56 protein-coding genes, 1 other RNA gene and 1 pseudogene (1 of these 58 cut by a window edge) are annotated in these 54,553 nt (G+C 70.8%); 28 read left to right on the forward strand and 30 right to left on the reverse strand.

Features of this window, described 5'->3' with window-relative positions:
- The coding region (gene rpmE, locus GC203_RS05020; protein ID WP_293452402.1) for a 50S ribosomal protein L31 at positions 1-116 on the reverse strand (116 nt) is incomplete at its 3' end.
- 117 nt (positions 117-233) lie between these two features.
- On the opposite strand from rpmE, the gene GC203_RS05025 reads away from it, so the two are divergent.
- A complete protein-coding gene (locus GC203_RS05025) occupies positions 234-2,078 on the forward strand; it encodes an ABC transporter transmembrane domain-containing protein (protein WP_293451964.1) in 1,845 nt (614 codons plus the stop codon).
- On the opposite strand, the gene GC203_RS05030 is transcribed toward GC203_RS05025, so the two are convergent.
- The 3 genes from GC203_RS05030 to GC203_RS05040 all read right to left on the reverse strand — a co-directional run bounded on the left by GC203_RS05030 (position 2,039) and on the right by GC203_RS05040 (position 4,705).
- On the reverse strand, positions 2,039-2,767 hold the full coding sequence (locus GC203_RS05030; protein ID WP_293451966.1) for a PEPxxWA-CTERM sorting domain-containing protein: 729 nt from the start codon (positions 2,765-2,767) through the stop codon (positions 2,039-2,041). The genes GC203_RS05025 and GC203_RS05030 overlap by 40 nt on opposite strands.
- 86 nt (positions 2,768-2,853) lie before the next feature.
- Complete coding sequence (locus GC203_RS05035) at positions 2,854-3,894, reverse strand: glycerophosphodiester phosphodiesterase (RefSeq protein ID WP_293451968.1); 1,041 nt, start codon at positions 3,892-3,894, stop codon at positions 2,854-2,856.
- A gap of 16 nt (positions 3,895-3,910) precedes the next feature.
- Positions 3,911-4,705, reverse strand: a complete 795-nt coding sequence (locus GC203_RS05040; protein ID WP_293451970.1) for an inositol monophosphatase family protein — start codon at positions 4,703-4,705, stop codon at positions 3,911-3,913.
- Between the two features lie 85 nt (positions 4,706-4,790).
- On the opposite strand from GC203_RS05040, the gene GC203_RS05045 reads away from it, so the two are divergent.
- Positions 4,791-5,213, forward strand: a complete 423-nt coding sequence (locus GC203_RS05045) for a GFA family protein (RefSeq protein WP_293451972.1) — start codon at positions 4,791-4,793, stop codon at positions 5,211-5,213.
- A 163-nt stretch (positions 5,214-5,376) separates the two neighbouring features.
- On the opposite strand, the gene thiE is transcribed toward GC203_RS05045, so the two are convergent.
- On the reverse strand, positions 5,377-6,027 hold the full coding sequence (thiE, locus tag GC203_RS05050; RefSeq protein ID WP_293451974.1) for a thiamine phosphate synthase: 651 nt from the start codon (positions 6,025-6,027) through the stop codon (positions 5,377-5,379).
- 155 nt (positions 6,028-6,182) lie between these two features.
- Between thiE and GC203_RS05055 the strand changes: the two genes are divergently transcribed.
- The gene (locus tag GC203_RS05055) at positions 6,183-6,368 is read left to right on the forward strand and encodes a (2Fe-2S)-binding protein (RefSeq protein WP_293451976.1); all 186 of its coding nucleotides are present in this window, start codon (positions 6,183-6,185) and stop codon (positions 6,366-6,368) included.
- A 102-nt stretch (positions 6,369-6,470) separates the two neighbouring features.
- Positions 6,471-6,953, forward strand: a complete 483-nt coding sequence (gene bfr, locus GC203_RS05060; protein ID WP_293451978.1) for a bacterioferritin — start codon at positions 6,471-6,473, stop codon at positions 6,951-6,953.
- A 6-nt stretch (positions 6,954-6,959) separates the two neighbouring features.
- Here bfr and GC203_RS05065 read toward each other — a convergent pair whose 3' ends face one another.
- Positions 6,960-7,496 (reverse strand): 2'-5' RNA ligase family protein, encoded by a 537-nt coding sequence (locus tag GC203_RS05065; protein ID WP_293451980.1) that lies wholly within the window; start codon positions 7,494-7,496, stop codon positions 6,960-6,962.
- A 150-nt stretch (positions 7,497-7,646) separates the two neighbouring features.
- Between GC203_RS05065 and GC203_RS05070 the strand changes: the two genes are divergently transcribed.
- Positions 7,647-8,933 (forward strand): sodium:proton antiporter, encoded by a 1,287-nt coding sequence (locus GC203_RS05070; RefSeq protein ID WP_293451982.1) that lies wholly within the window; start codon positions 7,647-7,649, stop codon positions 8,931-8,933.
- A 10-nt stretch (positions 8,934-8,943) separates the two neighbouring features.
- Here GC203_RS05070 and GC203_RS05075 read toward each other — a convergent pair whose 3' ends face one another.
- The 4 genes from GC203_RS05075 to gap are packed head-to-tail and all read right to left on the reverse strand — an operon-like array spanning position 8,944 to position 12,950.
- Positions 8,944-9,612: a hypothetical protein gene (locus GC203_RS05075; protein ID WP_293451984.1), complete on the reverse strand. Its 669-nt coding sequence runs from the start codon at positions 9,610-9,612 to the stop codon at positions 8,944-8,946.
- A gap of 17 nt (positions 9,613-9,629) precedes the next feature.
- The gene (fba, locus tag GC203_RS05080; RefSeq protein ID WP_293451986.1) at positions 9,630-10,715 is read right to left on the reverse strand and encodes a class II fructose-bisphosphate aldolase; all 1,086 of its coding nucleotides are present in this window, start codon (positions 10,713-10,715) and stop codon (positions 9,630-9,632) included.
- A gap of 20 nt (positions 10,716-10,735) precedes the next feature.
- Positions 10,736-11,926, reverse strand: a complete 1,191-nt coding sequence (locus GC203_RS05085; protein WP_293451988.1) for a phosphoglycerate kinase — start codon at positions 11,924-11,926, stop codon at positions 10,736-10,738.
- A gap of 10 nt (positions 11,927-11,936) precedes the next feature.
- Entirely contained in the window at positions 11,937-12,950 is a 1,014-nt protein-coding gene (gene gap, locus GC203_RS05090) for a type I glyceraldehyde-3-phosphate dehydrogenase (RefSeq protein WP_293451990.1), read from the reverse strand.
- A gap of 184 nt (positions 12,951-13,134) precedes the next feature.
- On the opposite strand from gap, the gene GC203_RS05095 reads away from it, so the two are divergent.
- Positions 13,135-13,677, forward strand: a complete 543-nt coding sequence (locus GC203_RS05095) for an NADPH-dependent FMN reductase (RefSeq protein WP_293451992.1) — start codon at positions 13,135-13,137, stop codon at positions 13,675-13,677.
- A gap of 10 nt (positions 13,678-13,687) precedes the next feature.
- Here GC203_RS05095 and purT read toward each other — a convergent pair whose 3' ends face one another.
- Both purT and tkt read right to left on the reverse strand, forming a co-directional pair.
- On the reverse strand, positions 13,688-14,887 hold the full coding sequence (purT, locus tag GC203_RS05100; RefSeq protein ID WP_293451994.1) for a formate-dependent phosphoribosylglycinamide formyltransferase: 1,200 nt from the start codon (positions 14,885-14,887) through the stop codon (positions 13,688-13,690).
- A gap of 34 nt (positions 14,888-14,921) precedes the next feature.
- Positions 14,922-16,889, reverse strand: a complete 1,968-nt coding sequence (gene tkt / locus GC203_RS05105) for a transketolase (protein ID WP_293451996.1) — start codon at positions 16,887-16,889, stop codon at positions 14,922-14,924.
- A 250-nt stretch (positions 16,890-17,139) separates the two neighbouring features.
- Between tkt and GC203_RS05110 the strand changes: the two genes are divergently transcribed.
- The 3 genes from GC203_RS05110 to GC203_RS05120 all read left to right on the forward strand — a co-directional run bounded on the left by GC203_RS05110 (position 17,140) and on the right by GC203_RS05120 (position 18,223).
- Positions 17,140-17,421 carry a DUF4164 family protein gene (locus GC203_RS05110; protein WP_293451998.1) on the forward strand — a complete coding sequence of 94 codons (282 nt, stop codon included), beginning with the start codon at positions 17,140-17,142 and terminating at the stop codon, positions 17,419-17,421.
- A 2-nt stretch (positions 17,422-17,423) separates the two neighbouring features.
- Complete coding sequence (zapA, locus tag GC203_RS05115) at positions 17,424-17,756, forward strand: cell division protein ZapA (protein ID WP_293452000.1); 333 nt, start codon at positions 17,424-17,426, stop codon at positions 17,754-17,756.
- 80 nt (positions 17,757-17,836) lie between these two features.
- Entirely contained in the window at positions 17,837-18,223 is a 387-nt protein-coding gene (locus tag GC203_RS05120) for a hypothetical protein (RefSeq protein WP_293452002.1), read from the forward strand.
- A 1-nt stretch (position 18,224) separates the two neighbouring features.
- Here the strand turns inward: GC203_RS05120 and GC203_RS05125 are convergent, their stop codons facing one another.
- Positions 18,225-19,259: a fatty acid desaturase gene (locus tag GC203_RS05125; RefSeq protein WP_293452004.1), complete on the reverse strand. Its 1,035-nt coding sequence runs from the start codon at positions 19,257-19,259 to the stop codon at positions 18,225-18,227.
- A gap of 71 nt (positions 19,260-19,330) precedes the next feature.
- Complete coding sequence (locus GC203_RS05130) at positions 19,331-20,464, reverse strand: serine hydrolase domain-containing protein (protein ID WP_293452006.1); 1,134 nt, start codon at positions 20,462-20,464, stop codon at positions 19,331-19,333.
- A gap of 54 nt (positions 20,465-20,518) precedes the next feature.
- On the opposite strand from GC203_RS05130, the gene ssrS reads away from it, so the two are divergent.
- The 3 genes from ssrS (at position 20,519) to GC203_RS05145 (ending at position 22,108) form a co-directional block, all read left to right on the forward strand.
- A non-coding RNA gene (ssrS, locus tag GC203_RS05135) (6S RNA) lies at positions 20,519-20,681 on the forward strand.
- A gap of 23 nt (positions 20,682-20,704) precedes the next feature.
- Complete coding sequence (locus GC203_RS05140; RefSeq protein ID WP_293452008.1) at positions 20,705-21,262, forward strand: 5-formyltetrahydrofolate cyclo-ligase; 558 nt, start codon at positions 20,705-20,707, stop codon at positions 21,260-21,262.
- A 9-nt stretch (positions 21,263-21,271) separates the two neighbouring features.
- Complete coding sequence (locus GC203_RS05145; protein ID WP_293452010.1) at positions 21,272-22,108, forward strand: TIGR00282 family metallophosphoesterase; 837 nt, start codon at positions 21,272-21,274, stop codon at positions 22,106-22,108.
- Positions 22,109-22,290: 182 nt separating this feature from the next.
- Here the strand turns inward: GC203_RS05145 and GC203_RS05150 are convergent, their stop codons facing one another.
- Entirely contained in the window at positions 22,291-24,027 is a 1,737-nt protein-coding gene (locus GC203_RS05150) for an ATP-binding protein (protein WP_293452012.1), read from the reverse strand.
- A 185-nt stretch (positions 24,028-24,212) separates the two neighbouring features.
- On the opposite strand from GC203_RS05150, the gene GC203_RS05155 reads away from it, so the two are divergent.
- Complete coding sequence (locus tag GC203_RS05155; protein ID WP_293452014.1) at positions 24,213-24,569, forward strand: phage holin family protein; 357 nt, start codon at positions 24,213-24,215, stop codon at positions 24,567-24,569.
- 22 nt (positions 24,570-24,591) lie between these two features.
- On the opposite strand, the gene GC203_RS05160 is transcribed toward GC203_RS05155, so the two are convergent.
- Complete coding sequence (locus tag GC203_RS05160) at positions 24,592-24,999, reverse strand: VOC family protein (protein WP_293452016.1); 408 nt, start codon at positions 24,997-24,999, stop codon at positions 24,592-24,594.
- A 94-nt stretch (positions 25,000-25,093) separates the two neighbouring features.
- Here GC203_RS05160 and soxR point away from each other — a divergent pair, with 94 nt between their 5' ends.
- Positions 25,094-25,561 carry a redox-sensitive transcriptional activator SoxR gene (soxR, locus tag GC203_RS05165; protein WP_293452018.1) on the forward strand — a complete coding sequence of 156 codons (468 nt, stop codon included), beginning with the start codon at positions 25,094-25,096 and terminating at the stop codon, positions 25,559-25,561.
- A gap of 70 nt (positions 25,562-25,631) precedes the next feature.
- Here soxR and groL read toward each other — a convergent pair whose 3' ends face one another.
- Together groL and groES are read right to left on the reverse strand one after the other, a co-directional pair.
- Positions 25,632-27,275, reverse strand: coding sequence for a chaperonin GroEL (gene groL / locus GC203_RS05170; protein ID WP_293452020.1), 1,644 nt, complete (start codon positions 27,273-27,275; stop codon positions 25,632-25,634).
- Between the two features lie 46 nt (positions 27,276-27,321).
- Positions 27,322-27,609 (reverse strand): co-chaperone GroES, encoded by a 288-nt coding sequence (gene groES / locus GC203_RS05175; protein WP_293361936.1) that lies wholly within the window; start codon positions 27,607-27,609, stop codon positions 27,322-27,324.
- A 215-nt stretch (positions 27,610-27,824) separates the two neighbouring features.
- On the opposite strand from groES, the gene GC203_RS05180 reads away from it, so the two are divergent.
- Positions 27,825-29,039: a cyclopropane-fatty-acyl-phospholipid synthase family protein gene (locus GC203_RS05180; protein ID WP_293452022.1), complete on the forward strand. Its 1,215-nt coding sequence runs from the start codon at positions 27,825-27,827 to the stop codon at positions 29,037-29,039.
- A 67-nt stretch (positions 29,040-29,106) separates the two neighbouring features.
- Here GC203_RS05180 and GC203_RS05185 read toward each other — a convergent pair whose 3' ends face one another.
- Entirely contained in the window at positions 29,107-29,478 is a 372-nt protein-coding gene (locus GC203_RS05185; RefSeq protein WP_293452024.1) for a hypothetical protein, read from the reverse strand.
- Positions 29,479-29,647: 169 nt separating this feature from the next.
- On the opposite strand from GC203_RS05185, the gene GC203_RS05190 reads away from it, so the two are divergent.
- Together GC203_RS05190 and GC203_RS05195 are read left to right on the forward strand one after the other, a co-directional pair.
- Positions 29,648-31,939, forward strand: coding sequence for an NADP-dependent malic enzyme (locus GC203_RS05190; protein ID WP_293452026.1), 2,292 nt, complete (start codon positions 29,648-29,650; stop codon positions 31,937-31,939).
- A gap of 91 nt (positions 31,940-32,030) precedes the next feature.
- Positions 32,031-33,380: an Hsp70 family protein gene (locus GC203_RS05195; protein WP_293452028.1), complete on the forward strand. Its 1,350-nt coding sequence runs from the start codon at positions 32,031-32,033 to the stop codon at positions 33,378-33,380.
- Positions 33,381-33,388: 8 nt separating this feature from the next.
- Here the strand turns inward: GC203_RS05195 and GC203_RS05200 are convergent, their stop codons facing one another.
- Complete coding sequence (locus GC203_RS05200; protein WP_293452030.1) at positions 33,389-36,220, reverse strand: pitrilysin family protein; 2,832 nt, start codon at positions 36,218-36,220, stop codon at positions 33,389-33,391.
- Positions 36,221-36,301: 81 nt separating this feature from the next.
- Positions 36,302-36,973 carry a glutathione S-transferase family protein gene (locus GC203_RS05205; protein ID WP_293452032.1) on the reverse strand — a complete coding sequence of 224 codons (672 nt, stop codon included), beginning with the start codon at positions 36,971-36,973 and terminating at the stop codon, positions 36,302-36,304.
- A 104-nt stretch (positions 36,974-37,077) separates the two neighbouring features.
- Between GC203_RS05205 and GC203_RS05210 the strand changes: the two genes are divergently transcribed.
- Complete coding sequence (locus GC203_RS05210; RefSeq protein WP_293452034.1) at positions 37,078-38,037, forward strand: LysR family transcriptional regulator; 960 nt, start codon at positions 37,078-37,080, stop codon at positions 38,035-38,037.
- A gap of 113 nt (positions 38,038-38,150) precedes the next feature.
- On the opposite strand, the gene GC203_RS05215 is transcribed toward GC203_RS05210, so the two are convergent.
- The 3 genes and pseudogenes from GC203_RS05215 to acs all read right to left on the reverse strand — a co-directional run.
- Positions 38,151-39,104: a small ribosomal subunit Rsm22 family protein gene (locus tag GC203_RS05215; protein ID WP_293452036.1), complete on the reverse strand. Its 954-nt coding sequence runs from the start codon at positions 39,102-39,104 to the stop codon at positions 38,151-38,153.
- Positions 39,101-39,526: a hypothetical protein gene (locus GC203_RS05220; protein ID WP_293452404.1), complete on the reverse strand. Its 426-nt coding sequence runs from the start codon at positions 39,524-39,526 to the stop codon at positions 39,101-39,103. The genes GC203_RS05215 and GC203_RS05220 overlap by 4 nt, the downstream gene beginning before the upstream one ends.
- Positions 39,512-41,443: pseudogene (gene acs / locus GC203_RS05225) on the reverse strand (acetate--CoA ligase); the annotation flags it as partial. The pseudogene acs and the gene GC203_RS05220, both read right to left, overlap by 15 nt.
- A gap of 122 nt (positions 41,444-41,565) precedes the next feature.
- On the opposite strand from acs, the gene GC203_RS05230 reads away from it, so the two are divergent.
- Entirely contained in the window at positions 41,566-42,060 is a 495-nt protein-coding gene (locus GC203_RS05230; RefSeq protein WP_293452038.1) for a DUF2939 domain-containing protein, read from the forward strand.
- A 127-nt stretch (positions 42,061-42,187) separates the two neighbouring features.
- On the opposite strand, the gene dnaN is transcribed toward GC203_RS05230, so the two are convergent.
- From dnaN to hrcA, 4 genes are all read right to left on the reverse strand, one after another.
- Entirely contained in the window at positions 42,188-43,306 is a 1,119-nt protein-coding gene (gene dnaN, locus GC203_RS05235; RefSeq protein ID WP_293452040.1) for a DNA polymerase III subunit beta, read from the reverse strand.
- Between the two features lie 187 nt (positions 43,307-43,493).
- A complete protein-coding gene (locus GC203_RS05240) occupies positions 43,494-44,240 on the reverse strand; it encodes a PEPxxWA-CTERM sorting domain-containing protein (protein ID WP_293452042.1) in 747 nt (248 codons plus the stop codon).
- 244 nt (positions 44,241-44,484) lie between these two features.
- On the reverse strand, positions 44,485-45,090 hold the full coding sequence (gene grpE / locus GC203_RS05245) for a nucleotide exchange factor GrpE (RefSeq protein ID WP_293452044.1): 606 nt from the start codon (positions 45,088-45,090) through the stop codon (positions 44,485-44,487).
- 16 nt (positions 45,091-45,106) lie between these two features.
- Entirely contained in the window at positions 45,107-46,132 is a 1,026-nt protein-coding gene (gene hrcA, locus GC203_RS05250; protein ID WP_293452406.1) for a heat-inducible transcriptional repressor HrcA, read from the reverse strand.
- Positions 46,133-46,288: 156 nt separating this feature from the next.
- Here hrcA and rph point away from each other — a divergent pair, with 156 nt between their 5' ends.
- Entirely contained in the window at positions 46,289-47,005 is a 717-nt protein-coding gene (rph, locus tag GC203_RS05255; RefSeq protein WP_293452046.1) for a ribonuclease PH, read from the forward strand.
- 334 nt (positions 47,006-47,339) lie between these two features.
- On the opposite strand, the gene GC203_RS05260 is transcribed toward rph, so the two are convergent.
- Together GC203_RS05260 and GC203_RS05265 are read right to left on the reverse strand one after the other, a co-directional pair.
- Positions 47,340-47,576 carry a helix-turn-helix transcriptional regulator gene (locus tag GC203_RS05260; protein ID WP_293452048.1) on the reverse strand — a complete coding sequence of 79 codons (237 nt, stop codon included), beginning with the start codon at positions 47,574-47,576 and terminating at the stop codon, positions 47,340-47,342.
- A gap of 12 nt (positions 47,577-47,588) precedes the next feature.
- Positions 47,589-48,146, reverse strand: a complete 558-nt coding sequence (locus GC203_RS05265; RefSeq protein ID WP_293452050.1) for a DUF2975 domain-containing protein — start codon at positions 48,144-48,146, stop codon at positions 47,589-47,591.
- A 417-nt stretch (positions 48,147-48,563) separates the two neighbouring features.
- Here GC203_RS05265 and rdgB point away from each other — a divergent pair, with 417 nt between their 5' ends.
- The 8 genes from rdgB to GC203_RS05305 all read left to right on the forward strand — a co-directional run.
- Positions 48,564-49,163 (forward strand): RdgB/HAM1 family non-canonical purine NTP pyrophosphatase, encoded by a 600-nt coding sequence (rdgB, locus tag GC203_RS05270; RefSeq protein ID WP_293452052.1) that lies wholly within the window; start codon positions 48,564-48,566, stop codon positions 49,161-49,163.
- A gap of 65 nt (positions 49,164-49,228) precedes the next feature.
- Positions 49,229-50,383, forward strand: a complete 1,155-nt coding sequence (gene hemW / locus GC203_RS05275; RefSeq protein ID WP_293452409.1) for a radical SAM family heme chaperone HemW — start codon at positions 49,229-49,231, stop codon at positions 50,381-50,383.
- A gap of 41 nt (positions 50,384-50,424) precedes the next feature.
- Entirely contained in the window at positions 50,425-51,288 is an 864-nt protein-coding gene (rsmI, locus tag GC203_RS05280) for a 16S rRNA (cytidine(1402)-2'-O)-methyltransferase (protein WP_293452054.1), read from the forward strand.
- Complete coding sequence (locus GC203_RS05285) at positions 51,285-51,656, forward strand: YraN family protein (protein ID WP_293452056.1); 372 nt, start codon at positions 51,285-51,287, stop codon at positions 51,654-51,656. Before rsmI ends, GC203_RS05285 begins: the two co-directional genes overlap by 4 nt.
- Positions 51,657-51,674: 18 nt before the next feature.
- On the forward strand, positions 51,675-52,490 hold the full coding sequence (locus GC203_RS05290; protein WP_293452058.1) for a transglutaminase family protein: 816 nt from the start codon (positions 51,675-51,677) through the stop codon (positions 52,488-52,490).
- A gap of 56 nt (positions 52,491-52,546) precedes the next feature.
- Positions 52,547-52,963 carry a hypothetical protein gene (locus GC203_RS05295; RefSeq protein ID WP_293452060.1) on the forward strand — a complete coding sequence of 139 codons (417 nt, stop codon included), beginning with the start codon at positions 52,547-52,549 and terminating at the stop codon, positions 52,961-52,963.
- Between the two features lie 65 nt (positions 52,964-53,028).
- Complete coding sequence (locus GC203_RS05300) at positions 53,029-54,468, forward strand: MBOAT family protein (protein ID WP_293452062.1); 1,440 nt, start codon at positions 53,029-53,031, stop codon at positions 54,466-54,468.
- A protein-coding gene (locus tag GC203_RS05305; protein WP_293452064.1) for a hypothetical protein crosses the window boundary here: on the forward strand, positions 54,468-54,553 show its start. Its footprint extends 1,558 nt past the window's final position; only the first 86 of its 1,644 coding nucleotides appear in the window; it begins with the start codon at positions 54,468-54,470; its stop codon lies off the right edge, out of view. Before GC203_RS05300 ends, GC203_RS05305 begins: the two co-directional genes overlap by 1 nt.

The raw sequence follows: 54,553 nt of genomic DNA on the forward strand, positions 1-54,553 counted from the left end.
ATGTCCAGGTTCAGCGTGTCGCCTTCCTTGCCGTAGGTCGACCGCGTCTTGTAGGTGGTGCCGTCCGTCATCACCACGGTGATGAAGTGGTAGTCGGGGTGGATGTCTTGTTTCATCGAGCCGGCGCCTGACGTATCTGGAACGGCCACAAGAGGCCGGCCGCCCGCGGAGGCGGCGAAAAACGGAAGCCGCGCGTATAGAGAAACGCTGCGGCGAATGCAAGGTGTGACGCAATGAGTGAGCCGGGCCCAGTCGATGTCGCGCCCGGGCGGCCGAGCGCGGGCCAGTCGATGGCGCAGACGCTGGCCGAGGCCGCGGCCAGGCGCGACCGCAGCCGCAACGTGGGCGCCCTGCGCCGGCTGACCCCCTATCTGCGCGCCCATTGGCGGCGCGCCATGGCCGCCACCTTCTTCCTGCTGCTCTCCACCGGCGCGACGCTGGGCATGTCGGGCGCCATCCGCCTGGTGGTGGACCACCTGACCGATCCCGGGCTCGACCCGGCCACCGTCGACCGCCGGTTCCTGGTGGTGGGGGCGGTCGCCCTGACGCTCGCGTTCTCGACCGCCTTCCGCTTCTATTCGGTGACCAGCCTGGGCGAGCGGGTGATCGCCGACCTGCGCAAGCAGACCTACGGCCACATCCTCACCCTCGACCCGGCCTTCTTCCTGCAGACCCGCACGGGCGAGGTGCTGTCGCGGCTGACCACCGACATCTCGATCGTGGAAAGCCTGATCGCCACCTCGATCTCGGTGGCCCTACGGAATTTCCTGACCTTCGTCGGCGCCCTGATCCTGCTGGTGATCGTCAGTCCCAGCCTCACCGGAATGGTGCTGCTGATCTTCCCGTTCGTGATCGCGCCGCTGATACTGTTCGGACGGCGGGTGCGCCGGCTGACCGCCTCGGCCCAGGATCGGTTCGCCGAGGCCGTGGGCTCTGCCGGGGAAAGCCTGGACGCGCTGGAGACCGTGCAGGCCTTCGGGCGCGAACGGGCGGCCGCCGACGGCTTCGGCTCGGCCGTCGAGAACGCCTTCGGCGCCCAGATGCGGCGCATCACCATGCGCGCGATCATGACCGCGGCGGTGATCGTGCTGGTGTTCGGCGGGGTGGTGGTCGTCTTCTGGCTGGGCGTGCGCGCCGGCCTGCGCGGCGACATCAGCTGGGGCGCCCTCTTCCAGTTCGCCTTCCTGTCGGTGATGGCCGCCGGCTCGGTCGGCGCGCTGGGCGAGACCTGGGGCGACGTCCAGAAGGCCGCCGGGGCCATGGAGCGGGTGGGCGAGCTGCTCGACGCGCGCCCGGGCGTGGCCGCGCCGCCCAATCCGGTCGCCCTGCCGACGCCGCCGCGCGGCGAGCTGGCGTTCGAGAACGTGACCTTCGCCTATCCCGGACGGCCCGACCTGCCGGCGCTCCAGGACTTCTCGCTGGCGGTGCGGCCGGGCGAGCGGGTGGCGCTGGTGGGCCCGTCGGGCGGGGGCAAGAGCACGGTCTTCCGCCTGCTGCTGCGGTTCTACGATCCGCAAACGGGCCGGGTGAGCGTGGACGGCGTCGACGTGCGCGACGCCGATCCCGTCGAGGTGCGCGCGCGCATGGCGCTGGTCGCGCAGGACAGCCCGCTGTTCTCGGGCACCGCGGTCGAGAACGTGCGCTTCGGGCGCGCCGACGCGGGCGAGGCCGAGGTGCGCGCCGCAGTGCGCGCCGCCCAGGCCGAGGGCTTCCTCGCCGCCCTGCCGGAAGGGCTCTCGACCCAGGTGGGCGACCGCGCGCGCACGCTCTCGGGCGGCCAGCGCCAGCGGCTGGCCATCGCCCGCGCCCTGATCCGCCAGGCGCCGATCCTGCTGCTCGACGAGGCCACCAGCGCCCTCGACGCCGAGAACGAGCACCTCGTCCAGCGCGCCCTCGACGAGGCCATGAAGGGCCACACCACCCTGGTCATCGCCCACCGGCTGGCCACCGTGCTGAAGGCCGACCGCATCGTGGTGATGGACCAGGGCCGGGTCGTCGAGGAGGGAACCCACGCTGACCTGGTGGCCAGGAGCGGCCTCTACGCGCGGCTGGCGGCGCTCCAGTTCGAGGCGGCGTAGGCCTCCGCGGTGCGGCGGCGGAGTACGCGACCGGCAAGGCCGAAGCCCAGGATCATCGAAGCCCAGGTCGCAGGCTCGGGCACGGCGCCGACGGGACCGCCCGGGTCCGGCGACCCGCCCGATCCGGGCGCCTCGGCGAGCCTGCCGTCGGTCGCGCCGAAGTAGGCGCGGTAGTAGCCGCCGCCCACTCCGCTGCCGGCCCGCGTGATGTCGAGGTCGACCGTGGCGGCGTCCAAGTCGGCGAAGTCCAGCGAGGTCGGCAGGCTCGCGCCGAGGTCGCCGTCGTCGTCCAGCAGGTTGAACATCGCCATCGTCCCATAGGTGCCGGACCCCGCCCCCACCGCCCGGAAGAGCTCGATGCGCAGCAGGCTCGAGGGGATGTAGGTCAGCCGCGTGGTGAACCCGGAGAAGTCTGTCAGCGTCCCGACCTGGCCGGAGACCAACGTCAGACCGTAGTCCGGGTCGGACGCCTCGGTGTCGTAGGTGAAGTGGAAGCTGTAGTTCCCGGCCAAAGCGCCCTCGCGGAAGGCGAGCTGGTCGGGAAGATAGACGCTGGTGTTGCCGCCGATCTGCAGCGCGGGCGTCTGGCCCGCCGCGTGGGAGAAGGTCAGATCGACCACGGCGGCCTGTGCGCCGGCGCCAAGGCCGGCGGCGAGGGCGACGCCGCAAAGCAAGCGTTTCAGATACATGGCAAGGCCTCCACAAACTCGTAGAGGCCAAGCAAAGCAGAGGCGCCGCCGTGATCCGCCCCCCGATTGGGGGGCATCCGGCGCGGTCAGGCCCGGGTCGCGTCGTCCCGCGCGCGCACCGCGAGGGCCGGGAAGTCCGAGAAGAGGCCGTCGACGCCGGCGGCGAAGAGGGCGCGGTAGACCGCCTCCACCTGGCCGTGGTCGGCGGGGCTCTTCCCGCGCTGCAGCGCCTTGGGCAGGAAGATGTTTTCGGCGCGGACGGTCCAGGGATGCACCGCCATCCCCGCCGCGTGGGCGTCGGCCACCAGGCTGGTGGGCGGGCCCAAGTCGTCGCCGACCGTGGGGACCACCAGCGGCCATTCGGGACCCAGCCCCTCGGCGAAGGCGGCGATGGCCTTGACCCCGGCGGCCGAGGTCACGTCCACCGGCGCGGGCCCGCGCGACACCAGCATCACCCGGCGCGACCTGCCGCCCAGACGGGCGAAGGTCTTCAGGGGCTCCACCTCGAAGCACTGGACGAAGATCGGGGCTGCGGCGCTGTTGAGCCCGTTGGCCTTGATGGCGTCCAGCAGGCGGCCCTCGATCGGCAGGCCCAGCCCCGCGAAATAGGCCGGGTGCTTCATCTCGGGATAGGTCCCGATCGGGCGGCCCAGGCGCGCGCCCTCGGCCTTGGCCAGGTCGAACACCTCCTGCAGCGTCACGATCGGCTCCTGGCCGTCGAACTTGGCGCTGTTCGGGCGCAGCTGGGGCAGGCGTTCGCGGGCGCGCAGCGTCTTCAGCTCGGCGAGGGTGAAGTCCTCGGTGAACCAGCCGGTGACCTTCTCGCCGTCGACCACCTTGGTCGCCTTGCGGTCGGCGAACTCGGGATGGGCCGCCACGTCGGTGGTGCCGCCGATCTCGTTCTCGTGGCGGACGACCAGATGGCCGTCCTTGGTCAGCACGCAGTCGGGCTCGATGAAGTCGGCGCCCTCGGCGATCGCGAGCCTGTAGCCCATGATCGTGTGCTCGGGCCGTTCGCCGCTGGCGCCGCGGTGGGCGATGACGAGCGGCTTGGGCTTCGGCTGGGCGAGCACGGGCGTTGCGGCGAGAGCCAGGGCGGAAGCGGCGAGTCGGCGGCGCGTGATCATGCCGCCAGTTTAGCGCTTATTTTGCGGCAGTCAGACGACTGAGGATCTGCGGGTGCAGGTCGAGGTTGGCGGCGACCACCGAGCCCGCCTTCAGCACGTCGTCGCCCCCTTCGGCGTCGGTCACCTTGCCGCCGGCTTCGGAGACCAGCAGCAGGCCCGCCGCCAGGTCCCACGGCTTCAGGTCGCGCTCCCAGAACCCGTCGAAACGGCCCGCCGCCACCCAGGCCAGGTCGAGCGCGGCCGAGCCGAAGCGCCGCACGCCGGCCACCCGCTGGGTCATCTGGTGCAGCTCCTTGAGGAACTTCGCGTGCTGGCCGTGGCCCAGGAAGGGGATGCCGGTGGCCAGCACCGCCTCGTCCAGCTTCTGGCGCGCCGCCACCCGCAGGCGGTGGTCGTTTACGAAGCAGCCCTTGCCCTTCTCGGCCCAGAACAGCTCGTTGGTGATCGGATTGTAGGTGACCGCCGCGACGACGGCGCCCTCGCGCTCCAGCGCGATATTGATGGCGAAGTGCGGGATCGCGTGCAGGAAGTTGGTGGTGCCGTCCAGCGGGTCGACGATCCAGGTGTGGGTCTTGTCGGTGCCCTCGATGAGGCCGCGCTCCTCGCCCAGGAAGCTGTAGCCCGGGCGGGCCTTGGAGAGCGCCTCGAAGAGCACCTGCTCGGCCTTGAGGTCGGCGGCCGACACGAAGTCGGCGGGCGCCTTCTTGGCCACCTGCAGCTCGGCCAGTTCGCCGAAGTCGCGGTTCAGGCCGCGCGCGGCCTTGCGCGCGGCGTCGCTCATCACCTTCAGGAGGGCGGACTGGGTGCTCACGGTGTCAAAAGATCTCGGACGGAATAGAGGGCGCGATCCCTACTCGCCGGCTTGCCCCGATGCAAGGGATCGCCATCCTGGCGGCATGACCCGGAACGCTCCGATCCGCACCGCCGCCTGCGGCTGCGGTGATTTCCGCCTCACCCTCGAAGGCGAGCCGATACTGGTCTCGGCATGCTGCTGCACGCGCTGCCAGAGGCGCACCGGCAGCTTCTTCGGCGTGACCGCCTATTTCCGCCCGGACCAGCTGACCGCGCGCGCCGGACCCTCCGCCACGTTCCAGGCCCCGGGCGGGCAGACCACCCGCCACTTCTGCCCGCGCTGCGGGTCGAGCCTGATGTGGGGTTCTCCCGAGTGGCCCGACGTGATCGGCGTGGCGGGCGGCGCTTTCGCCGACCCCACCCTGCCCGGGCCGCACCGCGTGACCCACCACGCCACCGCCCACCCGTTCGTCCCGACGCCGGACGGCGTGCCGGTCTACGAGGACGCGCCGCCCGAGGTGGAATAGGGGCCGTCCTTCCCGATGCGTCCGTCATCCCAGGCCTTGTGCCTGGAATCCCTCCATCCACCGCACTGAGCCGACCGACAGCACTCCGGATCAAAAGCGCCCTCAATGCCGGCCGATAGAGGGACCCTCGCCACAAGGGCGAGGATGACGAGTTGGGGTGGGATCAGCCCCGCTCGGCGGCGCCGGCGGCGATCTCGGCGTTGAGGGCGGCCACGGCGGCGGCGGCCCCGTCGCCATGGCTCCAGACCCCGGCGGAAACCGCAACGAAGTCGGCGCCCGCCCGGGCGATCTCGCGGGCCGTGGCCACGGTGATGCCGCCGATGGCGACGCAGGGCGTCTCCATCGTCTCCTGCCAGATGGTCAGGATCTCGGGGTCGGCGCGGGTCTTGGCGTCCTTGGTCGCGGTCGGGAAGAAGGCGCCGAAGGCCACGTAGTCGGCCCCGGCCTCGGCGGCCTCCATGGCCAGGTGGCGGCTGTCGTGGCAGGTGACGCCGACGATCCGGTCCTTGCCCATCAGCCGGCGGGCCTCGGCGTAGGGCGCGTCGTCCTGGCCGATGTGGACGCCGTCGCAGCCCAGCTTCGCCGCCAGGTCGGGCCGGTCGTTGAGGATCACCGCCACGTCGCGGGCCGCGGCGATGGGCGAGAGCACGTCGACCGCCGCGGCGATCACCTCGTCGGGCGCATCCTTGAGGCGGATCTGCAGGGCGGCCACGTCGCCCGCGTCCAGCGCATGGCCCAGCACGTGGCCGAACGCGGCCAGGTCGTCCAGGCGCGGCGGGGTGATGAGGTAGAGGCGACAGATGGGAGAGGCCATGTCGCCCTGTCGCGCGCCGCTTGCGTCTCGTCAACGCGCCGCCGCGCCCAAGCGCGCCCAGTCGCGCCGCGACATCGCGACATATGCGAATGACTTGCAAAGTCGTTCGCAGAAAGCTACGTAAGATCATCACTCAGGAGCCGTCGTCCGCGCCCATGTACGTCTGCAACTGCAATGGCATCCGCGAGCGCGAAGTCCGGGCGGCCATCGCCTCCGGCGCCGAGCGTCCGGCGCAGATCTTCAAGGCCTGCGACGCGGCGCCCCAATGTGCGCGCTGCGTCTGCGACATGCGCAGGATGCTGGACGAGGAGCGCGAGGCGCTTCGCTACGCCGCCGAGTAGGCGTCCGGTCCCGGCGACCGCAAATCACTTGCAGACATAGACTTTGACACGCCCGGCGGTGGGCGTGAGGTTCGGGCCTGGGTTGCAGCGAGGGAGCACGACATGCAGGGCGACAAGGCGATCATCAAGCTCTTGAACGCGGTGCTCACCAACGAGCTGACGGCGGTCAATCAGTACTTCCTGCACGCGCGGATGTACGAGAACTGGGGCTTCGTCCGCCTGGGCAAGATCACCTACGAAGAGTCGATCGGCGAGATGAAGCACGCCGACATGCTCATCAAGCGCATCCTGTTCCTCGAAGGCCTGCCGAACCTGCAGGACCTGCACAAGCTGGGCCTCGGCGAGACGGTGGCCGAGGGCCTCACCGCCGACCTGGCGCTGGAAACCAAGGGCCGCAAGACCCTGGTCGAGGGCATCAAGCAGTGCGAGGCGGCCGCCGACTTCGTCTCGCGACAGCTCCTGCGCGACATCCTCACCGACACCGAGGAGCACATCGACTACCTCGAGACCCAGCTCAGCCTGGTGAAGAGCCTCGGCGAGCAGAACTACCTGCAAAGCGCCATGGGCGAGCTGCCGGAAGCCTGAGGCGCCTCAGCCGAACCAGCCCTGGCGGGCCAGCGGGATTTCGGCCACGCGGCGGATGACGTCGCCGGTGCGCCGCTCGACCTCCAGCGCCTCGATGTGGCCCGGGATGTCGAGGTCGCCGTTGTTGAGGCTGTCGGCGATCTTGCGCGCCTCGGCGTGGGTGGAGCATGTCGCGACCGTGATGTGCGGCAGGTAGGGTTGCTCTTCGCGGATCGCCGCCTCGATGTCGCCTCGGTGCAGGGCGTCGTGCAGGCGCAGGATGGCGGCGAACCCCTCGTCGGGGATCAGGAAGACGTGGAAGCGCCCCACGGTGCGTTCGGGCACGACCAGGGCCGAGCGCAGGCGGAAGCGGATGCGCGGGAAGTCGGCGGCGTTGGCGCGGATTTCCTCGGCGAAGGCCTTCGGGTCCATGTCGACGCCGGCGAAGACCAGGGTGAAGTAGGGCGGCCCCCGGTTGCCGGCGCGGCGCGAGCGGATGTCGACCAGCCAGGCGTGGTCGGCGTCTTCGAAGTGCGGCCGGGCGATGACTTCCAGTGATTCCATGCGCGCGCCTCGCTGCGCCGGGCCAGAATGCGCCGATTCGGCGACCTGTACTCAACCGATGCGCGCAGATGCCGCCGGGAGGCGGGCCCGCGGGTTGCCGCGGGCCGGACCGGGTCGGCTATAAGACCCCAGGTCAGCTTGGGCGGGGCAATGCACGCAGTCAGTCTCACGGCGTTCGACGCCGCCGGCATCCTCATCGTGCTGGTGGCCGTCCTGGGGTATGTGAACCACCGCTTCATCCGCATCCCGCAGGCGATCGCGCTCACCATGATGGGGGCGATCTCCTCGTTCGTGGTCATCGCCATCGACCGGCTCTTGCCGCAGAGCGACCTGGCGGGCGTGGTGACCGGGTTCATCGAGCAGGTCGACTTCGAGACCACCCTGATGGACGGCATGCTGTCGTTCCTGCTGTTCGCCGGCGCCCTGCACGTGAACCTCGACCAGGTGCGCCTGGGCCGCCAGCCGATCGCGGCCCTGTCGACGGTGGGCGTGATCCTCTCCACCGTGCTGATCGCGGCGGCCTTCAAGGCGATCAGCCTGCTGGTCGGCGCCGAGGCGCCCTTCATCTGGTGCCTGGTGTTCGGCGCCCTGATCAGCCCCACCGACCCCGTGGCCGTGCTGGGCATCCTCAAGGGGGCGAAGGTGCCGCCGACGCTGGAGGCCACGGTCGGCGGCGAGAGCCTGTTCAACGACGGCGTGGGCGTGGTGATCTTCACGATCCTGCTGGCCGCGGCGACCAGCGGCGAGCCCCTGACCCTGGGCCACGCGGCCGAGCTGTTCCTGGTCGAGGCCGGCGGCGGCGCGGCCCTGGGGCTGGCGGTGGGCTACATCGCCTTCCGCGCCATGCGCTCGATCGACAACTACAACGTCGAGGTGTTGCTCAGCCTGGCCGTGGTGATGGGCGGCTACGGCCTGGCCCACCAGCTCCACGTCAGCGGCCCGGTGGCGATGGCGGTGGCCGGCCTGCTGATCGGCAACCACGGCGTGGCGCTGGCCATGAGCGACACCACCCGGGACTATCTGCTGAAGTTCTGGTCGCTGATCGACGAGATCCTGAACGCGGTGCTGTTCCTGCTGATCGGGCTGGAAGGCGTGGCGCTGGCCGGCCGCTTCGACCTCCTGGGCGCGGGCCTGCTGGCGATCCCGATGATCCTGCTGGCGCGGCTGACGTCCGTCGCCGGCCTGCTGGTGTTCTGGCGCAAGCTGCTGCCGTTCAAGCTGTCGCTGCCGATCCTCACCTGGGGCGCGCTGCGCGGCGGAATCTCCATCGCGCTGGCGCTATCGCTGCCGGCCGGCCCCGTGAAGGACCTGATCGTGGCCACGACCTATGTGGTGGTGATGTTCTCGGTGGTGGCCCAGGGCGCCACCATGGGCCCGCTGGTGCAGAGGCTGACCGGCGTCCGGCCGCAGGGCGAACCGGACGCGACGGTGCATTGACCGGGGACGCCTACCCGTCGAGGCGCCCGACCAGTTCCAGCAGCAAGGCGGCCACCTCGCGCGGCGCGGTGGTCATGGCCAGATGGTGCATGCGTTCGCGGCGGACCGGCCAGCCCATGGCCTCGGCGCGATCGGCCGTCCCGGCGTAGGTGCGGCTGAGCTGGAGGTAGGCGCAGGGCCTTTCCGCCCAGGTCCCGTCGTCCGGCGCGACGGCTTCCAGGAAGGCGAACGGGACGCGCGGGATGTCCGCCACGAAGGCCGCCCGCGTCGCCGCGTCAGGGATCAGGTGCTCCAGGAAGCCGCCGGCGAACCATTGATCCCACGGCGCGAGCAGGCCGTCGGTGGTGAGGCGCCGCAGCTCGTCGGCGAACGCCTCAGGCGCCGTCGCGAGGTTGCTGCGGCCCGGATAGGGCAGGACGGCGTCGGCGAAGATGAAGCCCGCGAGGTCGGCCGAGGCCGCGGCGAGGGCTGGGGCGAAGCCGCCGGCGCCGCTGTGCAGGACCGCGATCCACGGCCGGCCATCGGCCTGGGCGCAGACGCGGTCGGCGACGCCCTCGTACCAGGCGGGACCGCAGACGCCGCCGTAACCGGCGACCAGGGCGTCGGGCAAGACGGCCGCCGTCGGCGCCCAGGACGAGCCGCCCACGAACGGACTGGGAATGAGAACCAGCCGGGCCATCACGCGGCCCTGACCTATTACTCGGCGGCGACCTTGGTCAGGCCGACCTTCGGGGCCAGCTCGCCGGCGGCGTAACGCTTGGCCATGGCCGACATCGGGATCGCCTTGATCTTGTCGGCGTGACCGGCCGTGCCGAACTCTTCGAAGCGCTGAACGCAGACCTTGCGCATGGCTTCCTTGGCGGGCTTCAGGTAGCCGCGCGGGTCGAACTCGCCGGGCTTCTCGACGAACACCTTCCGGATCGCCGCGGTGATGGCCATGCGGTTGTCGGTGTCGATGTTGATCTTGCGCACGCCGTGCTTGATGCCGCGCTGGATCTCTTCCACCGGCACGCCCCAGGTCTGGGGCATCTCGCCGCCGTACTTGTTGATCAGGTCCTGCAGGTCCTGCGGCACCGACGACGAGCCGTGCATCACCAGGTGGGTGTTGGGCAGGCGGCGGTGGATCTCCTCGATCACGTTCATCGCCAGGACGTCGCCGTCCGGCTTGCGCGTGAACTTATAGGCGCCGTGGCTGGTGCCCATGGCGATGGCCAGCGCGTCGACCTCGGTGGCCTTCACGAACTCGACCGCCTGGTCGGGATCGGTGAGGAGCTGGTCGTGGCCGAGCTTGCCCTCGAAGCCGTGGCCGTCTTCCTTCTCGCCCATGCCGGTCTCGAGACTGCCCAGCACGCCCAGCTCGCCCTCGACGCTGGCGCCGACCCAGTGGGCCATGTCGACGACGTTGCGGGTGACCTTGACGTTGTAGTCGTAGTCGGCGGGCGTCTTGCCGTCGGCCTTCAGCGAGCCGTCCATCATCACCGAGGTGAAGCCGTACTGGATCGCCGTGGCGCAGGTGGCCTCGTTGTTCCCGTGGTCCTGGTGCATGCAGATCGGGATGTCGGGATACATCTCGGCCATCGCGTCGATCAGGTGCTTCAGCACGATGTCGTTGGCGTAGCTGCGCGCGCCGCGCGAGGCCTGCATGATCACGGGCGAGTTGGTGGCCTCGGCGGCCTCCATGATCGCCAGCGCCTGCTCCATGTTGTTGATGTTGAACGCCGGCACGCCGTAGCCGTGCTCGGCGGCGTGGTCGAGAAGCTGTCGAAGCGTGATCCGAGCCATGTCAGGTCCCCACCTGTTTCCTACTGGGCCAGGGCGGCCACTCCGGGCAGCGCCTTGCCTTCCATCCATTCAAGAAACGCGCCGCCCGCCGTCGATACGAACGTGAAGTCCGCAGAGACGCCGGCCGCGTTCAGGGCCGCCACCGTATCACCGCCTCCGGCGACCGCCACGAGCTTCCCCGCCTTGGCGAGCTCGGCGGCGTGGCGGGCCGCGGCGACGGTGCCCTTGTCGAAGGGCGGCATCTCGAAAACGCCCAAGGGGCCGTTCCAGATCAACGTCTTGGAATTGTCCATGGCGCGGCACAGGCGTTCCACCGTCTCCGGCCCGGCGTCGAGGATGCGCTCGTCGTCGTCGATCGATCCCGAATCGCGCACCCGCGCCGGCGCGCCGGGGGCCATCTTCTCGGCCACCACCACGTCGAGCGGCAGGAAGAGCTTGCAGTTGTTCTGGCCCGCCAGGCGGATGATCTCGCGCGCGGTCTCGGCCAAGTCTTTCTCGCAGTAGGAGGCGCCGACATCATGGCCCTGGGCGTACAGGAATGTGTTGGCCATGCCGCCGCCGATGGCCAGCTTGTCCAGCTTGGTGACCAGGTGCTTCAGGAGGTCGAGCTTGGTGGAGACCTTCGAGCCGCCGACGATGCCGATCACCGGCCGCTCCGGATGGCCGAGCGCGCGGTTCAGCGCCGTCAGCTCCAGCCGCATCTGCTCGCCGGCGTAGGCGGGCATCAGGTGGGCAAGCCCCTCGGTGGAGGCATGCGCCCGGTGGGCGGCGGAGAAGGCGTCGTTGACGTAGAGGTCGCCGTTCTCGGCGAGCGCGCGGGCGAACTTCGGATCGTTCGCCTCCTCGCCCGGATAGAAGCGCACGTTCTCGAACAGCACCACGTCGCCGGGCGGCATCGCCGCCACGGCGGCGGCGGCGTCCTTGCCCACGCAGTCCTCGGCGAAGGCCACCGGATAGCCCAGCACCTTGGCCAGGGCCGGGACCACGGGCTTGAGGCTCATAGCCGGCACCCACTTGCCCTTGGGCCGGTCGAAGTGGGCCAGCAGGATCACCTTGGCCCCGCCGGCGCGCAGCTTCTCGATGGTGGGGACCGCGGCGCGCAGGCGCGTGTCGTCGGTGACGCGGCCGTCCTCCATGGGAACGTTGAAGTCCACCCGCACCAGGGCGCGCCGGCCCTGGAGATCGGCGTCGTCGAGGGTGCGGAATCGCATGGCGGCCTTCTTAGATCAGCGAGCCCATGAGGACGGCGGTGTCGCTCATCCGGGTCGAGAAGCCCCACTCGTTGTCGTACCAGCTGAGCACGCGGCCGAGGCCGCCGTCGATCACCTGGGTCTGCGGCAGGGCCACGGTGGACGAGGCCGGGTTGTGGTTGAAGTCCATGGAGACCAGCGGCTCCTTGGTCACCGCCAGCACGCCCTTCAGCGGGCCCGAGGCGGCGGCGGCTTCCATGGCCGCGTTGATGTCGGCGGCGGTCACCGACTTGCCGGGCACGAACTTCAGGTCGACCACCGAGACGTTCGGCGTCGGCACGCGGATGGAGGAGCCGTCCAGCTTGCCGGCCAGCGCCGGGATCACCAGGCCCAGGGCCTTGGCGGCGCCGGTCGAGGTGGGGATCATCGACATGGCCGCGGCGCGGGCGCGGTAGAGGTCCTTGTGCAGGGTGTCCAGCGTCGGCTGGTCGCCCGTGTAGGAGTGGATCGTGGTCATATAGCCGCGCTCGATGCCGCAGAGGTCCTGCAGCACCTTGGCCACCGGGGCCAGGCAGTTGGTGGTGCACGAGGCGTTGGAGATGACCAGGTCGTCCTTGGTCAGGGTGTCGTGGTTCACGCCGAAGACGATGGTCTTGTCGACGCCGTCGCCGGGGGCCGAGATGATCACCCGCTTGGCGCCGGCCTCGAGGTGGGCGCTGGCCTTGTCCTTCGAGGCGAAGATGCCGGTGCATTCGAGCGCGATGTCCACGCCCAGGTCCTTGTGCGGCAGCTTGGCCGGGTCGCGCTCGGCGGTGACCTTGATCTTGCCGTGGCCGGCGACCTCAATGAACTCGCCGGAGACCTTTACCTCGGCCGGGAAGCGGCCGTGCACGCTGTCGTAGCGCAGCAGGTGGGCGTTGGTCTCGACCGGGCCCAGGTCGTTGATCGCCACCACCTCGATGTCCTTGCGGCCATGTTCGACGATCGAGCGCAGGACCAGACGGCCGATACGGCCGAAACCATTGATGGCGACGCGGACCGTCATGTGGGGCAGCTCCTTCCAGGGGCGATCTGATTGTGGCCGGCGTTCTTCCGACCGCCGCGAGGGAAGTCAACCCCTTGCCCCCCGGAGTGAGCATGCGGCCGACCGTTCGACGCGCGCCTGCAAGAGCGGGGCCGTGAGGATTCGTCCCTCGCCGGGACGCGGGCCCAGCGGTAGGGAGAGCGCCATGCGACTGCTCGCCATCTCGGGAAGCCTGCGCGCGGCCTCGTCCAACACGCGCGTCATCGAGGCCCTCGCCCGCCTGGCGCCTGCCGGCGTGGCGGTGGAGGTCTACCGGGGCCTCGGCGAGCTGCCGCACTTCAATCCCGACCTTGAAGACAGCCTGCCCGCGACAGTCGCGGACCTGCGCCGCCGCGTGGGCGAGGCCGACGGCCTGGTGATCTGCAGTCCCGAATACGCACACGGCGTCGCCGGGACGATGAAGAACGCGCTGGACTGGCTGGTCCCCAGCCTGGAATTCCCCCAGACGCCCGTGGCGCTGATCAACGCCTCGCCCCGGGCGCGGCACGCCATCGCCCACATGCGCGAGACGCTGCTGACCATGTCGGCGCGGATCGTGGATGACGCCTGCGTGGAGATCGACCTGGGCGGACGCCCGTTGTCGGCCGAGGAAATCGCCGCCGACGGCCGGATCGGCCCCGACCTGAAGGCCGCCCTGGCGGCGTTCGCCGACGCGATCGCGGCGTTCGGGCCGCGCACCCTGGATTAGGAAGGGCCGCTCAGCCCGCGACCGGCTTCACCTTGCCCGCCGCCTCGCGCGCCCGCTCGCGCGCCTCGTCCACATCGGCGCCGCGGGCCAGGGCCACGCCCATGCGGCGGCGCGCGAAGCTCTCGGGCTTGCCGAACAGGCGCAGGTCGGCGCCGGGCACGGCCAGCGCCTTGGCCACGCCCTCGAAGGCTATGCCCCTGGCCTCAAGCCCGCCGTAGATCACCGCGCTGGCGCCCGGCTCGCGCTGGGTCACGTCGACGGGCAGGCCCAGGATGGCGCGGGCGTGCAGGGCGAACTCGCTCTGGTGCTGGGTGACCAGCGTCACCAGGCCGGTGTCGTGCGGCCGCGGGCTGACCTCGGAGAACCAGACCTCGTCGCCCTTCACGAACAGCTCGACGCCGAAAAGGCCGAGGCCGCCCAGCGCATCGGTCACCGCCTTGGCGATTTCCCGGGCGCGGGCGAGGGCCGCCGGGCTCATCGCCTGCGGTTGCCAGCTTTCCACATAGTCGCCCTTCACCTGGCGATGGCCGACCGGCGCACAGAAATTCGTCTCGACCTTGCCGTCGCGCAGCGAACGAACGGTCAGCTGGGTGATCTCGAAGTCGAAGTCCACGCGGCCCTCGACGATGACCCGGGCCTGCTCGACGCGGCCGGCCTCCATCGCATAGCGCCAGGCTGCGGCGATGCCGGCGGCGTCCTCGACGTAGGACTGGCCCTTGCCGGAACTGCTCATCACCGGCTTCACGAAACACGGCAGGCCGGTGACCTCGGCGATCGCCGTCGCCAGCTCGGCCTCGGTGGAGGCGAAGGCGTAGGCGCTGGTGGGCAGGCCCAGCTCCTCGGCGGCCAGCCGGCGGATGCCCTCGCGGTTCATGGTGAGCTGGGCGGCGCGAGCGGTGGGGATGACGGTGGCCAGGCCGTCGGCCTCGATGCGGGCCAGCTCGTCGGTGGCGATGGCCTCGATCTCGGGGACGATCAGGTGCGGCTTCTCGGCCTCGACCAGGGCCCGGAGCGCCGCGGCGTCGGTCATGGCGATCACATGGCTGCGGTGCGCCACCTGCATCGCGGGCGCGTTCGCATAGCGGTCGACGGCGACCACCTCGCAGCCCAGGCGCTGCAGCTCGATCACCACCTCCTTGCCGAGCTCGCCCGAGCCCAGCAGCATCACCCGGACGGCGGTGGGCGAAAGCGGCGTGCCGAGACGGCTCATCCTCTCCCTCCGCGAAGCGAGAGGAGAGGGAAAATCACAGCTTCGCCTTCGCCGCGGCGGCGACGGCCTCGGCGGTGATGCCGAAGTGTTTGTAGAGCGCCTTGTCGGGCGCGCTGGCGCCGAAGCCGGTCATGCCCACGAAGGCGCCGTCCTGGCCGATGAAGCGGTCCCAGCCCTGGCGGACGCCGGCCTCGACGGCCACGCGAACCTCGGTCTCGCCGATGACGGCGGCCTGGTAGTCGGCGGGCTGGTCCTCGAACAGCTCGAAGCAGGGGACGGAGACCACCCGCGCGCCGATCCCGTCGGCTTCCAGCAGGTCCTTGGCGGCGAGGGCGATCGGGATCTCGGTGCCAGTGGCGAAGATCGTCACCTGGGCGGGCAGGCCGGCGCCGGCGAGCTGGTAGGCTCCGCGCGCGCTCTGGTTCTCGCCCGCGTCGCCCCGGACGCCGGCGGTCTTCTGCCGCGACAGCGCCATCACCGAGGGCGTGGTCTTCGCCCCCAGCGCCAGCTTCCAGCACTCGGCCGTCTCCACCGCGTCGGCGGGACGGAAGACGTTGAGGTTGGGCATGGCGCGGAGCGCGGCCAGGTGCTCCACCGGCTGGTGGGTGGGCCCGTCTTCGCCGAGGCCGATGGAGTCGTGGGTGCCCACGTGGACCACCCGCACGCCCATCAGCGCCGCCAGCCGGATGGCCGGACGGCTGTAGTCGCTGAAGACCAGGAAGGTGCCGCCGTAGGGGATGACGCCGCCGTGCAGGGCCAGGCCGTTCATGGCCGCGGCCATGCCGAACTCGCGCACGCCGTAGTTCACGTAGCGGCCCGCGTAGTCGGGGCCGTCGAAGATCGGCGTGTTCTTGACGTAGGTGTTGTTGGAGCCGGTGAGGTCGGCCGAGCCGCCGAGCAGGTCGGGGATCTCGCCGAAGATCCTCTCCAGCACCGAGCCGGAGTGCTGGCGGGTGGCGGCGGCGGGCTTCTTCTCCGCGGCCTCGGCGATGAAGGCGTCCAGCGCCTCGAAGGCGTGGCGGGGCAGCTCGCCCGACATGGCGCGCTCGAACTCGGCCTTGTGCGGCGAAGCGGCGAGCTTGGCCTCCCAGGCCTTGCGGACCCGGCCGCCCCGGCGCCCGGCGCGCCGCCAGGCCTTGGCCACCTCGTCCGGCAGCTCGAACGGCGGCCAGGGCCAGCCCAGGGCCTCGCGCGTGGCGGCCACCTCGTCCTTGCCCAGGGCCTTGCCGTGGACGTCGTGGGTGCCGGCCATGTGCGGGGCGCCCATGCCGATGGTGGTGCGGCAGGCGATCAGGGTGGGCCGGTCCTGCTTGGTCGCCCAGGCCAGGGCGCGGCGGACGGCGGCAGGATCGTGGCCATCGACCCGGCGCGCAGCCCAGCCGGCGGCCTTGAAGCGGGCGATCTGGTCGGTGGCGTCCGAAATGGCCACGTCGCCGTCGATGGTGATGTGGTTGTCGTCCCAGAGCACGGTGAGCTTGGCCAGCTTCAGGCGGCCGGCGAGGCTGATCGCCTCGTGGCTGACGCCCTCCATCAGGCAGCCGTCGCCGGCCACCACCCAGGTGCGGTGGTCGACGAGGTCGTCGCCGAAGCGGGCGGCCAGCTTGCGCTCGGCCATGGCCATGCCGACGGCGGTGGCCAGCCCCTGGCCCAGCGGCCCGGTGGTGGTCTCAACGCCCGGCGTGTGGCCGTACTCCGGGTGGCCCGGGGTGTTGGAGCCCAGCTGGCGGAAGCCCCGGAGGCTGTCCATGGTCACGGCCTTGAAGCCGCTGAGGTGCAGCAGGCTATAGAGCAGCATCGAGCCGTGGCCCGCCGACAGCACGAAGCGATCGCGGTCGGCCCAGTCTGGACGGGCCGAGTCGTACTTCAGGAACTTCGTCCAGAGCACCGTGGCCACGTCGGCCATGCCCATGGGCATCCCGGGGTGTCCGCTGTTGGCCTTCTCGACGGCGTCCATCGAGAGCACGCGGATGGCGTCGGCCATGAGCTTGGGCGTGGCGGGCATCGGTCCTCGGTGGCTGCGAGTTCGGGAAATTGCGCGGCGGGTTGGCACGCGCGAGCGGCACGGTCAAGAAATCGCCTGCGGCACGATGGTGTCAGGCGGCCTCGCCTGACGCCTGAATCGTGCTTCGAACCTTGAGGGATAGAGCGCGTTTGCGGGCGAAGCCGCCCACACTTTCGCCATACGCGCTCTAGCGAATTCGCGAGATCGGGCGACGCAGTCTATAGAGTCGGGCGGGGCTTCGGAGGATGGCATGAACCCTGGGGACAGTGCTCTCGACGTGGCCGCCAAGCGGCTGGAGACGGCGCTGCATGTGCTGGAACAGCGGCTTTCCCGGCGGTTGAAGGAAGCCGGCGCAGAGGTCGGCGGCCTGTTCGACCAGGACCGCGCCAATCTCGCCGCCGAGCTGGATGCCGCCCGCGCCCGCGAGCGCGAGCTGGAGGAGGCCGGCGCTCAGGCCTCGGTCGCCCTCGGCCGCGCCATCCAGGAAATCCGCGCCGCCCTGAACGGCCAGGCGCCTGCGCAGGAGGGCTAGGCATGGCCCAGGTCAACGTCGAGGTGAACGGCCGCCCCTATGCCGTGGGGTGCGAGGACGGCCAGGAGGCGCACCTCCAGGAGCTGGCCCGGATGCTGGACCAGCAGGTCCGGCAGGTGTCGCAGGACCTGGGGCAGCTGGGCGACACGCGCCTGTTCCTGATGGGCGGGCTGCTGCTGGCCGACGAACTGATGGACGCCCGCAACCGGCTGGCCGCCCTGCAGGTCGAGGTGAACCGCCTCCAGGCCGATCGGGCCCGTATCGAGGCCAAGGCCGTCGCGGCCCTGGAAGGCGCGGCCGGCAAGATCGAGAAGCTGGCGGCCCAGGACGCCTGATCGAGCGGCTGGGACGAATGGGCGCCGAGAGCACGCGGGGCCTGCACGAGGTCTTGACCGGCCTGGGGTGAAGTCCGCCCATGGCCGAAAGCGATTCCTCCCGACCCGACACGGACGCCTGGACCTGGTGGCAGGCCCGCAGGCTTCCCTACAACCTCGTGCTCGCCGTCGCGGGGTGGATGGCCTACGGCCTGGCCATCGGCCAGAGCTATGCGTTTGGCCGGCCGATGTGGGAGTCGGCCTCGGACGCGCTCGGCATGACGCTCTTCCTGGGCACGGGTTTCCTGATCCTCATGGGCTTCGCCAACATCGCCTTCCTGCTGGGGCCGATGGTCGAAGCCTCGGTCCGGCCGGCGGACGCGGCCCTATACCGGCGCACCGCGCTGGCGCTCGGCACATGGGGCTCGTTCGCCGTGCCGTTCGCGTTTCCGCTGGCGAACCTGGCGCGGCTGATCGGCGGCGGCTGACCTAGCGCTTCCGCCCCATCCGCCGCACGAGGTCGCCGAGCGCCGGGATGAGCTCGCGCTGCTCCACGCGCCGGTAGACGTGGTCGGGCGGCAGGGCCTCGACGAGGCGGCGGTGGGCGGCGCCCAGGTTGTGGTAGGGCAGCCGCGGCATCAGGTGATGCAGGGCGTGGTAGCGCAGGCCCACGGGCGCCCAGAGGTAGGGCATCAAGGCCGGCGGCGGCACGTTCACGCTGTCGAGGAACTGGTCCAGCGGGGCCATGACCTCGCCGTCGTTCTCCCAGTAGTGGGCGACCGCCGTGCGGAGCTGGTTCAAGAGGGTCATCAGGGCGAAGATCGCCCCGGCGGTCGCCACCACGCGCCAGGGGACGATCCCGGCGAAGGCCAGGCCCGCGATCGTCCAGCACCACAGCCAGGCGCCGATCTCCTGGGCCAGCCAGGCGGGCGAATTGGCGCGGTCGAAGTCCTCGCGGGCGAAGCCGGGGTTGATGACCATCCCGGAGGCCCGCGCGACGGCGAAGCGGCGCACCGCCGGGATCACGAAGCCCAGCGGCGCCAGCACGCCGAAGCGCAGCACCACGCCCACGGGGGCCAGCAAGGCTATGCCCAGGAACACCGCCAGCTCGTGCGGCGGCCGGCGGGCCAGGGGGTGGTATTCCGGATCGCGCGGCGTGCCGTAGCGGTCCTTGGCGTGGTGCAGGATGTGGACGCCCTCGTACAGCAGCGACGGCGTCAGCCAGGGCACGCCGATCAGGACGTTCCAGGCGAAGTGGAAACCGGGGATGTCGTCGCGGCGCAGGTGGGTCAGCTCGTGGATGAAGCTGATGCCGCGATAGAGGGCCAGAACGCAGACGGCCCCGGCGGCGAGCGTCCAGGCCCACGAGGCGCTGGTCGCGGCCACCGCGAAGCTCAGCCAGGTCACCGAGGCGGTGACCGCCAGGTCCAGCCAGTAGATCCGCGGCTCGGGACGCGCGAGATCGCGGGCCAGGTCGTTGGCCTGGCGGGCGAGGGACGGCTGGAGCTCGAGGGTCGCGTTCACGCTTGGCGGTTCCGGAGGCGCACGACCGCAGACTTAGGCTTTCGCCGCCCCGGTTGGAAGCCGCCGCGGCGTCAGGACGCGTAGACCGCCTGCTCGAAGGCCTCGAAGGTCTTCAGCACGCCGGGATCGGCGAAGGGCAGGAACTGGGCGCAGAGCACCCCCGCCACGCCGCTCGCCGGATCGGCCCAGTAGTAGCAGTTGGCCAGGCCGCCCCAGGCGAGCGAACCGGCGCGCCGGCCGCCGGGGACGTCCTCGTCGTTGCGCAGGAAGCCCAGGGTCCACGACTTGGCGATCCCCGGCATGGGGCGGAAATCGCTGCTGAGCGGCGGGGCGGCGGTGGCCAGGTCGCCCGGGCGGCCGACGCGCGCCTGGGGCTGGCGCAGGCGTTCCAGGGTTTCCGGCGAGAGCACGCCCGCGCCGTCGCCGATCACCGCACGCAGGAACTTCAGGTAGTCGGCCGCCGTCGAGGTCAGCCCGCCGCCGCCGTGGAAGGCGGGCGGGGCCGGGAAGGCGTCGGCGGGCGCGAACGCGCCCTCGGCCGTGCGGTGGTGCATCCCGGCTCGCCGCACGGCCTGGTCCGGGCCCGGCGCGAAGGCGGTGTCGGACATCCCCAGCGGGTCCAGGATGGTGCGCGCGAGGTATGCGGCGAAGGGTTCGCCGGTCGCCGCCTCGATCAACCAGGCCGCGCCGTCGATACCGGTGCCGTACTGCCAGCCCTCCCCCGGCTCGAAGACGAGGGGCGCCGCCCCGGTGACCGCCAGGGAGAGGTCGCCGCCGACCGCGGCGAGGTGGCGGGCGAGGTCGGCGTTGAAGAAGTCGTAGGCCATGCCCGAGGTGTGGGCGAGCAGGGTGCGCAGGGTCACCGGCTTGCGCGCCGGGCGCAGGCGCGGCGCGCCGTCGGCGTCGAACCCTTCCAGGACCTGGGGCGCGGCAAGCGCCGGCACGAGCCCCCCGACGGGTTCGTCGAGGTCGAGCCTGCCCTGGGCGACGAGTTCGAGGGCGGCGGCCGAGGTGAGCGCCTTGGTGCACGAGGCGATCCAGAAGACGGTTCCGGCGTCCATGGGGGTCGGATCGGCGGCTCCGCGGACGCCGGCGGCGAACAGCTCGTCGGTCCCGTCGGGCCGCGCGACGGCCGCGGTCAGCCCCGGCGCGACGCCCTTGGCCACGGCCGCCTCGATCAGGTCCTGGATATTCTGTCGCGACATCGCCGGCCTCGCTTGAGCCGGCGCGTCCGGCTCACTACCTTACGCCCTCGGCGGGTCTTGCTGCGGCTCGCGTCGAAGGCAACCAAATTCCAGCGACCTTAATTCGCTCATCGGGAGCTGTCCCTGCCGGGGATCGTGGTCTTCGGCAACACGGCGCCCACCTGGTTAATCCAGGTCGAGGGAATTGACAGTCCTTCACGGCTCTCGCGGCGCCGCCACCCATCTGCGCTAAGGTCAGGTGTGGATTCGATCTCCGACAAGGCCACGCTGCGGCGAAGCCTGCGCGCCCTGCGCCGGCGGCTCGCCGCCGAACGCCCCGATGCGGGCGACCGGGCCGCCGCCGTCCTGGCGGCCGCCGCGCCCCCGCGGGCGAAGACCTATGCGCTCTACCATCCGGTGGGCTCGGAGCTGGATCCGACGCCGATCCGTCTGGACGGCGCGCGGCGGTCGCTGCCCGTGGCCCAGGCGCGCGACGGGGCCCTGGTGTTCCGGCTGCATGATCCCGGCGACCCCCTGGCGCCCGACGCCCTGGGCATCCCCTCGCCCATCGCCGAGGCCGCGGCCGTCCTGCCCGACATCGTCTTCGCGCCGGTGCTGGCCTTCGACCGGAAGGGCGGCCGTCTCGGCCAGGGCGGTGGCCACTACGACCGCACCATCGCCGCGCTCCGGGCGGAGAAGCCGGTGTTCGTGATCGGCGTGGCCTACGCCGGCCAGGAGCTGCCCGAGATCCCGATGGAGCCGCACGATCAGCGCCTCGACGCCATTCTGACCGAGACGGAGTACATTCAGGTCGGATAGAGGGATTTGATGCGTTTCGCTTTTTTCGGAGATGTGGTCGGCCGGTCGGGCCGCGAGGGACTGGCCGAACACCTGCCGGCGCTGCGCCGCCGGCTCGACCTGGAGTTCGTGATCGTCAACGCCGAGAACGCCGCGGCGGGCTTCGGGATCACGGAAGGCACCGCCAACGAGCTGTTCGACGCCGGGGCCGACTGCCTCACCCTGGGCAACCATTCGTGGGACCAGAAGGAGGCGCTGACCTACATCGTGCGCGAGCCGCGGCTGATCCGGCCGCTGAACTACCCCGCCTTCGCCGAGGCGCCCGGACGCGGCGCCCAGCTGTTCGACACGCCCGGCGGCAAGCGCATCCTGGTGGTCAACCTGCTGGGCCGGGTGTTCATGGACGCGCTGGACGACCCCTTCGCCGCCGTGGACCGCGAGCTGGAATCCTGTCCGCTGGGCGCGGTGGCCGACGCCGTCGTCGTGGACATGCACGCCGAAGCTACCTCGGAGAAGATGGCCATGGGCCACTTCTGCGACGGCCGCGCGAGCCTGGTGGTGGGCACCCACAGCCACGTCCCGACCGCCGACGCCCAGGTGCTGCCGGGCGGCACGGCCTACCAGACCGACGCCGGCGCCTGTTGCGACTACGACAGCGTGATCGGCAACCAGAAGGAGGAGCCGCTGCGGCGGTTCACCACCCGCATCTCGGGCGGCCGCTACAAGCCCGCCGAGGGGCCGGCCACGGTGTGCGGGGTGTTCGTGGAGACCGATCCGGCCACCGGCCTCGCGCGGCGGATCGAGCCCATCCGCATCGGCGGACGCCTCAAGCCGACCGTTCCCGAACCGGAGACGGCGAAGGCCTAGGGTTTGTGCTCAGAACCCGCTCGTCCCGGCGAAGGCCGGGACCCAGATGGAATATCTCCGACGTGGGTTCTGGAGACTCCGAGGTCGTCCAATCCGCCTCCGCGCCATGAGATCTGGATCCCGGCCTTCGCCGGGATGAGCGGACGTCATTGGCTTTGTGGCTCTCGAGCTGAGCGCCAGGCCTAGGCCGCGGCCTCCGCCTCGACCTCCAGGCCGGCGCGCGCGGCCAGCACGCCCACGATCGCGCGGATGAGCGAGGCCGGCTGCACCGGCTTGTGCTCCAGGGCGTCGAAGCCCAGCGTCTTGAGCCGCGCGGCCTCGCCCGCCATGGCGTCGGCGGTGAGCGCGATCACCGGAATGTCCGAGGCCCCCGCCTGGCCGGCGCGGATGCGGCCCACCGCCTCGACGCCGTCCATGTTGGGCATGTTCACATCCATGAGCACCACGTCGAAGACGCCGGCCCTGAGGCGTTCGAGGGCCTCGGCGCCGTCGGCGGCGGTCTCGATCGTCGCCCCGGCCGCCTCCAGCAGCGCGCGGGCGACCGCCTGGTTGATAGGATTGTCGTCGGCCACGAGCACGCGCAGGGCCGGCAGGTCGGTCGGTTCCTCGGCGTCGGCCAGGATCGCGTCGGCGGGCGGCAGCGGCAGCCACACGCGGAAGGTCGAGCCCCGGCCGGGAAGGCTCTCGACCCCGATCTCGCCGCCCATCATGTGGGCCAGCTTGCGGCAGATCGCGAGGCCGAGGCCCGTGCCGCCGTAGCGGCGGGCGGTGGACGCCTCGGCCTGGGCGTAGGGCCGGAACAGGCCGGCAAGCTGGGCCGGGCTCATCCCGATGCCCGTGTCGACGACCCGGATCTCGACCCCGCCGTCGCCATCGGCGCCCGGCGCGGCGCGCACGGCCAGCCGCACCGAGCCGGATTCGGTGAACTTCAGGGCGTTGGACACCAGGTTCATGACGATCTGGCGCACGCGCGTCTCGTCGCCGAGAACCAGGGCCGGCAGCTCCGGGTCGGGTTCACACACCAGGCTGAGCCGCTTGGCCGCGGCCGACTCCGCCCACAGTTCGACAGCCTGCTCGGCCAGGCCGCGCAGGTCGAAGGCGGCGACCTCCAGGTCCATCCGCCCGGCCTCGATCTTGGAGATGTCGAGCACGTCGTTGAGGATCGTCAGCAGCCCGTCGCCCGAACGCAGCATCGTCTCGACATAGCCCTGCTGGCGCGGATCGAGCGGGGTGCCCTGGAGCGCGCGGGCCATGCCCAGCACGCCGTTGAGCGGCGTGCGCAGCTCGTGGCTCATCATGGCGAGGAACGCCGACTTCGCGTCATTGGCGTTGACCGCCTCGCGCTCGGCCTGGGCCAGGGCCGCGGCGGTGCGCATATTGGCCCGGGCGCTGGCGGCCACATAGGCCAGCGGCATGGTCAGGCCGAGCAGCAGGATCACCAGATCGAGCCCCGCGAAGCCGCCGAAGAAGATCGGCAGGACGATCCAGAGGACGGCAGGGGGCACGCCAAGCACGGCGAGCGCCGCCGGAGAGCGGAAGGCGAAGGCCTGGGCGTGGACCAGCAGGCCGGCGATCACCGCCATGGCCGCCAGCCGGAAGGCCTGTTCGCCCCCGCTCCAGCAGAGCACCGCCAGCGAGGCCCAGGTCAGGACGTTGAAAACCATGGCGGCGAGGTAGAGGGCGCGGCGGCGGCGGCTCAGGGACTCGCCCTTCGCCAGCGGCCGCAGCGCCAGGCGGATGATCGCCTCGCCCAGGCCGTAGGCGGCGCCCCAGGCCGCCCCGAACGCCGGGCCGAAAACGAGCCAGATCAGCACCACCACGCCGGTGGCGATGGCGAGGCGCGCGCGCAGCGTCTGGCGCGCGGTGGCGCCCACCGCGTCCAGGCGCTCGTCCAACAGGCTCGCGGCCTTTGAAATCACGTCCCCAAAGTCCCTTCAGGATCCGGCCGCCAAGGTCCCCACTGCGACAGCCGGTCGCATCACAATGGCCGCAAATCGTGAACGGACCCTTGTTCGGCGTCGCCATCCCGCCGGGCGGGTCGAGGCGGTGGGCAGGCCCCAAATCCCGCGATAGGGTGACCCCCGGGACGGTCGAGGGAGGTGAGATGCTCGCCAGATTCGTGATTCGCGCGGCCTTCGCCGCTCTGGGCCTATGGGCCGCCTCGGCGATCGTGCCGGGCGTCCACGTGGACAGCACGCCCACACTGGTGCTGGCGGCGGTCCTGCTGGGGGTGGTCAACGCCTTCGTCCGGCCGGTCGTGTTCATCCTGACCCTGCCGATCACCCTCGTGACCCTGGGCCTGTTCCTGCTGGTGGTGAACGCCGCCATGATCGGACTGGTGGCCTGGCTGCTGCCCGGCTTTTCCGTCGCGGGCCTGCTCCCGGGCGTCCTGGCGGCCATCGTCACCGGGGTGGCGAGCTGGATCGGCGGCATGGTGATCCGCGACACCGAAGGCCGCTGACCCGCCGCGAGATGGCGCAGGCCTAGCCTGGCCGCCGCCTTCCCTGGCCCTGGGAATAGCTCACCACCTCATATTCGATCCCGTCCGGATCGAGGAAATAGAACCTGCGGCCGGGCTCATAGTCGCCATGGGAGAAGGGCGTGAGGCCAGCGGCGACGACACGCGCCTCGGCCGCGTCCAGGTCGTCCACTTCGACGCCGATATGGTTCAGGGGCCGCCCCTTGGCGAAGTCGTCGTCCATGTAGGTGACGCCGCGACCCGTGTAGAGGGCGATGTACTGGTCAGCCGATCCCACGTGGATCGAAAGGCCTCCGTCCCGCGCGGGCCCCTGCCAGCGGATCGGCCAACCGAACAACTCGGTCATGAGACGCGAGGTGCGTTGCGGGTCTCGGACTGTGACGTTGACGTGCTCGATGCGGGGGCTGGGCATTTCTCTTCGGGTCCTCGGCTTCGGCGCATGGGCGCCCTACTTGTTCGGCCTACAAGCTGAAGCTAACTTGAGGTCAAGGAACTAGTTGAGGGTCATGCTCGTGCCGCCGCCCGCCACTCTCTCCATCGGCGAACTGGCGCGGCGGGTCGGCCTGTCGGTATCGGCGGTCCGGTTCTACGAGTCCCGGGGGCTCGTGCGCGCGATCCGCAGCAGCGGCAATCAGCGTCGCTTCATGCGCTCCGACATCCGCCGTCTCTCGTTCGCCCTCATCGCTCAGCGCCTCGGGCTGACCCTGGCCGAGATCGAGTCCGAGCTGGCGATGCTCCCGATGGACAAGGCCCCGTCGGCGCAGGACTGGCTCGCGATCAGCCAGCGGATACGAGGGACCCTGGACGCGAAGATCGCCATGTTGGAGCGCACGCGAGATCTGCTGGACGGCTGCATCGGCTGCGGCTGTCTCTCGCTGGAGCGCTGCGCCCTCTACAATCCCGGCGATCGAGCGGCGCGGCGCGGGGCCGGCCCCCGCTACCTGCTGGGTGACCGCTGGACCGATACGACTTGAACCTCGCAAAGAAAAAGGGCGGAGCCTCGCGGCTCCGCCCTCGTTCGTCAGTGATCCTGGACGCGTGGACTTAGAAGTCCATGTCGCCCATGCCGCCGGGCATGCCGCCCGGAGGACCGCCGGCGCCGCCCTTCTTGGGGGCTTCGACGATCGCGGCTTCCGTCGTGATCAGCAGGCCGGCCACCGAGGCGGCGTCCTGCAGCGCGGTGCGAACCACCTTGGCCGGGTCGATGACGCCGGCCGACACGAGGTCGACGTACTCTTCCGTCTGGGCGTTGAAGCCGAAGGTGGCCGAGCCGTTCTCCAGCACCTTGCCCACCACGATCGAGCCTTCCACGCCGGCGTTCTCGGCGATCTGACGGATCGGGGCCTGCAGGGCGCGGCGCACGATGGCGACGCCGGCTTCCTGGTCGTCGTTGTCGCCCTTGAAGCCGTCCAGCACGCGGCTGGCCTTCAGCAGGGCGACGCCGCCGCCGGGAACGATGCCTTCTTCCACGGCCGCGCGGGTCGCGTTCAGGGCGTCGTCGACGCGGTCCTTCTTCTCCTTCACTTCCACTTCCGTGGCGCCGCCGACGCGGATCACCGCAACGCCACCGGCCAGCTTGGCCAGACGCTCTTGCAGCTTTTCCTTGTCGTAGTCGGAGGTGGTGTCCTCGATCTGCTTCTTGATCTGGGAGATGCGGCCTTCGATGCCGTCCTTCTCACCCGAGCCGTCCACGATCGTGGTGTCGTCCTTGGTGATGGTGACCTTCTTGGCCTTGCCCAGCATGTCGAGGGTGACGCTCTCGAGCTTGATGCCGAGGTCTTCGCTGATCAGCTGGCCGCCGGTGAGGATCGCGATGTCCTCCAGCATGGCCTTGCGGCGATCGCCGAAGCCCGGAGCCTTGACGGCCGCGACGCGCAGGCCGCCGCGCAGCTTGTTGACCACCAGGGTGGCCAGCGCTTCGCCTTCGACGTCCTCGGCGATGATCAGCAGCGGGCGGCCCGACTGGACCACCGCTTCCAGCACCGGCAGCAGGGGCTGCAGCGAGGAGAGCTTCTTTTCGAAGAGCAGGATCAGCGGCTCTTCGAGGTCGGCCTCCATCTTCTCCGCATTCGTGATGAAGTACGGGGAGAGGTAGCCGCGGTCGAACTGCATGCCTTCGACGACGTCGAGCTCGGTGTCGGCGGTCTTGGCTTCCTCGACCGTGATGACGCCTTCGTTGCCGACCTTTTCCATGGCCTTGGCGATCATGTCGCCGACTTCGGCGTCGCCGTTGGCCGAGATGGTGCCGACCTGGGCGATCTCGCTGTTGGCCGAGACCTTCTTCGAGGTCGACTTGATCTCCTCGACGACCTTGGCGACCGCCTTGTCGACGCCGCGCTTCAGGTCCATCGGGTTCATGCCGGCGGCCACCGACTTCAGGCCCTCGGTCACGATGGCCTGGACCAGGACCGTGGCGGTGGTGGTGCCGTCGCCGGCCTTGTCGTTGGTCTTGGAGGCGACCTCACGGATGAGCTGGGCGCCGAGGTTCTCGAACTTGTCGGCCAGTTCGATTTCCTTGGCCACCGACACGCCGTCCTTGGTCGAGCGCGGGGCGCCGAAGGACTTCTCGATGACCACGTTGCGGCCCTTGGGGCCGAGGGTGACCTTCACCGCATTGGCGAGGGTGTTGACGCCGCGGAGCATGCGGTCGCGCGCGTCCGAAGCGAAATAGACGTCTTTGGCAGCCATTTCTGACTCTCTTTCCTAGAAATTTCGTGGGGGAAGCGAGGCGCGCTTAGGAGACGACGCCCAGAATGTCGCTTTCCTTCATGATCAGGAGGTCCTGGCCGTCGAGCTTGACCTCGGTGCCGGACCACTTGCCGAACAGGATGCGGTCGCCGGCCTTGACGTCCAGCGGCTGGACCTTGCCGGAGTCGTCGCGGGCGCCGGGGCCGGTGGCGATCACTTCGCCTTCCTGCGGCTTTTCCTTCGCAGTGTCGGGGATGATGATCCCCCCCTTGGTCTTTTCTTCTTCCTCGACGCGCTTGACGAGGACGCGATCCCCGAGAGGACGAAACGCCATAGTGCTCTCTCTCCGTTCGAGACGGGTTGAATGTCGGTGACGGAAGGCACGCGGGACCAGCCTGTTAGCAGTCTCGGCCCATGAGTGCCAACGTCGAGGCGGGACGTAGGAAATGGGCCATCGGGAGTCAAGTGCGAGGCGATGGAACGCGTCCCGCGTCTTGGAATTCCCGCAAGGACCCCTACTCTTCCTGTCGCGGAATTAGGAGCGTGCCGATGGGTCTGCAAGCGCTGCTGGAGAGCATCGTCCGTCAGGGCGACCTGACGCTGAAGCTCCCGGGCGGCGGCGAGCTGAAGCTGGGCGACGGGACCGGACCGAAGCTGGTCGCGCGGATCACCAGCCCGCTCTGGGCCGCCCGCATCGCCGCCAAGCCCGGCCTCTATGTGGGCGAGGCCTACATGGACGGCGGCCTCGTGCTGGAGCAGGGGGCGATCGGCGAGTTCATCGACCTGATCGGCTCGAACGCCGAGAACCAGAAGAAGAAGCGCCGCAGCGGCTTCGAGCTGTGGCTGCGCGAGCGGCGCGCCGAGATGAACGCCCGGGCCGCGGCGCGCAAGAACGTGGCCCATCACTACGACCTCTCCGACGAGCTCTACCGCCGCTTCCTCGACGCCGACATGCAGTACAGCTGCGGCTACTTCGCCCGGCCCGACATGACGCTGGAGGAAGCCCAGCTCGCCAAGAAGCGCCACATCGCCGCCAAGCTGGGGATCGAGCCCGGCATGCGGGTGCTGGACATCGGCTGCGGCTGGGGCGGCCTGGCGATGACCATCGCCGAGGAGACCGGGGCGATCGTCGACGGCGTGACCCTTTCGACCGAACAGCTTGCCGTGGCCAAGGAGCGCGCCGAGGCGCGCGGCCTCTCCGGGCGGGCGCGGTTCTCGCTCACCGACTACCGCGACGTGACCGAGACCTACGACCGGATCGTCTCGGTGGGCATGTTCGAGCACGTGGGCCGGCCCAACTACCAGGCCTATTTCGACGGGGTCGCGCGGCTGCTGAACGACGACGGGGTGGCGCTGATCCACGCCATCGGCCGGCCGCGGCGGGGCGTCACCTCGAGCTGGGTGGCGAAATACATCTTCCCGGGCGGCTACAGCCCGGCGCTGTCGGAGATCATGCAGCCGATCGAGCGCGCGGGCCTGCTGGTGACCGACGTGGAGATCCTGCGCCTCCACTATGCCGAGACGATCAAGCACTGGCGCGAACGGTTCGAGGCCCACCGCGGCGAGATCGCCGAACTGTACGACGAACGCTTCTGCCGGATGTGGGAGTTCTACCTGGGCATCGCCGAGCAGAGCTTCCGCGCCCGGCGGCAGTTCAACTGGCAGGTCCAGCTCACCAAGAGCGTCTACGCCCTGCCCATCACCCGCGACTACATCGCCGAGGCCGAGCAGGCGATGGCTCGGCCCGCCTCGCAGGTGGCCTGAGCGGGCCAGCGCAAGAAGAGGGGCGGCCCTTCGGCCGCCCCAGGGATCGCGAGGTCGCGTCGCCGATCTACTTCTTGAGCATCTGGCGGATCTGGGCGGCGGTGGCGTTCACCGTGGCCTGGCCGTCCTCGACGGCCAGTCGCGTGGTGTCGACCGAGAAGGTGTCGGCGCCCATCTGGATGGTGGCCATCTGCTTGCCCGTGGCGTCGGCCTTGACGCCGGACACCGTGCCGATCTGAGCCCCGGTGCTGTCCTTCACGGTCATGCCCGTGGTGACGCTGGCGTCGGCGCCCGAGGCCGCGGCGCTGGGCGCGCCGGCCGCAGCCTTCGCGGGCGGCGTCGCGGCGGCCGCCGGCGGGCTCCCCGACGACTGGGCGAAGGCCGGTGCGGCGACGAGCGCGACGGCGGCCACGGCGGCGGAGGCGAGGAGTCTGTTCATGGACGTGTTCCCATCTGCGCCCCCGCGCCCGGCGACCCCAAGAACACACGGCCGTGAACGATTGTTCCCGTGGCCGACCTGGACGCTGGGGAACGTTGTGGCGGCCCGGCGCTCTCTGTAGGTTGGGCGACTTCCGGGGACGGCCCCGGCATGGGGGCGCACAGTCAAGATGGATCAGGTCGAGAAACGCAGCTTCACCGACGAGGAGGCGCTGACCTTCCACCGGCATCCGACGCCGGGGAAGATCGGCATCGCCGCGACCAAACCGATGGGCACCCAGCGCGACCTGAGCCTGGCCTATTCGCCGGGGGTGGCCGTGCCCGTGCTGGCCATCTCGAAGGACCCGGAGCTGGCCTACGACTACACGTCCAAGGGCAATCTGGTGGCGGTGATCTCCAACGGCACTGCGATCCTGGGCCTCGGCAACCTGGGCGCGCTAGCCTCGAAGCCGGTGATGGAAGGCAAGGGCGTGCTCTTCAAGCGCTTCGCCGACGTCGACGCCATCGACGTGGAGATGAGCTGCACCGACCCCGACGAGATCATCACCGTCGTCAAGAACATCGGCGTCACCTACGGCGGCATCAATCTGGAAGACATCCGCAGCCCCGACTGCTTCCGGATCGAGACCGAGCTGCAGGAGCTGCTCGACATCCCGGTCTTCCACGACGACCAGCACGGCACGGCGATCATCTGCGCCGCGGGCCTGATCAACGCCTGCGAGATCACCGGCCGCAAGCTGGAGGACGTGAAGGTCGTGCTGAACGGCCCGGGCGCCGCCGGCATCGCCACGCTTGGCCTGATCAAGGCCATGGGCGTGCGCCACGAGAACGTCATCGCCGTCGACCGCAAGGGCGTGCTCTACCGCGGCCGCCCCGAGGACATGAACCAGTGGAAGTCGGCCCACGCCATCGACACCGACAAGCGCACCCTGGCCGAGGCGCTGGAGGGCGCGGACGTCTTCATCGGCGTGTCGGCCAAGGGCGCCCTGACGCCCGACCTCGTGAAGACGATGAAGCCGCAGCCCATCATCTTCGCCATGGCCAACCCCGATCCGGAGATCACCCCGGAGGAGGTCTACAAGGTGCGGCCCGACGCCATCGTCGCCACCGGCCGCAGCGACTATCCGAACCAGGTCAACAACGTGCTGGCCTTCCCCTATCTGTTCCGCGGCGCGCTGGACGTGCGCGCCCGGCAGATCAACATGGAGATGAAGATCGCCTGCGCCCGCGCCCTGGCGCAGCTGGCCCGCGAGGACGTGCCGGACGAGGTGATCGCCGCCTACCACGGCGCCCAGCTGAAGTTCGGGCCCCAGTACATCATCCCGACGCCGTTCGATCCGCGCCTGCTGGCCTACGTGCCGCCGTTCATCGCCCAGGTGGCCATGGACACCGGCGTGGCGCGCAAGCCCATCGCCGACATGGACGCCTACCGCGCCTCTCTGGCCCAGCGGATGGACCCGACGGCCGCCTTCTCCCAGAAGCTGCAGGGCGCGGTGCTATCCGGCCCCCAACGGAAGATCGTCTTCGCCGAGGGCGAGGAGCTGAGCGTCATCCGCGCCGCCTACGCCTTCCAGGCCCAGGGCCTGGGCAAGGCGATCCTGGTCGGCCGCGAAGACCTGGTCTGCGAGAACATGCGCGCCGCCGGCCTCGACCCCGACGAAGCCAAGCTCGAGGTGCTGAACGCCCGGCTTTCGCCCTGGAACGACACCGCGGTGGACTACCTCTACAAGCGCCTCCAGCGCGAAGGCTACCTGCGCCGCGACTGTCAGCGGCTGATCAACCAGGACCGCAACACCTTCGCCGCGGCCATGGTCGCGCTGGGCCACGCCGACGGCATGGTGACCGGCGTGACCCGCAACTTCGACCAGGTGCTGGAGGAGGTGCTGAACGTGGTCGATCCCGCCCACGACGGCCGGGTCATCGGCATGAGCGTGGTCATGGCCAAGGGCCGCACCCTGTTCATCGCCGACACCAACGTCACCGAGTTCCCCGAGCCCGAGGAGCTGGTGGAGATCGCCATCGAGGCGGCCCGGGCCGTGCGGTCGCTGGGCTACGAGCCGCGGTTGGCGTTCATGAGCTACTCCACCTTCGGCAATCCGATCGGCGAGCGCTCCGAGCGGGTGCGCCGGGCGGTGGCGATGCTGGACGACATGGACGGCATCGACTTCGAGTACGAGGGCGAGATGCCGCCGGAGCTGGCCCTGGAGCCCGAGCGGCGCGGCGCCTATCCCTTCATGCGCCTGACCGGCCCGGCCAACGTGCTGATCATGCCGGCCATCCAGTCGGCGGCCATCTCGACCCAGCTCGTCAAGTCGCTGGGCGGCGCCGAGGTGATCGGCCCGATCCTGCTGGGCCTGGAAAAGCCCGTGCAGATCTGCCCGCTGGGCGCCTCGGTCTCGCGGATCCTGCAGATGGCCACCGTCGCGGCCTACGACCGCCCGCTGGTGGAGCTCGCCGAATGACGCGGGCGGCCTTCCCGCACGTCTAGGGGTCGCGCGCCGATACGGGGGGCGGGCGATCCGTCGTCCCCACCCCGGCGAAGGAGCGCGGCCCATGCCCGACCATGACACCGAACCCAGTCGACGCCCGATCCCGAACGGGGCCGCGGCGCCCTACGCCCTCGGCATAGACTTCGGCACCACCAACACCGTCATCTCGCTGGCGGGGCCGGACGGGCCGGCGCATCTGGTGAAGTTTCCCGCTCCGGAGGGCGAGCTGTTCGCCTTCCGCTCGTGCCTGTCGTTCCACGCCCCGGCCGAGCGTCCGCAGGATCGCCAGATCGCGGCGGGCCCGTGGGCCATCGAGGCCTATGTGGAGGACCCGGCCGAGACCCGGTTCATCCAGAGTTTCAAGAGCTTCGCCGGCCAGGAGAGCTTCACCGAGACCCAGGTCCTGGGCCGCCGCTATCGGTTCGAGGACCTGCTCTCGACGTTCCTGCTGAAGGTGCGCGACTACGCCGGCGACGACCTGGCCGAGATCCCGGAACGGGTGATCGTCGGCCGTCCGGTGACGTTCGTGGGCGCCTCGCCCAACGAACGGCTGGCGCTCTCCCGCTATGAGACCGCCTTCCACCGCATGGGCGTGAAGGAGGTGCTCTACGCCTACGAGCCGGTGGGCGCGGCGTTCTTCTTCGCCCGCGCGCTGGACCGCGACGCCACGGTGCTGGTGGGCGACTTCGGCGGCGGCACGTCGGACTTCTCGATCATCCGTTTCGAGCGGCATGCCGGGGAGGTCCGGGCTACGCCGCTGGGCCGGGCCGGCGTGGGCGTGGCCGGCGACGCCTTCGACTACCGGATCATCGACAACCTGGTCTCGCCCGAGCTGGGCAAGGGCTCGGACTACAAGACCTTCGGCAAGGTGCTGCCGATCCCCAACAAGTACTACGCCGCCTTCGCGCGCTGGGACCAGCTGGCCCTGATGCGCGCCAGCCGCGACATGCGCGAGATCCGCGCCCTGCTGCGCGAGGCCGTGGAGCCCGAGAAGATCGGCCGGCTCGTCGAGACCCTGGACGAGAACTACGGCTACCAGCTCTACCGCTCGGTCTCGCGGCTGAAGGAGGCGCTGTCGAGCGAGCCCGGGGCGCTGTTCGAGTTCCGCGCCGGCTCGATCGAGATCGTCCGGCCCGTGGCCCGCGAGGCCTTCGAGGGCTGGATCGCGCCCGAGCTGGCGCAGATCGAGGCGGCCGTCGACGCCGCGCTCGCCGACGCCAACCTGACGCCGGACGGCGTCGACCGCGTGTTCCTGACCGGCGGCTCGTCGCTGGTGCCGGCCGTGCGGGCCATCTTCCACCGCCGGTTCGACCCCGCCCGGATCGAGACCGGCGCGGAACTGGAGTCGATCGCCACGGGCCTTGCCCTGATGGCCCGCGAGCGCGACCTGTCCCACTGGACCATGCGCGCCTGAGGCGGCGGCTACGATCCTTTCTTCAGGGTCGGGCTCGCCAGGTCGAGCTGGTCGGACGGGATCACCTCCAGGCCCGGCAGCTTGTCCTTGAGCGTCGGGACGAAGGTCTTGGCGTCGCCCGCGATGATCACGCTCATCTGGTCCTGCGCCAGCATGTCCTTGGCGAAGGCCTGGGCCTGGGCGGCGGTGACGGCCTCCACCTTGTCGGTGAAATGGGCCACCTCCTCCAGCGGTACGTCGTGGAGGGCGTAGCTGCCCAGGATGTCGGCCAGTCCGGCCGAGGTGGCCAGATCGCGGCCGTAGCCGCCGACGAGGCTGGACTTGCGGGCCTTCAGTTCCTCGGCGCCGGCCGGCTCGGCGGCCAGCTTGGCGAGTTCGGCGTCCATCAGGTCGAGCACCTGGCGGGCGGACTCGTTCTTGGTCTGGGCCGCGGCGCGGAACGAACCCGTCGTCCGCGTGGCCGAGAGCCGCGCGCTGGCGCCGTACGAGAGGCCGCGCTTGATGCGGATCTCCTCGTTCAGGCGGGCGGAGTAGCCGCCGCCCAGCACCGCCGTGGCCACCACGCCGGGGTAGTAGCCGGGGTCGTTACGGGCGATCGCCGGCTTGACCACATTCACCGAGGCCTGGCCGGTGCCGGGGATGTCGATGGCCACCGCCCGCGGCTTGCCCTGGGGCGTGATCGCGGGCTGCGGCGCCAGCGGCGCGGCGGGCCTGGCCCAGCCGCCGAACGCCTGCTCGGCGAGGGCGAAGCCCTGGTCGGCGTCGATGTCGCCGGTCAGGACGAGGATGGCGTTGTCCGGCCGGAACAGCGCGGCGTGGAGGGCGGCGAGGTCCGCCGGCTTCATGCGCTGCAGCGAGTCGGGCGTGCCGTCGGCGGCGTGTCCGAACGGCGTGCCGCCGAACACCACGGGCGCGGCGGCGAAGCCGGCCACCTGGCCGGGCTGTTCGTAGGCCACGCGCAGGCCGTCCAGCGCCTGCTCGCGCTGGCGGTCGAGCTCTTCCGCGGCGAAGGCCGGGTTCTCGGCCACGTCGGCCATGATCGCCATCGCGGTCGTCAGCTTGTCGGGCATGACGTTGAGCGTCACCGACGACGACTCCAGCCCGCCGCCGGAACTCAGCGAGCCGCCCAGCGACTCGACCTGGCTGGCGATCTCCTGGGCCGAGCGGGTCTTGGTGCCCTCGGTCAGCATGTTCGCCATCATGCCCGCCGCGCCCGCGAGACCCTTCGGGTCGGCCCAGGCGCCGGCGCGCACCGACAGGCTGGCGGTGACCAGCGGCAGGTCGGACGAGCGGGCGACGATCACCCGAAGGCCGTTGGCCAGGGTCTTCTCCGCGGGCGTCGGCAGGACCGGCTTCACCGGCTCGCCCACCGGCGGGGGCGCCTGGCGCTCGGCCGGCGGCGCCAGGGTGAAGACCGGACCGGTGAAGCGGGCCACCGTCTTCGGCGGCGGGGGCGGCGCGGGCTCGGTCTCGCCCTTCGGCCGCTCGCTCTCGGGCCGGTAGTTGATGGTCACCCGGCGGTTCGGGTCGAGGTATGTCCGGGCCACCCGCAGGACGTCGGCGGCCGTCACGGCCTGGAGCTCGCCCAGTTCGGTGTTGACCGCATTGGGGTCCCCGTCGACGCGCAGGGCGTAGCCGATGGCGCTGGCGCGGCCCTCGATGGTCTCGCGCTCGCGCAGGGCGTCGGTGAGCAGTTCGTTCTTGGCCTCGGCCAGCTCGGCGTCGCTGGGGGGCGCCGCGCGCAGGCGGTCCACCTCGGCCAGCAGCGCCTTCTCGCCCTCGGCCACCGAGTGGCCGCTGGCCATGATGGCCCCCAGCAGGAACATGCCCGGATCGTGCGGCAGGTCGGCGTTGGAGAAGGCCTGGGCGGCGATCTGCTGGTCGTAGACGAGGCTGTTGTAGAGCCGCGACGACTTGCCGGCCGACAGGATCGCGTCCAGCACCTTCAGGGCCGGCGCGTCGGGGCTGGACGCCGCGGGGCCCTGGAAGCTGAGGACCACGGCCGGCAGCGGCACGTTGGGCCCATAGCCGTTGAAGACGCCCGCCTTGGTCCGCGGCGGCTCCTTCACGGTCACTTTCGGCAGCGGCTGGGCCGGGTTCTTCAGGCCGCCGAAATATTCGTCGACCCAGGCGTCGAGCTTCTGCGGATCGAAATTGCCCACGACGATCAGGGCGGCGTTGTCGGGCCGGTAGTAGGTCTGGTGGAACGCGCGGACGTCGTCGATCGTGGCCGCGTCCAGCTCGGCGATCGAGCCGATGCCGGGGCGCTTGTACGGATGGGCGCTATAGCTGGCCTCGGGCAGGTAGAGCGCCATCAGCCGGCCGTACGGCGAGGCCAGGACCCGCTGGCGCAGCTCCTCCTTCACCACGTCGCGCTCCGACTTGAAGTCCGCTTCGTCCACCACCAGCGTCCCCAGGCGGTCGGCCTCGGCCCAGAGCAGGCGCTGCAGGTGATTGGCCGGCACCACCTCGTAGTAGTCGGTGAAGTCGTCGGCCGTGCTGGCGTTGTTGAATCCGCCCACGTCCTCGGTCATGCGGTCGAACTGTTCGGCCGGCAGGTTCCGCGTGGCCTTGAACATCAGGTGCTCGAACAGGTGGGCGAAGCCCGACCGGCCCTGCGGGTCGTCCTTGGAGCCGACGCCGTACCAGACCTGCACCGAGACGTTCGGCGTCGAACGGTCGACCGAAGCGTAGACCTTCAGCCCGTTGGCGAGCGTCCGGGTGGTGAACTTGATCGGAGGGACGTCGGCCGCGGCGGCCGGCGTCGCGAGAACCGCGGGGGCCAGGACGGCGGTGGAAAGCGCCAGGGCGAGGCCGAGAGCGCGGGCGGTGCGGAACATGAAGAATCCCAGTCGGGTGAAAGGGTGGGGGAAATCCTTAGCACCCAACCGGGAGAGGGAAAGATTACGAGGGTTTAATCCTCAGGCCGCGGCCGCCTGCGGCTGGGCGCGGATGAAGCCGACCAAGGTCTCGAACGCCGCATAGGTCGGCACATAGGACGGACGCGCCTGCATCCGCGCGATCCAGGCCTCGATGTTCGGATAGGGCGAGAAGTCGAAGTCGGCGACCCGGCCCAGCAGGACGAACGACAGGCCCAGGTAGTCGGCGAGGGTGACCCGGTCGCCGCAGACGAAGGGCTGATCGGCCAGCATGTGCTGGTCCAGCACCTTGAGCCAGCGCGGCGAGTGTTCGAGCCCGTAGGCCATCAGACCCGCCGCCAGCTCGCGCGGCGCATCGTGCGGCACGCCCATGTTCGGGTAGCAGGTGAACAGGCAGAAGTACTCGTGGAACTGGGTGGCGAACCACATCAGCGCCTCGTCGACCTTCATCTGCGCCTTGAGGCTTTCGGGGTAGGCGGTGGAATGGGCGCGGATCGCCAGGTACTTCAGGATGGCGACGGACTCGCCGAGCCTGAAGTCGCCGTCCACCAGGAACGGGACGATGCCATTGGGATTGATGGCCAGGAATTCGGGGTCCTGATGGCCGCCGGCCAGCAGGTCGACCTTGACGATCTCCACGTCGAGGCCGGCCTCGGCGATGAACATCAGAACCGGGCGGGACGTGGTCGAGATCGGGTCGCAGTAAAGCTTCATCTTCAGTCGCCTTGATGTTTGGACGCGGGGAGATACGGCGCGGCGTGGTGGTCGGGCGATCAGCACTCTTGCAGGACAGCTCTGCATAACCGCAGAATGCGAGCATGTTCGATTGGAACGACCTCAAGGCCTTCCTGGCGGTGGCGCGCGGCGGCTCGACGCTCGCGGCCTCGCGGGCGCTTGGCGTCAACCAGACCACCGTGGCCCGCCGCATCGAGGGCCTCGAACAAGCGCTGGGCCTCAAGCTCTTCGAGCGCGGCCAGACCGGCAGCCGGCTGACCGAGGCGGGGACCGCGCTGATCGCCGACGCCGAGGCGGTGGAGCAGGCCGCGATCCGCTTCGCCAACCAGGCCGCCCAGCACCTGCGCGGCGTGGCCGGGGCGTTGCGGCTGACCACCAACGAACTGGTCGCCAGCTCGATGGTGATCCCCGCCCTGGTCGATTTCCGCAGGGCCCATCCGGACATCCAGGTCGACCTGCTGATCACCGACGCCACGCTCGACCTGCAGAACGGCGAGGCGGACCTGGCCATTCGCACCGCCCAGGCGCTCGAACCCTCCGACCTCGTGGCCCGCAAGATCTGCGACCACGACCTCGCGCTCTACTGCAGCCGCGACTACGCCGCGCGGCATGGCGTGCCGGCGTCGACCGACGATCTCAAGGATCACGACCTCATCGACCTGGCGCCCGAGCTGCGTGGCATGCCGGCCGCCACCTGGATGACCCGCCACTCCGGCGGCAAGGCGCCCGTGACCCGCTCCAACAGCATCGCGGGCATGGTCCACGCCGTGAAGGCCGGGCTGGGCATCGGGGCCCTGCCCTGCACCGTGGCCGACGCCGACCCCGATCTCCTCCGCTGCTCGGCCCCGATCGAGGAGGCCCGGGCCACCTCGTGGATCGTCACGCGCCGCGACCTCAAGGACACTCCGCGGGTCCGGGCCTTCATCGACTTCATGGCGCCGCAGCTGCAGCAGATCGTGCGCGGACGCGAGGAGCTCGGCCGCCAGCGGCAGGCCGAGGAGGCCGGGCGCGTGGTGCCGTTCCCCACCAAGACCGCGAGCTGACTAGAGCGCGTTAGGCGAAAGTGTGAGCGGTTTCGCCGCTCGAACGCGCTCGATGCTTTTGAATCTCGAGCACGATTCAGCGGGCAGGTGATTCCACCTGACCCCATCGTGCGCTAGATCGCGTCGCCCCAGGCCAGCCGCCGCGCGACGGCGTGGCCGGCCTTGTCGCGCCGGGCGACGAACCGGCGCTCCACGCCCTCGGCCCCGCAGAGCTTGAGCTCGATCCCCGGCTTGCCCACGCGGGGGCGGGCGAGCACGCGCCCCACCGCCGGCTCGCCGACCTGCGGTCGGGCGGCCAGCAGATAGGCGTACTTCTCGTCCTCGAACGGCGCCTCCGCCCCCTTGGCCAGGCGATGGTCGCGGCTGCGCGGCAGGCGGACGGAGAAGTGGCACCAGTCCGGCGGTTCGAGCGGACAGGCGCGCGCGTGGGGACACGGCGCCAGCAAGGCCGCGCCGGCGGCGGTCAGGCGATCCCGCGCCGCCATCAGCCGCGCCCAGCCGGCCGGCGTCCCCGGCTCCACCACGGCCAGCAGCCCGTCGCAGGCGGTCCACAGCGCGTCCACCACCGCGCCTTGGCCGGCCGGGGCGATCTCGGCCAGCGCGTAGCTGGCGACGACGAGGTCGGCGCGCGGAAAGCCGCCTGCGGTCAGGTCGCCGCGGATCGTCCGGGCCTGCAACTGGCCTTCGGCGAGGCGTTGGGCGAGGTCGAGGAACGGAAGGCTCGCGTCGAACCAGGCGATGTCGGCCAGCGAGGGCCAGGCGGCCGTGGCGGCCCAGCTCGCCCCGCCCGGCCCGCAGCCGGCGTCCAGCAGCGAGGCGGGCGCGAAGCCGGGCGCGCGGAGCCGGGCCTCGGCGAACACGGCGGCCGTGGCGGCGTAGGTGGCCGGAAGCCGGGCCAGGGCATAGGCGAGCGCGTCTTCGCGCGCCTTGATCGCCGAAGCCGAGGTGCCGCCGGCCCGATAGGCCGCGCTCGTCGCCGCCGCCCGCTCGGCCAGGCCCCGGCGCGAGGCGCCCGCCAACTCGCCCTGGATGGCGGCCTTCAGCGCCGGCGGCAGCTCGGACGTCACGCCAGGGCTGCGGCCCGCGCCTGGGCCAGCGCCTGGGCCACGGCGGCGTCGGTGACGTCGCTCACGTCGCCCGGCTCGCCCGTCTCGGCGATGCGCTGCAGCACCGGGCGGACCACGTCGCCGTCCCAGGCCTTGGGCAGGGCGGCGGCGAACTGGACCACGCGCGGCGTGGCCTGCGGCGACATCTCGCGGCGGATGAAGCCCTTGAGGTCGGCGCCCAGCACGTCGGTCGGCGTCTCGCCCGCCTCGAGCGTCACGAAGGCCCACAGGGCGAGGCCCTTGCCGGGCTCCTGGAACGGCACGACCGCGGCCTCGGCCACCGTCGGATGGCAGATCAGCGTGGCCTCGACGTCGTTCACCGACACCGTCGCGCCGCCGATGACCACGTCGTCGTCCGTGCGCCGGGCGGCGCGGTTCTTCACCAGGTCGTCGACCACCCCCGGATCGGCGAGCGTCGAGGTGTCGCCCAGGCTGCTCAGGTCGTCCTCGGCGATCTTGCGCAGGATGCGGCGCATGATCTTGCCCGACCGGGTCTTGGGCAGGCCGGGCGCGAACTGGATGAGGTCGGGCGCCGCGATCGGCCCGATCTCCTGGCGCACCCAGGCGCGAAGCTGGGTGCGCAGCGCGTCGGTGGGCTCCAGGCCCACCTTCAGCGTCACGTAGCAGTAGATGCCCTGGCCCTTGATCTCGTGCGGATAGCCCACCACCGCCGCCTCGGCGACGGCCTCGTGGGCCACCAGCGCGCTCTCGACTTCCGCCGTGCCCAGGCGGTGTCCCGAGACGTTGATCACGTCGTCCACCCGGCCGGTGATCCAGTAGTAGCCGTCGGCGTCGCGTCGAGCCCCATCGCCGGTGAAGTACTTGCCGGCGTAGGTGGAGAAATAGGTGTCGATGAAGCGCTGGTGGTCGCCGTAGACCGTGCGCATCTGGCCGGGCCAGCTGTCGGTGAGGCACAGGTTGCCGCTGGTGGCCCCCTCCAGCACCTTGCCGTCGGCGTCGACGAGCTGGGGTTTCACGCCGGGCAGCGGCTTGGCGCACGAGCCGGGCTTCTGGGCGTGGGCGCCGGGCAGGCCGGTCATCAGGCAGGCGCCCGTCTCGGTCTGCCACCAGGTGTCGATGATGGGCGAACGGCCTTCGCCCACCACGCGGTGGTACCAGAGCCAGGCCTCGGGATTGATCGGCTCGCCCACCGTGCCCAGCAGGCGGATCGACTTGCGCGACGTCCGCTTCACCCACTCGTCGCCCTCGCGCATCAGGGCCCGCAGCGCGGTGGGGGCGGTGTAGAAGATCTCGACCTTGTGCTTGTCGCAGACCTCCCAGAACCGGGAGTTGTTCGGGTAGTTCGGCACGCCCTCGAACATCAGGCTGGTCGCGCCGTTGGCCAGCGGGCCGTAGACCACATAGCTGTGGCCGGTCACCCAGCCCACGTCGGCGGTGCACCAGAAGATCTCGCCCGGCCGGTAGTCGAAGACGACCTCGTGGGTCCAGCTCGCCCAGGCGAGGTAGCCGGCGGTGGTGTGCAGCACGCCCTTCGGCTTCCCGGTCGAGCCCGAGGTGTAGAGGATGAACAGCGGATCCTCCGCGCCCATCGGCTCGGGGGCGCACTGGTCGGAGACCGCTTTCTTGAGATCGGAATAGAATTCGTCGCGGCCGGCCTTCATCGGCACGTCGGCGCGGGTTCGGCGCACGACGATCACGCTGGTGACGCCCGGGCACTGCTTGAGCGCCTCGTCGACGTTGTGCTTCAGCGGCACGGTCTTCCCGCCGCGCAGGCCCTCGTCGGCGGTGATGACGATCTTCGAGTCACAGTCCTGGATCCGGCCGGCCAGGCTGTCGGGCGAGAAGCCGCCGAACACCACCGAATGGATCGCCCCGATCCGCGAGCAGGCCAGCATCGAGGCCGCCGCCGCTGGGATCATCGGCAGGTAGATGGTGACCCGGTCGCCCTTCTGGACGCCCTTGGCCTTCAGCACATTGGCCCAGCGGCAGACCTCGGCGTGGAGCTGGCGATAGGTGAGCGCGTCGTACGATTCCCCGTCGTCGCTCTCCCAGATCAGCGCCACCTGGTCGCCGCGCTCGGCGAGGTGACGGTCCAGGCAGTTGGCCGAGACGTTGAGGACGCCGTCGGAATACCAGCGGATGTGGAAGTCGGCCTTGTCGAAGGAGACGTCCTTCACCTGGGTGAACGGGGTCATCCAGTCGAGCCGCTGGCCGATCTTGGTCCAGTAGGTCTCCGGGTCGGCCTCGACGGCCTTGACCGCGGCCTCGTAGGCCTCGGCGTTCATATGGGCCTTGGCGGCCCATTCCTCGGGAACCGGAAAGACTTGGCCGTCGGACACCTTCACCTCCCGTGGGGACTTTTCCGACGCAGTATCCGCTCAGGGCCCCTGGGCGCAACCGCCGCGCCCCGATTCGCGCGGCCACGCTTGCGGCGACTCACGCGCGCGGCGAGTTTCGCCGGATGCTCCGGAAATCCCTGACCATCGCCGCGATCGCCGCCAGCCTGGGAAGCTGCGGCGGCTCGGCGCGTCACGACGCGGCGGAAACGGCCGCCCGGCTGCTCTCGGCGGTGGTGCATGGCGATCGCACGGCGTTCGAGGCCGCCATCGATCGCGGCGCGGTGCGCGACGACGTGCGCCGCCAGGTGGCCCAGCTGGCCCAGGCCAGCGGCCTGGAGGTGGACGGCGGCCCCTCGGAATTCGCGCTCGACCGCATGATCGCCCCCGAGGCCATCAATGTGGTGGACGCCCGGTCGGGCCAGGCGGTGGACAAGGCGCCGACGCCGACGCAGGTCGCCCCGCAGATTCAGATGAACGGCGACGGCCGCGCCTGCCTGCGCGACGCGCCCCACGGCAAGACCTGCGCGCTCACCTTCGCCCGCAGCGACGAAGGCTGGCGGCTGGTGGGCATGAAGGCCATGGGCCTGACCATCGAGGTGGCCGAGGCCGGGGACTGATTTCCCTCCCCTTCATCGGGAGGGACAGGCCGCGAAGCGGCCAGGGTGGGGAAAGCGAGGGTCGAGGCTCCCCCACCCGTCGCTCGCCGAGGCCTCGCGCCACCCTCCCCATGAAGGGGAGGGAAAATCAGACCCTGAGCGGCATCAGGATGTAGCGGACGTCGGCGTCGCCGGGATCGAGCACCAGGGCCGGGTCGTTGGGGCCGCCGAAGCGCAGCTCGGCCGTCTCGCCCGAGATCTGGTCGGTGATGTCCAGCAGGTAGCGGGCGTTGAACGACAGCTCGAAGGCCTCGCCGTCGTAGTCGATCTCCAGCTCCTCGACCGCCTGGCCGGCCTCCATGTTGCGGACGGTCAGCACCACCTTGCCCGCGTCGATGGCCATGCGCACCGAACGGCTCTTCTCGGCCGAGATGGTGGCCACGCGGTCGACCGCCTGGGCGAACAGCTTGGCGTCGACCATCACGATGCGGGTGTTGTCCTTGGGGATCACCCGGACGTAGTCGGGGAAGTTGCCGTCGATGACCTTCGAGGTCAGGGCGGCGCCGCCCAGTTCCAGGCGCACCTTCTGGGGGCTGATCTGGAGGTCGACGCTTTCGCCGGCGTCGTCGAGCAGGCGGCGGATTTCGCCGATGGTCTTGCGGGGCACGATGACGCCGGGCGCGCCGGCGGCGCCCTCGGGCGCGTTCATCTCGGCCAGGGCCAGGCGCGAGCCGTCGGTCGCCACCGCGCGCAGGCGCGGCGCGCCGTCGACCATGATGGTGTGGAGGTAGAGGCCGTTCAGATAGTAGCGCGTCTCCTCGGCCGAGATCGCGAACCGGGTCTTGTCGATCAGCCGGATCAGGTCGTTCACGTCGACGCTCAGACTGCCCGAGAAGCCCTCGGTGGACATCACCGGGAAGTCGCCGGCCGGCAGCACCGGCAGGTTGAAGCGCGAGCGTCCGGCCGCCACGGTCAGGCGCGGGTCCTCGCCGGTGAACGACAGCGACACGTCGGCGCCCTCGGGCAGCTTGCGCACGATCTCGTAGAGGGTGTGGGCCGGCGCGGTGATCTGGCCGGGCTGGTCCACCTGGGCCATCGCCTCGTCGACGATTTCCAGGTCGAGGTCGGTGGCCGAGAACGTCAGCCGGTCGCGGTCGGCCGACAGCAGCACGTTCGAGAGGATCGGGATGGTGTTGCGGCGCTCCACAGCGCTCTGCACGTGGCCCAGCGCCTTCAGCAGCGCGGCGCGTTCGATCGTCAGCTTCATTCCGTGTCCCGACTCGCCAATCCTGCGGCCGACCCGCGAATCACCTGGGCCGGCTCGCACCCCGAGGGGAGGGGACTTGGGACATTAGCGATTTCGCAAGGCTAAGAAAGCCCGTGGCGGCCTCGCCCACAGCAAAACGCCCCACGGGAGACCGCGGGGCGTTTCGTCGGGCCGGGATGCGGCGCGATCAGGCGGCGACGGCTGCCGGGCGGCGGCGGCGCAGCGCCCCGCCAGCGCCGGCGAAGCCCAGGATCATCAGCGCCCAGGTCGCCGGCTCCGGGACGCCGCCTGGCGTCACCGAGGCTTCGTTGTTCAGGTGGACGGCGACGGTGAACGATCCGGGGTTGTCGTGATACCAGCCGGTCGGGCCGGTGAACGAATAGCCGTCGATCAGGCCGATGTAGAGCCGCGTCGCGTCGGGCGGCGCGATGAAGTTCAGCAGCGCGCCGTTCGGGTCGGCGAAGCCCGTGAGCCCGTCGCCGATGTAGAAGACCTGGTTCAGGAGCGGCGCGATCGAGGCCGGGTTGTTGGCGTCGAATGTCAGCGCCGCTGGCGGCGCGGACCCGAAGGGGTCGGTGTCGGTCGTGAAGACGCCGACGACGGGGATCTGGCCGTTGCCCGACAGCGACGACAGGCCGTTGGCGCCGGTGATGCTCATGGGGCCGGCCCCGCCGTCGGGCCCCTGGTTGGTCGCGCCGCCGCAGCAGCCGATCTCGCCGCGCGCCGTCACGTCGAACACGTTTCCGGCCCCGGCGGCGAACGTCACCAGGAAGGCCGGCGAGTCGACGCCCACGCCAGGATCGTCATGGCCGAAGATGTTGTAGATGCTGGTGTCGCCGGTGATGACGACGCCGGTGATCGAGCCGCCGGGCGCGATCGCGTCGGCCTGGGCGACGCCGCCCGCCGACAGGGCGGCCAGCAAGGCGACCGCCATTGTTTTCAATCTCATAGGAAAGCCCCAACCAACACTGGAGCCTTCAGCAAACCGCCGCGACGGCCTTGCGGTAAGGCGCAGCGGCGCGCATCGCGATGCACCGCCGCGCATCCGCGCCGTCGCCCTAGAGCCCGTCAGGGGGAAGTGGGCGCCGGTTCACCCGCCCGGACGGGCTCTACACTTTTGAAGATCGAGCCTTCTTGTCCCGATCAAGTGACTCCACTTGATCCGGGAAGGCTCTAGGTCAGGCGCGGGTGTCGACCGCGCCGCCGGACTCGCCGTCGTCGCCCGAGGCGTAGGCGCCCGCGCCGCCGGACGGCGGGGGGCCCGAGGCCCCGCCCTTGGCGGCCACGACCACCATCGCCGGACGCACCAGCCGGCCCAGCAGTTCGTAGCCCGGCTGCAGTACGTGGATGATCCCGCCCGGCGCCACGTCCTCGCCGGGCTGTTCCATCATCGCCTGGTGCTTGTGGGGGTCGAACTCCTCGCCCTTGGGCGGGTCGATCTTCTTCAGGCCGTTGTTCTCGAAGGCGCCCAGCAGCGCCTTGGCCGTCATCTCGACGCCCACGACGAAGTTCTTCACGCCCTCGTCCGCCTGGGCGGGCGCCGCGGCCAGCGCCCGGTCGAAGTTGTCGGCCACCCCCAGCAGGTCGCGGGCGAACTTGGTGATCGCATAGGCGCGCGCGTCGTTCATCTCGCGCTCGGCGCGGCGCTTGGTGTTCTCGGCCTCGGCGGCGTAGCGGAGCATCTGCTCCTTCAGAGCCTGCACCTCGGCCTGCAGAGCCTCGACTTCGGCGTCGACGGACGGGCCGTCGGCTTCCCAGTTGGCGGGCGTATCGTCTTCCGACATCGTTCTTCTTGGACCCTCAGACGTTCATCACCTGGCCGAGCACGCGGGCGGTGTAGTCCACCAGCGGGATGACCCGGGCGTAGTTCAGGCGCGTGGGCCCGATCACGCCGATCGCGCCCACCACCTTCTGCGCGCCCGTCATATAGGGCGCCGCGATGACGGCGGAACCCGAAAGCGAGAACAGCCGGGTTTCGGCGCCGATGAAAATGCGCACGCCCTCGCCGTCGCGGACGAGGTCGAGGAGCTGGATGAGCTGTTCCTTCTGCTCCAGGTCCTCGAACAGCGAGCGGACGCGTTCCAGGTCGTCGAGGGCGTCGCGATCCTCCAGCAGATTGGCCCGGCCGCGCACGATCAGGGCGCGGTCGCCGACCTCGCCGCCGCTCCAGGCCGCCAGCCCGTCCTCCACCAGCCGCGCGGCGCTGGCGTCCAGTTCCTGGCGGGCGCGTTCGAGCTCGGCCTGCAGGGCGGCCTTGGCCTCGGAGAGCGTCCGGCCGCGCAGCCGCGCGCCCAGGAAGTTGGAGGCCTCCTGCAGCGACGAGGGCGTCACGCCCAGCGGCAGGCGGATGATCCGGTTCTCCACCGTGCCGTCGTCGAACACCATGATCGCCAGGGTGCGGTCGCCCGAGAGCTGCACGAACTCCACGTGGGTGACGCCCGCGTCGCGCATCGGCGTGACCACCACCGCCGCCCCGCCCGCCAGGCCCGAGAGGATCGACGAGGCCTCGCTCAGCGCGTCCTCATAGTTGCGCCCATGCGCCAGCAGCCGCGCCTCGATCGCGCGGCGCTCGGCCTCGCCCACGTCGCCCACCTCCAGCAGCCCGTCGACGAACAGGCGCAGGCCCGCGTGCGTCGGCAGCCGGCCCGCGCTCACATGCGGGGCGCCGAGCAGGCCCAGCTGGGTCAGGTCCTGCATGGTGTTGCGGATCGAGGCGGGCGACAGCGAGACGCCGCCCTTCGACAGGGTGCGCGACCCCACCGGCTCGCCGGTCTCGAGGTAGCTCTCGACGATGCGGCGGAAGATTTCTCGCGCGCGGGCGTCCATGTCGGCCAGCGTCGGGCCGCGTTGGAACAGGGGAGGGGTCACGTTCGTCGGCAGCGGCGTCTTTGGTCCCATGGACGGACTGTCCACGATCTAGGATAAGCGCGGCCCTCGGCCGCGCAAGACGCCCGGCCCGCAACGATGAGACTTCGAGGCCCCATGCGACCTTCCGAACGCGCCCCCGACATCCTGCGGCCCATCAGCCTGGAGACGGGGGTCACGCGCTACGCCGAGGGATCGTGCCTGGCCGTGTTCGGCCATACGCGGGTCCTGGTGACGGCCAGTCTGGAGGAAGGCGTTCCCGGCTTCCTGCGCGGCAAGGGCCAGGGCTGGGTCACCGCCGAGTACGGCATGCTGCCGCGCGCCACCCACACCCGCGGACGGCGCGAGGCCGCCCAGGGCAAGCAGTCGGGCCGCACCCAGGAGATCCAGCGCCTGATCGGGCGCTCGCTGCGGGCGGTCACCGACCTGAAGGCGCTGGGCGAACGGCAGATCACCGTGGACTGCGACGTGCTGCAGGCCGACGGCGGCACGCGCACCGCCTCGATCACCGGCGCATGGGTGGCCCTGCGGCTGGCGACGAAGCACCTGCTGGACGAAGGCGTCATCGCGACCGACCCGATCCTCGACCAGGTGGCGGCGATCAGTTGCGGGATCTTCGACGGGACGCCGGTGCTCGACCTCGACTACGAGGAGGACTCCAACGCCGAGGCCGACGCCAACTTCGTGCTGACCGGGTCGGGCGACATCGTCGAGGTGCAGGCCACCGGCGAGAAGCGCGGTTTCAGCCAGGCCGAGTTCGACGCCCTGTTCGGGCTGGCCCGCAAGGGTATCGGCGAACTCTGCGACGTCCAGCGCGCGGCGGTGGGCGGATAAGCAAACGGCGCCGCCCGTCCCGGGTCGGCGCCGCCGGCGTCAGCGGGCCCGGGGGAGGACCGGGCGCAGGCGACGCTTGCTCAGAAGAAGACGTTGAAGCGCAGCGCCTGCGGCGGCAGGCGTTCGATCTCGCGCGCCAGGGGCGCGAAGAGAGCGTCGAGGAACTTCTCGATCATGGCGATCATGTCGGGCACTCCATTTGTGCAGTGCAATATTGCGCCGCATATAGGAGCGCCTCTCGGCGCGTGCAAGGATTTCTGCACTCGGTGAATAAATATGCGCTGCAATGCCGCATGCCGGATGCCGCAGCGCGGCATGCGGTCGGGGCGCCGCGTCAGCCCTCGTCGTCGAGGATCGCGTCGTCGGGGCCGGGTTCGTAGACCAGGAGGTCGCCGGGCTGGCAGTCGAGTTCGCGGCACAGGGCCGAGAGCGTCGAGAAGCGGACGGCGCGCGCCTTGCTGGTCTTCAGGATCGACAGGTTGGCGATGGTCACGCCGACGCGGTCGGCGAGTTCGGTGAGCGACATGCGCCGTTCGAGGAGCACGCGGTCCAGACTGACACGGATCGGCATTCGCAGGGGCCCCTAGATCGTCAGCTCGGCTTCGCGGCGCAGGCGCGCGCCTTCCCGGAACACCTCGGCGAGCACGAAGACCACGAGGACCGAGAACCAGGCCGTCAGGCTGAAGGTGGGCTCGACCTTGTTGACGCCGGTGATCAGCCAGGTGCTGACCCCCCAGAAGGCGTAGCGGCCCAGTTCGAGCCCCGCGAGCATCAGGCCGATGAGGCGCAGGCGCGCCACGTTGTCGGGATGGAACGGGTCGCCGGCCGTCAGCGTCGTGAAGATGCGGCGCAGCGAGCCCACGATGACCAGTATGCCCCCCAGGTAGAGGGCCGCGGCGAGCAGGCCGCTGGCGATCGAGGGTCCGTTCTTCAGAAGTTCGGAAAGGGCGCTGTTGCGGGCCTGTTCGCCGGCGTCCAGGTTCAGGCCGATATCGCCCAGAAGGTCGGGATTGAAGCCCAGCAGCAACGCCGCGAGCGTCAGCAGCGACGAGATGGCGACGCCGATCCACAGGGCCGCGAAGACCACGTCCAGGATGATCTTCAGGAAACTCGATACCGACCCCGGTCCCAAGGCGCGCATGGCGTCAGGCTCTCCCCAGTTCTCTATATCTCGTCGGGTTACGGATCCGCCGCGGCTTCGGGCCTTTCGGGCCTTGGGGCCGAGGCGGATCACATGTTCCCCAACATCCGTCCGGAGCCTAGAGGAAGGCGGCGCGGGCGGCGATGCTCAGGAACGGCGCGGCGGCCAGGACCAGCACGAAGGTCATGGCGGCTTGGTCGAGGTGCTTCATGGCGGAAGCGATCATTTTGGTCTCTCCAGTTCGTTTGCTGCAGTGCAGCGGGTTAAGGTCCGGAACACCCTGTTCCGATGACGACAATCGATAAGGCGGCATCGTTTTTCGATCAAATGAATATCGATTAACAATATTAAACTTTCGCAATGCAAAATCGCTGGCCGGCGCTAAGGTCGCCGCCCTGCGGCAGACGGAGGCGGCGTATGGCCCTCAAGCTCGAACCCGGCGCGCGGCTGGTGGTGGCCACTCACAACCCCGGCAAGGCGCGCGAGTTGGCCGAAATCCTCGATGGGCGGTTCGAGCTGGTCGCGGCGGGCGAGCTGGGCCTGCCCGAGCCCGAGGAGACCGAGCAGACCTTCTGCGGCAACGCCCTCCTGAAGGCGCGCGCGGCGGCCGAGGCGAGCGGCCTGATCGCGCTCGCCGACGATTCCGGCCTCTCGGTGGCGGCGCTGGACGGCGCGCCCGGGATCTATTCGGCCCGCTGGGCCGGGCCGGATCGCGACTTCGCCCTGGCGATGGCGAAGGTGGAGGCCCGGCTGGAGGAGGCTGGGGCCGATGATTTCTCGGCCTGGTTCACCTCGGCCCTCTGCGTGGCCTGGCCGGGCGGCCCGGCGGTGGTGGTGGAGGGCCGGGTGGACGGGACGCTCAGCTTCCCGCCCCGCGGCGACAAGGGCTTCGGCTACGACCCGATCTTCGTGCCGCAGGGCCACGCGCTCACCTTCGGCGAGATGGAGCCCGCCGCGAAGGACGGCATGAGCCACCGCGCCCGCGCCTTCGTGAAGCTGAAAGCCGCCCTGCTTTGACCGAAGCGCCCGCAGCCGCCGGCGTTCCGACCGGACCGCGGGCTGCGTCCAGCGAGGCTCGCGGGATCGATGGCTCGATCCCGCTGGGGGTCTACGTCCACTGGCCCTACTGCGCGCGCATCTGCCCCTACTGCGATTTCAACGTCTTCCGGGCGCGGGGGCGCGACGCCGAGGCGGCCGGCCTCGCCCGCGCCATCGTCGCCGACCTGGAGGCCCAGGCCGCGATCACCGGCCCGCGCGACGTGGTCTCGATCTTCTTCGGCGGCGGCACGCCCTCGCTGATGGATCCGGCCTGGGTCGCGGAAATCGTCGAAGCCGCGCGCCGGCTGTGGCGGCCGGTCGCCGATCTGGAAGTAAGCCTCGAGGCCAACCCGACCGACGCCGAGGCCGGCCGGTTCGAGGCCCTCGCCGCCGCCGGCGTGAACCGGCTGTCGCTGGGCCTGCAGTCGCTCGATGACGCGGCGCTGAAGCTCCTGGGCCGCAATCACGACGCCGCCGAGGCGATCCGCGCCGCGGGCGTGGCCGCCCGCACGTTTCCGCGCCTGTCGCTGGACCTGATCTATGCGCGCCCGGGACAGACGCCGTCCGCCTGGGGCGACGAACTGAGGGCCGCCGCCGACCTGGGCGCCGAGCACGTCTCGCCCTACCAGCTCACCATCGAACACGGCACCGCGTTCGACCGCGCGGTGCGGCGCGGAACCCTGGTCCCGCCCGGCGAGGACCTCGGCGCCGATCTCTACGACACCACCCAGGCGACTCTGGAGGCCCTCGGCTTCGAGGCCTACGAGGTGTCGAACCACGCCCGCGGCCCGGCCGCCCGTTCGCGACACAACCTCGTCTACTGGCGGGGGCTGGACTACGTGGGCGCCGGCCCCGGCGCGCACGGCCGGCTCACCACCGCGGCGGGCCGCGAGGCCACCCGCGCCGCCGACCGCCCGGCCGACTACATCGCCCGCGTCGCCGAGGCGGGGACGGGCTTCGCCGCGCGGGACGTGCTGTCGCCGGTCGAGGCGGCAGAGGAGCGGCTGCTGGGCGGGCTGCGCATCGGCGAGGGCGTGGCGTTCGGCGAGCTCGCCGCCCTCGGCCTCCACCCCGGCCATCCCGTCGTGCGCGGCCTCGTGGCGCTGGGTCTGTTGGCCGAGAACCCTGAACGCCTGATCGCGACGTCGGCCGGACGTCGCGTCCTCGACCGGCTGACCGCCGAACTCGCCGGCGTCTAAGGCGGCTTGCCTTTGGCGCGCTTAGCGGCGAACCCTCGCCCATGGCCCGCGCCTTTCCGCCCCCCGCCCTCGACGACGCGCCGCTCGCGAGCGGGCTCTATGTGGTGGCGACGCCCATCGGGAACCTGCGCGACATCACGCTCCGCGCCCTGGACGTGCTGGCCCAGGCCGACCTGGTGCTGGCCGAGGACACCCGGGTGGCCGGCAAGCTCCTCTCCGCGTTCGGCCTCTCGGCGAAGCTGGAGCGCTACGACGAGCACGGCGCGGAACGCGCACGCCCCCGGGCGCTGGCGGCGCTGGCCGGGGGCGCCCGCGTGGCGCTGGTCTCCGACGCGGGCACGCCCCTGGTTTCCGATCCCGGCTACCGGCTGGTGCGCGAGGCGGCCCAGGCGGGCCATCCGGTCTTCCCGATCCCCGGCGCTTCGGCCCTGCTCGCCGGCCTGAGCGTCGCCGGCCTGCCCACCGACCGGTTCCTGTTCGCGGGCTTCCCGCCGCCCAAGAGCGCCGCGCGGCGCGCCTTCCTGGAGGAGGTGGCGGGCGTGCGCGCCACCCTTGTCTTCTTCGAGGGCGGCTCCCGGCTGGCCGCCAGCCTGGCCGACATGGCCGCCGTCCTGGGCGACCGCGAGGCCGTGGTCTGCCGCGAGCTCACCAAGCTCTACGAGACCGTCGTGCGCGGCCGGCTGGCCGACCTCGCCGCCGATCCGCGGTTCGAGGCGCCCAAGGGCGAGATCGTCGTGCTGGTCGGACCGGGGCGCGAGACCGCCGCCACCGCCGCCGACGCGGACGCCGCCCTGGCCGAGGCGCTCGGAAGACTGAAGCCCGCCGACGCGGCCGCCGAGGTGGCCAAGGCCCTGGGCCTGCCGCGCCGCGACCTCTACCGTCGGGCCCTGGAGCTCAAGCGGTGAACGTGCGGGCGGCGCGCGGCGCCGCGGCGCGGCGCTCGGGCCGCCGCGGCGAGGCCTGGGCCGCGGCCTGGCTGATGGCGCGCGGCTATCGGATCCTCGGCTTCCGCCTGAAGACGCCCCAGGCCGAGATCGACCTGCTCGCCAAGCGCGGCCGGGTCCTCGCCGTGGTGGAGGTGAAACGGCGCGCCACCCTGGACGCCGCCCTGGGCGCCGTGAGCGCCGAGCAGCGCGAGCGTCTGCGCCGCGCCGGGGTCGCTCTGGCCTCGCGGCGCCCCGCCCTCGCGCGCCTGCAGGTGCGGCTCGATCTCCTGGCCCTCGCGCCCGGGCGTCTTCCTAGGCATATTCCCGACGCCTGGAAGGGCGGCTGACGGGACCCCCTTGGACAGATGGACCGCGAAGAGGCCGAAACCATCCTTGCCGCCGCCGGCGGCGTGGCCGACAGCGAATTCCCGCTGCTGGAGGCGGCGATCGCCTGCGCGATCCACGAGACGCCGGCTCGCGACCCGAAGCCCGTGCGCGAACTGGCCGACACCGCCGTCGCGCGCCTCGCCGAGCGGCTGAAGCACGAGAGCCCCGAGGAGGCCATCGCCGAGGCCATGGCGGGCGACCTCGGCCTCTCCGGCGACCTCTTCACCCTCGACGACCCCGACAACGCCGACGTCATCGCCATGGCCGCCCGGCGGCGCGGCCTGGCCGTCACCATCGGCGTCTTCTACCTGCACGCCGCGCGGCGCTGCGGCCTCACCCTCCAGGGCGTCGACTTTCCGGGCCACTTCCTCCTGCGGATCGAGACCCCGGAGGGCCCGCTCGCCCTCGATCCGTTCTCGGAGGGGCGCGTCGTCCTGCCGTCCGAGCTGACGCGGCGCGCCCTGCACACCGGCCTCACCCCCAACGTCGCCGACCGCCTGGACCGGCTGATGACGCCCGTCAGCGACCGGGCGGTGCTGCTGCGCCTGCAGAACATCGTCTTCGCCAGCGCCAGCGCCTCGGGCGACTACGCCCGCGCCGAGCGCGCGGCGCTGCGGCGCGCCCTGCTCGACCCGCTGGACCACCGCCCCTGGCTCGACGTGGCCGCCGCCCGCGAGGGCCAGGGCGCCCTGGCCGGCGCGCTGGAGGCCCTTCAACGGGCCACCGCGCTCGACGGCGGCGCGGCCCTGGCCGCCCGCGCCCAGCGCGAACGGGTGAGGCTGCGGCTGAATTGAGCGGGGCGACAGACGAAAGCGTCATCCTACGCCAGCCCGTCGCGGCGCCGGCGGCCGTGCTCAGCGTGATCGGCGTGGTTGCGCTGTTCGCCGCCATCTACGCGGCGCCTTGGTGGCTGATGGGTGTCTTCACCCCCGGACCACTGCTCATCCTCGGCTTCTGCGCCCTGGGCGCCATCGGCCCAGTTCGCGAGCTTCGCCGTCCCGGCGTGCTTGAACTGACGCCAGCCGGCCTCACGTTGCGACAGCACTCCGGAACCCAGTCCTGGCGCTGGCGCGACATTGGGCCTGTCCGGATCGAAAAGGGAGAGGACGGCGGTCAACTGGTCTTCACCGCCAACCGTGGCGTCGCGCTCGCACTGAGCACAGCCGGCACGGTGGAGCTGCCCCGGAATTGGGGCCTCCCGCTCGATGACGTCGTCGCGACCCTCAACGCTGCGCGGGACCGCTGGGGCCGCCAAGCTGAGCCGTAGGCGTTGCCGCACGCCCGTGCGCCGGGCAAGGTTCCCGGCGAATCGGAGGGGACGCTGCGGGCGGCATGGTCTTCAGCTCGATCATCTTCATCTTCTACTTTCTGCCGGTCTTCCTGCTTGGCTACTACCTGAGCGGCTGGCGGACCGGCGCGCTGCTGGCCGGCAGCGCGGTCTTCTACGCCTGGGGCGAAGGCGCCTATGTCTTCCTGCTGGGCGCGCTGATCGTGCTGAACTACGCCGGCTCCTGGATCGTGGCGCTGGCGCCCTCCGAACGTCGCCGGCGCGCGGCGCTGATCGGCCTGATCGTGCTCGACCTCGGCGTGCTGGGCTTCTTCAAGTACGCGGGCTTCGTCGCCCACAACCTCAACCTCGCGCTGCCCGGCGCGCCGTTGCCCGAGGTGAAGCTGGCCCTGCCGCTGGGGATCTCGTTCTTCACCTTCCAGCTCATCAGCTATGTGGCCGACGTCTACGCCCGCCGCGTCCCGGCCGAGCCCAGCCTCACGCGGTTCGCGGCCTACATCCTGATGTTCCCGCACCTGATCGCCGGGCCGATCGTGCGCTTCGTCAACATCCGCGAGGAGCTGCACGCCGACCGGCGCGAGACGGGCCGGCTGGGGCTGGGCCTGCAGTACTTCATCATCGGCCTCTGCCAGAAGGTGCTGATCGCAAACACCGTGGCCGTCCTGCCCGAGCACACCTTCTCGCTGGCGCCCGCCGCCCTCGACCCGGCCACCGCCTGGCTGGGCGCGATCGGCTACACGCTGCAGATCTACTTCGACTTCGGCGGCTACTCGAACATGGCCATCGGCCTGGCCTTCATGCTGGGCTTCACCTTCCCGAAGAACTTCGACTACCCCTACGTCTCGCGCTCGATCACCGAGTTCTGGCGGCGCTGGCACATCTCGCTGTCGTCGTGGTTCCGCGACTACGTCTACATCCCGCTGGGCGGCAACCGGGCGGGCCGGGCGAAGACGGTGCGCAACCTGCTGGTCGTCTTCCTGCTGACCGGCGTCTGGCACGGGGCGGCGTGGACGTTCGTGGTCTGGGGCCTCTATCACGGCGCCTTCCTGCTGCTGGAGCGGGCGGGCCTGCGCGCGGCGCTCGAGCGGGCGCCCGGCGCTGTCGGCCACGCCTACGCCCTGCTGGTGGTGATCGTGGGCTGGGTGCTGTTCCGCGCCGAGACCCTGCCCCAGGCGCTGGACTATCTGGAGGCGATGGCGCGGCTCGACCGGCTGGGGCCCCTGCCCCTCGACATGCGCCTGTTGCTCGACCGCGAGACCCTGGCGGCCCTGGCCTTCGGGGCGGTGTTCTCGGCGCCGGCCCTGCCCTGGCTGCTGGCCCGCCTCGGCGCGACCAGGCTGCCGCCCGCCCACACGCTGGAGGCCCGGCTCGACACCCAGGGCGTCCGCGTGGTCTCGGCGCCCGTCCTGCTGGCCGGCTTCGTCCTCAGCATCGCCCTGCTGGCGGGCACGACGCTCAACCCCTTCCTCTATTTCCGCTTCTGATGGCCGGGTCCCTGCGCGCGCACTGGATGATCCTGATCGGCGGCGCGGCCGGGCTGGCCGGCGCCGCCTTCGTCGTTCCGACGTT

Source organism: Phenylobacterium sp., assembly GCF_016124325.1.
In the GTDB taxonomy this organism is placed as follows: Bacteria; Pseudomonadota; Alphaproteobacteria; order Caulobacterales; family Caulobacteraceae; genus Phenylobacterium.

Excerpts from the sequence above, each read along its gene's own strand:
- GC203_RS05025 (WP_293451964.1), top strand. The coding sequence starts at position 234 with ATGAGTGAGCCGGGCCCAGTCGATGTCGCGCCCGGGCGGCCGAGCGCG.
- GC203_RS05030 (WP_293451966.1), bottom strand. The coding sequence starts at position 2,767 with ATGTATCTGAAACGCTTGCTTTGCGGCGTCGCCCTCGCCGCCGGCCTT.
- GC203_RS05035 (WP_293451968.1), bottom strand. The coding sequence starts at position 3,894 with ATGATCACGCGCCGCCGACTCGCCGCTTCCGCCCTGGCTCTCGCCGCA.
- GC203_RS05045 (WP_293451972.1), top strand. The coding sequence starts at position 4,791 with ATGACCCGGAACGCTCCGATCCGCACCGCCGCCTGCGGCTGCGGTGAT.
- thiE (WP_293451974.1), bottom strand. The coding sequence starts at position 6,027 with ATGGCCTCTCCCATCTGTCGCCTCTACCTCATCACCCCGCCGCGCCTG.
- GC203_RS05055 (WP_293451976.1), top strand. The coding sequence starts at position 6,183 with ATGTACGTCTGCAACTGCAATGGCATCCGCGAGCGCGAAGTCCGGGCG.
- bfr (WP_293451978.1), top strand. The coding sequence starts at position 6,471 with ATGCAGGGCGACAAGGCGATCATCAAGCTCTTGAACGCGGTGCTCACC.
- GC203_RS05065 (WP_293451980.1), bottom strand. The coding sequence starts at position 7,496 with ATGGAATCACTGGAAGTCATCGCCCGGCCGCACTTCGAAGACGCCGAC.
- GC203_RS05070 (WP_293451982.1), top strand. The coding sequence starts at position 7,647 with ATGCACGCAGTCAGTCTCACGGCGTTCGACGCCGCCGGCATCCTCATC.
- GC203_RS05075 (WP_293451984.1), bottom strand. The coding sequence starts at position 9,612 with ATGGCCCGGCTGGTTCTCATTCCCAGTCCGTTCGTGGGCGGCTCGTCC.
- fba (WP_293451986.1), bottom strand. The coding sequence starts at position 10,715 with ATGGCTCGGATCACGCTTCGACAGCTTCTCGACCACGCCGCCGAGCAC.
- GC203_RS05085 (WP_293451988.1), bottom strand. The coding sequence starts at position 11,926 with ATGCGATTCCGCACCCTCGACGACGCCGATCTCCAGGGCCGGCGCGCC.
- gap (WP_293451990.1), bottom strand. The coding sequence starts at position 12,950 with ATGACGGTCCGCGTCGCCATCAATGGTTTCGGCCGTATCGGCCGTCTG.
- GC203_RS05095 (WP_293451992.1), top strand. The coding sequence starts at position 13,135 with ATGCGACTGCTCGCCATCTCGGGAAGCCTGCGCGCGGCCTCGTCCAAC.
- purT (WP_293451994.1), bottom strand. The coding sequence starts at position 14,887 with ATGAGCCGTCTCGGCACGCCGCTTTCGCCCACCGCCGTCCGGGTGATG.
- tkt (WP_293451996.1), bottom strand. The coding sequence starts at position 16,889 with ATGCCCGCCACGCCCAAGCTCATGGCCGACGCCATCCGCGTGCTCTCG.
- GC203_RS05110 (WP_293451998.1), top strand. The coding sequence starts at position 17,140 with ATGAACCCTGGGGACAGTGCTCTCGACGTGGCCGCCAAGCGGCTGGAG.
- zapA (WP_293452000.1), top strand. The coding sequence starts at position 17,424 with ATGGCCCAGGTCAACGTCGAGGTGAACGGCCGCCCCTATGCCGTGGGG.
- GC203_RS05120 (WP_293452002.1), top strand. The coding sequence starts at position 17,837 with ATGGCCGAAAGCGATTCCTCCCGACCCGACACGGACGCCTGGACCTGG.
- GC203_RS05130 (WP_293452006.1), bottom strand. The coding sequence starts at position 20,464 with ATGTCGCGACAGAATATCCAGGACCTGATCGAGGCGGCCGTGGCCAAG.
- GC203_RS05145 (WP_293452010.1), top strand. The coding sequence starts at position 21,272 with ATGCGTTTCGCTTTTTTCGGAGATGTGGTCGGCCGGTCGGGCCGCGAG.
- GC203_RS05155 (WP_293452014.1), top strand. The coding sequence starts at position 24,213 with ATGCTCGCCAGATTCGTGATTCGCGCGGCCTTCGCCGCTCTGGGCCTA.
- GC203_RS05160 (WP_293452016.1), bottom strand. The coding sequence starts at position 24,999 with ATGCCCAGCCCCCGCATCGAGCACGTCAACGTCACAGTCCGAGACCCG.
- soxR (WP_293452018.1), top strand. The coding sequence starts at position 25,094 with ATGCTCGTGCCGCCGCCCGCCACTCTCTCCATCGGCGAACTGGCGCGG.
- groL (WP_293452020.1), bottom strand. The coding sequence starts at position 27,275 with ATGGCTGCCAAAGACGTCTATTTCGCTTCGGACGCGCGCGACCGCATG.
- groES (WP_293361936.1), bottom strand. The coding sequence starts at position 27,609 with ATGGCGTTTCGTCCTCTCGGGGATCGCGTCCTCGTCAAGCGCGTCGAG.
- GC203_RS05180 (WP_293452022.1), top strand. The coding sequence starts at position 27,825 with ATGGGTCTGCAAGCGCTGCTGGAGAGCATCGTCCGTCAGGGCGACCTG.
- GC203_RS05185 (WP_293452024.1), bottom strand. The coding sequence starts at position 29,478 with ATGAACAGACTCCTCGCCTCCGCCGCCGTGGCCGCCGTCGCGCTCGTC.
- GC203_RS05190 (WP_293452026.1), top strand. The coding sequence starts at position 29,648 with ATGGATCAGGTCGAGAAACGCAGCTTCACCGACGAGGAGGCGCTGACC.
- GC203_RS05195 (WP_293452028.1), top strand. The coding sequence starts at position 32,031 with ATGCCCGACCATGACACCGAACCCAGTCGACGCCCGATCCCGAACGGG.
- GC203_RS05200 (WP_293452030.1), bottom strand. The coding sequence starts at position 36,220 with ATGTTCCGCACCGCCCGCGCTCTCGGCCTCGCCCTGGCGCTTTCCACC.
- GC203_RS05205 (WP_293452032.1), bottom strand. The coding sequence starts at position 36,973 with ATGAAGCTTTACTGCGACCCGATCTCGACCACGTCCCGCCCGGTTCTG.
- GC203_RS05210 (WP_293452034.1), top strand. The coding sequence starts at position 37,078 with ATGTTCGATTGGAACGACCTCAAGGCCTTCCTGGCGGTGGCGCGCGGC.
- GC203_RS05230 (WP_293452038.1), top strand. The coding sequence starts at position 41,566 with ATGCTCCGGAAATCCCTGACCATCGCCGCGATCGCCGCCAGCCTGGGA.
- dnaN (WP_293452040.1), bottom strand. The coding sequence starts at position 43,306 with ATGAAGCTGACGATCGAACGCGCCGCGCTGCTGAAGGCGCTGGGCCAC.
- GC203_RS05240 (WP_293452042.1), bottom strand. The coding sequence starts at position 44,240 with ATGGCGGTCGCCTTGCTGGCCGCCCTGTCGGCGGGCGGCGTCGCCCAG.
- grpE (WP_293452044.1), bottom strand. The coding sequence starts at position 45,090 with ATGTCGGAAGACGATACGCCCGCCAACTGGGAAGCCGACGGCCCGTCC.
- hrcA (WP_293452406.1), bottom strand. The coding sequence starts at position 46,132 with ATGGACGCCCGCGCGCGAGAAATCTTCCGCCGCATCGTCGAGAGCTAC.
- rph (WP_293452046.1), top strand. The coding sequence starts at position 46,289 with ATGCGACCTTCCGAACGCGCCCCCGACATCCTGCGGCCCATCAGCCTG.
- GC203_RS05260 (WP_293452048.1), bottom strand. The coding sequence starts at position 47,576 with ATGCCGATCCGTGTCAGTCTGGACCGCGTGCTCCTCGAACGGCGCATG.
- GC203_RS05265 (WP_293452050.1), bottom strand. The coding sequence starts at position 48,146 with ATGCGCGCCTTGGGACCGGGGTCGGTATCGAGTTTCCTGAAGATCATC.
- rdgB (WP_293452052.1), top strand. The coding sequence starts at position 48,564 with ATGGCCCTCAAGCTCGAACCCGGCGCGCGGCTGGTGGTGGCCACTCAC.
- rsmI (WP_293452054.1), top strand. The coding sequence starts at position 50,425 with ATGGCCCGCGCCTTTCCGCCCCCCGCCCTCGACGACGCGCCGCTCGCG.
- GC203_RS05290 (WP_293452058.1), top strand. The coding sequence starts at position 51,675 with ATGGACCGCGAAGAGGCCGAAACCATCCTTGCCGCCGCCGGCGGCGTG.
- GC203_RS05300 (WP_293452062.1), top strand. The coding sequence starts at position 53,029 with ATGGTCTTCAGCTCGATCATCTTCATCTTCTACTTTCTGCCGGTCTTC.